The sequence below is a fragment of the Acinetobacter sp. CAU_H_60 genome (assembly GCF_058599385.1).
Map to the genome: position 1 here is coordinate 2,940,543 of NZ_CM178653.1, position 57,671 is coordinate 2,998,213.

General features: G+C 38.8%; 56 protein-coding genes (2 of these 56 cut by a window edge). 17 read left to right on the forward strand and 39 right to left on the reverse strand.

The window, feature by feature from the left end; translation table 11 throughout:
- From AC4MBN_RS14015 to tviB, 21 genes are all read right to left on the reverse strand, one after another.
- Positions 1-875 carry the 5' portion of a glycosyltransferase WbuB gene (locus tag AC4MBN_RS14015; RefSeq protein ID WP_491880401.1) on the reverse strand. 370 nt of this gene lie to the left of the window's left edge, so the window shows 875 of its 1,245 coding nt (coding positions 1-875); the start codon lies at positions 873-875; its stop codon lies beyond the left edge, outside the window.
- Positions 876-1,802: a glycosyltransferase family 2 protein gene (locus AC4MBN_RS14020; protein ID WP_491880402.1), complete on the reverse strand. Its 927-nt coding sequence runs from the start codon at positions 1,800-1,802 to the stop codon at positions 876-878.
- On the reverse strand, positions 1,795-2,370 hold the full coding sequence (locus tag AC4MBN_RS14025; RefSeq protein ID WP_491880403.1) for an LbetaH domain-containing protein: 576 nt from the start codon (positions 2,368-2,370) through the stop codon (positions 1,795-1,797). Before AC4MBN_RS14025 ends, AC4MBN_RS14020 begins: the two co-directional genes overlap by 8 nt.
- Entirely contained in the window at positions 2,367-3,530 is a 1,164-nt protein-coding gene (locus AC4MBN_RS14030) for a glycosyltransferase (RefSeq protein WP_491880404.1), read from the reverse strand. The genes AC4MBN_RS14025 and AC4MBN_RS14030 overlap by 4 nt, the downstream gene beginning before the upstream one ends.
- A gap of 4 nt (positions 3,531-3,534) precedes the next feature.
- Positions 3,535-4,698 carry a hypothetical protein gene (locus AC4MBN_RS14035; protein WP_491880405.1) on the reverse strand — a complete coding sequence of 388 codons (1,164 nt, stop codon included), beginning with the start codon at positions 4,696-4,698 and terminating at the stop codon, positions 3,535-3,537.
- Positions 4,699-4,706: 8 nt separating this feature from the next.
- Complete coding sequence (locus AC4MBN_RS14040) at positions 4,707-5,162, reverse strand: GDP-mannose mannosyl hydrolase (RefSeq protein ID WP_491880406.1); 456 nt, start codon at positions 5,160-5,162, stop codon at positions 4,707-4,709.
- Between the two features lie 2 nt (positions 5,163-5,164).
- Positions 5,165-6,139 (reverse strand): GDP-L-fucose synthase, encoded by a 975-nt coding sequence (gene fcl / locus AC4MBN_RS14045; protein WP_491880407.1) that lies wholly within the window; start codon positions 6,137-6,139, stop codon positions 5,165-5,167.
- 3 nt (positions 6,140-6,142) lie between these two features.
- Positions 6,143-7,261 (reverse strand): GDP-mannose 4,6-dehydratase, encoded by a 1,119-nt coding sequence (gmd, locus tag AC4MBN_RS14050; protein ID WP_491880408.1) that lies wholly within the window; start codon positions 7,259-7,261, stop codon positions 6,143-6,145.
- Positions 7,262-7,285: 24 nt separating this feature from the next.
- Positions 7,286-8,452 carry a nucleotide sugar dehydrogenase gene (locus AC4MBN_RS14055; protein ID WP_491880409.1) on the reverse strand — a complete coding sequence of 389 codons (1,167 nt, stop codon included), beginning with the start codon at positions 8,450-8,452 and terminating at the stop codon, positions 7,286-7,288.
- A 149-nt stretch (positions 8,453-8,601) separates the two neighbouring features.
- On the reverse strand, positions 8,602-10,479 hold the full coding sequence (locus AC4MBN_RS14060; protein ID WP_491880410.1) for a polysaccharide biosynthesis protein: 1,878 nt from the start codon (positions 10,477-10,479) through the stop codon (positions 8,602-8,604).
- A gap of 50 nt (positions 10,480-10,529) precedes the next feature.
- On the reverse strand, positions 10,530-11,705 hold the full coding sequence (locus AC4MBN_RS14065; RefSeq protein WP_491880411.1) for a DegT/DnrJ/EryC1/StrS family aminotransferase: 1,176 nt from the start codon (positions 11,703-11,705) through the stop codon (positions 10,530-10,532).
- Positions 11,706-11,727: 22 nt separating this feature from the next.
- Entirely contained in the window at positions 11,728-12,384 is a 657-nt protein-coding gene (locus tag AC4MBN_RS14070; protein WP_491880412.1) for a NeuD/PglB/VioB family sugar acetyltransferase, read from the reverse strand.
- Positions 12,384-12,986 (reverse strand): sugar transferase, encoded by a 603-nt coding sequence (locus AC4MBN_RS14075; protein ID WP_491880413.1) that lies wholly within the window; start codon positions 12,984-12,986, stop codon positions 12,384-12,386. The genes AC4MBN_RS14070 and AC4MBN_RS14075 overlap by 1 nt, the downstream gene beginning before the upstream one ends.
- A complete protein-coding gene (locus AC4MBN_RS14080; protein WP_491880414.1) occupies positions 12,983-14,125 on the reverse strand; it encodes a glycosyltransferase family 4 protein in 1,143 nt (380 codons plus the stop codon). The genes AC4MBN_RS14075 and AC4MBN_RS14080 overlap by 4 nt, the downstream gene beginning before the upstream one ends.
- Entirely contained in the window at positions 14,122-15,216 is a 1,095-nt protein-coding gene (locus AC4MBN_RS14085) for a glycosyltransferase (RefSeq protein ID WP_491880415.1), read from the reverse strand. The genes AC4MBN_RS14080 and AC4MBN_RS14085 overlap by 4 nt, the downstream gene beginning before the upstream one ends.
- The gene (locus AC4MBN_RS14090; RefSeq protein WP_491880416.1) at positions 15,213-16,331 is read right to left on the reverse strand and encodes a glycosyltransferase; all 1,119 of its coding nucleotides are present in this window, start codon (positions 16,329-16,331) and stop codon (positions 15,213-15,215) included. The genes AC4MBN_RS14085 and AC4MBN_RS14090 overlap by 4 nt, the downstream gene beginning before the upstream one ends.
- A 20-nt stretch (positions 16,332-16,351) precedes the next feature.
- Positions 16,352-16,900 carry an acyltransferase gene (locus AC4MBN_RS14095; protein ID WP_491880417.1) on the reverse strand — a complete coding sequence of 183 codons (549 nt, stop codon included), beginning with the start codon at positions 16,898-16,900 and terminating at the stop codon, positions 16,352-16,354.
- Between the two features lie 79 nt (positions 16,901-16,979).
- Positions 16,980-17,576, reverse strand: coding sequence for an acyltransferase (locus tag AC4MBN_RS14100; protein ID WP_491880418.1), 597 nt, complete (start codon positions 17,574-17,576; stop codon positions 16,980-16,982).
- Positions 17,573-18,673 (reverse strand): lipopolysaccharide biosynthesis protein, encoded by a 1,101-nt coding sequence (locus tag AC4MBN_RS14105; protein WP_491880419.1) that lies wholly within the window; start codon positions 18,671-18,673, stop codon positions 17,573-17,575. Before AC4MBN_RS14105 ends, AC4MBN_RS14100 begins: the two co-directional genes overlap by 4 nt.
- Before the next feature lie 68 nt (positions 18,674-18,741).
- The gene (locus AC4MBN_RS14110; protein ID WP_491880420.1) at positions 18,742-19,767 is read right to left on the reverse strand and encodes an NAD-dependent epimerase/dehydratase family protein; all 1,026 of its coding nucleotides are present in this window, start codon (positions 19,765-19,767) and stop codon (positions 18,742-18,744) included.
- 30 nt (positions 19,768-19,797) lie between these two features.
- Complete coding sequence (gene tviB / locus AC4MBN_RS14115) at positions 19,798-21,075, reverse strand: Vi polysaccharide biosynthesis UDP-N-acetylglucosamine C-6 dehydrogenase TviB (RefSeq protein ID WP_491880421.1); 1,278 nt, start codon at positions 21,073-21,075, stop codon at positions 19,798-19,800.
- Positions 21,076-21,438: 363 nt separating this feature from the next.
- Between tviB and AC4MBN_RS14120 the strand changes: the two genes are divergently transcribed.
- The 3 genes from AC4MBN_RS14120 to AC4MBN_RS14130 are packed head-to-tail and all read left to right on the forward strand — an operon-like array spanning position 21,439 to position 25,147.
- Positions 21,439-22,494, forward strand: coding sequence for a polysaccharide biosynthesis/export family protein (locus tag AC4MBN_RS14120; protein ID WP_491880970.1), 1,056 nt, complete (start codon positions 21,439-21,441; stop codon positions 22,492-22,494).
- On the forward strand, positions 22,494-22,922 hold the full coding sequence (locus AC4MBN_RS14125) for a low molecular weight protein-tyrosine-phosphatase (RefSeq protein ID WP_034706709.1): 429 nt from the start codon (positions 22,494-22,496) through the stop codon (positions 22,920-22,922). The genes AC4MBN_RS14120 and AC4MBN_RS14125 overlap by 1 nt, the downstream gene beginning before the upstream one ends.
- Positions 22,923-22,957: 35 nt before the next feature.
- Positions 22,958-25,147: a polysaccharide biosynthesis tyrosine autokinase gene (locus AC4MBN_RS14130; RefSeq protein WP_491880422.1), complete on the forward strand. Its 2,190-nt coding sequence runs from the start codon at positions 22,958-22,960 to the stop codon at positions 25,145-25,147.
- A gap of 571 nt (positions 25,148-25,718) precedes the next feature.
- Here AC4MBN_RS14130 and AC4MBN_RS14135 read toward each other — a convergent pair.
- The 12 genes from AC4MBN_RS14135 to rfbB form a co-directional block, all read right to left on the reverse strand.
- Positions 25,719-26,357: a sugar transferase gene (locus AC4MBN_RS14135; protein WP_491880971.1), complete on the reverse strand. Its 639-nt coding sequence runs from the start codon at positions 26,355-26,357 to the stop codon at positions 25,719-25,721.
- Positions 26,358-27,248: 891 nt separating this feature from the next.
- Positions 27,249-28,202: a GNAT family N-acetyltransferase gene (locus tag AC4MBN_RS14140; RefSeq protein WP_491880423.1), complete on the reverse strand. Its 954-nt coding sequence runs from the start codon at positions 28,200-28,202 to the stop codon at positions 27,249-27,251.
- Positions 28,203-28,285: 83 nt separating this feature from the next.
- Complete coding sequence (locus tag AC4MBN_RS14145) at positions 28,286-29,440, reverse strand: glycosyltransferase family 4 protein (RefSeq protein WP_419375085.1); 1,155 nt, start codon at positions 29,438-29,440, stop codon at positions 28,286-28,288.
- Entirely contained in the window at positions 29,437-30,306 is an 870-nt protein-coding gene (locus AC4MBN_RS14150) for a glycosyltransferase family 2 protein (RefSeq protein WP_491880424.1), read from the reverse strand. The genes AC4MBN_RS14145 and AC4MBN_RS14150 overlap by 4 nt, the downstream gene beginning before the upstream one ends.
- A gap of 2 nt (positions 30,307-30,308) precedes the next feature.
- Positions 30,309-31,451: an O-antigen ligase family protein gene (locus AC4MBN_RS14155; protein WP_491880425.1), complete on the reverse strand. Its 1,143-nt coding sequence runs from the start codon at positions 31,449-31,451 to the stop codon at positions 30,309-30,311.
- A 131-nt stretch (positions 31,452-31,582) separates the two neighbouring features.
- Complete coding sequence (locus AC4MBN_RS14160; RefSeq protein ID WP_491880972.1) at positions 31,583-32,470, reverse strand: glycosyltransferase family 2 protein; 888 nt, start codon at positions 32,468-32,470, stop codon at positions 31,583-31,585.
- Positions 32,471-32,485: 15 nt separating this feature from the next.
- Positions 32,486-33,730 (reverse strand): O-antigen translocase, encoded by a 1,245-nt coding sequence (locus AC4MBN_RS14165; protein ID WP_491880426.1) that lies wholly within the window; start codon positions 33,728-33,730, stop codon positions 32,486-32,488.
- Positions 33,731-34,846 (reverse strand): DegT/DnrJ/EryC1/StrS family aminotransferase, encoded by a 1,116-nt coding sequence (locus AC4MBN_RS14170; protein WP_491880427.1) that lies wholly within the window; start codon positions 34,844-34,846, stop codon positions 33,731-33,733. It abuts the gene before it with no gap.
- Positions 34,847-34,933: 87 nt separating this feature from the next.
- Entirely contained in the window at positions 34,934-36,022 is a 1,089-nt protein-coding gene (locus tag AC4MBN_RS14175; RefSeq protein ID WP_491880428.1) for an acyltransferase family protein, read from the reverse strand.
- A 100-nt stretch (positions 36,023-36,122) separates the two neighbouring features.
- Complete coding sequence (locus AC4MBN_RS14180; protein ID WP_491880429.1) at positions 36,123-36,548, reverse strand: sugar 3,4-ketoisomerase; 426 nt, start codon at positions 36,546-36,548, stop codon at positions 36,123-36,125.
- A gap of 5 nt (positions 36,549-36,553) precedes the next feature.
- A complete protein-coding gene (gene rfbA, locus AC4MBN_RS14185; RefSeq protein WP_104426847.1) occupies positions 36,554-37,429 on the reverse strand; it encodes a glucose-1-phosphate thymidylyltransferase RfbA in 876 nt (291 codons plus the stop codon).
- Entirely contained in the window at positions 37,429-38,487 is a 1,059-nt protein-coding gene (rfbB, locus tag AC4MBN_RS14190; protein ID WP_419375120.1) for a dTDP-glucose 4,6-dehydratase, read from the reverse strand. The genes rfbA and rfbB overlap by 1 nt, the downstream gene beginning before the upstream one ends.
- A gap of 745 nt (positions 38,488-39,232) precedes the next feature.
- Here rfbB and AC4MBN_RS14195 point away from each other — a divergent pair.
- The 11 genes from AC4MBN_RS14195 to ahr all read left to right on the forward strand — a co-directional run bounded on the left by AC4MBN_RS14195 (position 39,233) and on the right by ahr (position 49,546).
- Positions 39,233-40,309, forward strand: coding sequence for a polysaccharide biosynthesis/export family protein (locus AC4MBN_RS14195; RefSeq protein ID WP_034170758.1), 1,077 nt, complete (start codon positions 39,233-39,235; stop codon positions 40,307-40,309).
- A gap of 428 nt (positions 40,310-40,737) precedes the next feature.
- Entirely contained in the window at positions 40,738-42,921 is a 2,184-nt protein-coding gene (locus tag AC4MBN_RS14200; RefSeq protein WP_491880430.1) for a polysaccharide biosynthesis tyrosine autokinase, read from the forward strand.
- Positions 42,922-43,087: 166 nt separating this feature from the next.
- Positions 43,088-43,792: a BamJ family beta-barrel-assembly machinery protein gene (gene bamJ / locus AC4MBN_RS14205; RefSeq protein WP_125279709.1), complete on the forward strand. Its 705-nt coding sequence runs from the start codon at positions 43,088-43,090 to the stop codon at positions 43,790-43,792.
- Between the two features lie 48 nt (positions 43,793-43,840).
- On the forward strand, positions 43,841-44,530 hold the full coding sequence (bamJ, locus tag AC4MBN_RS14210) for a BamJ family beta-barrel-assembly machinery protein (RefSeq protein ID WP_005233205.1): 690 nt from the start codon (positions 43,841-43,843) through the stop codon (positions 44,528-44,530).
- Between the two features lie 163 nt (positions 44,531-44,693).
- Positions 44,694-45,428: a dienelactone hydrolase family protein gene (locus AC4MBN_RS14215; RefSeq protein ID WP_312309103.1), complete on the forward strand. Its 735-nt coding sequence runs from the start codon at positions 44,694-44,696 to the stop codon at positions 45,426-45,428.
- Between the two features lie 79 nt (positions 45,429-45,507).
- Complete coding sequence (locus AC4MBN_RS14220; RefSeq protein ID WP_005233203.1) at positions 45,508-45,867, forward strand: HIT family protein; 360 nt, start codon at positions 45,508-45,510, stop codon at positions 45,865-45,867.
- 165 nt (positions 45,868-46,032) lie between these two features.
- On the forward strand, positions 46,033-47,061 hold the full coding sequence (gene mutY / locus AC4MBN_RS14225) for an A/G-specific adenine glycosylase (RefSeq protein WP_491880431.1): 1,029 nt from the start codon (positions 46,033-46,035) through the stop codon (positions 47,059-47,061).
- Between the two features lie 90 nt (positions 47,062-47,151).
- Positions 47,152-47,655, forward strand: a complete 504-nt coding sequence (locus AC4MBN_RS14230) for a M23 family metallopeptidase (RefSeq protein ID WP_491880973.1) — start codon at positions 47,152-47,154, stop codon at positions 47,653-47,655.
- 15 nt (positions 47,656-47,670) lie between these two features.
- The gene (locus tag AC4MBN_RS14235; RefSeq protein ID WP_180014478.1) at positions 47,671-47,916 is read left to right on the forward strand and encodes a hypothetical protein; all 246 of its coding nucleotides are present in this window, start codon (positions 47,671-47,673) and stop codon (positions 47,914-47,916) included.
- Positions 47,917-47,937: 21 nt separating this feature from the next.
- Complete coding sequence (locus AC4MBN_RS14240; RefSeq protein ID WP_491880432.1) at positions 47,938-48,519, forward strand: DNA-3-methyladenine glycosylase I; 582 nt, start codon at positions 47,938-47,940, stop codon at positions 48,517-48,519.
- Between the two features lie 4 nt (positions 48,520-48,523).
- Positions 48,524-49,546, forward strand: coding sequence for an NADPH-dependent aldehyde reductase Ahr (ahr, locus tag AC4MBN_RS14245; RefSeq protein WP_491880433.1), 1,023 nt, complete (start codon positions 48,524-48,526; stop codon positions 49,544-49,546).
- Between the two features lie 87 nt (positions 49,547-49,633).
- Here the strand turns inward: ahr and AC4MBN_RS14250 are convergent, their stop codons facing one another.
- On the reverse strand, positions 49,634-50,524 hold the full coding sequence (locus AC4MBN_RS14250; RefSeq protein ID WP_491880434.1) for a LysR substrate-binding domain-containing protein: 891 nt from the start codon (positions 50,522-50,524) through the stop codon (positions 49,634-49,636).
- Positions 50,525-50,637: 113 nt separating this feature from the next.
- On the opposite strand from AC4MBN_RS14250, the gene dkgB reads away from it, so the two are divergent.
- Both dkgB and AC4MBN_RS14260 read left to right on the forward strand, forming a co-directional pair.
- Positions 50,638-51,444: a 2,5-didehydrogluconate reductase DkgB gene (gene dkgB, locus AC4MBN_RS14255; RefSeq protein WP_491880435.1), complete on the forward strand. Its 807-nt coding sequence runs from the start codon at positions 50,638-50,640 to the stop codon at positions 51,442-51,444.
- Positions 51,445-51,453: 9 nt separating this feature from the next.
- The gene (locus AC4MBN_RS14260; RefSeq protein WP_491880436.1) at positions 51,454-52,629 is read left to right on the forward strand and encodes an MFS transporter; all 1,176 of its coding nucleotides are present in this window, start codon (positions 51,454-51,456) and stop codon (positions 52,627-52,629) included.
- A gap of 50 nt (positions 52,630-52,679) precedes the next feature.
- Here AC4MBN_RS14260 and AC4MBN_RS14265 read toward each other — a convergent pair whose 3' ends face one another.
- The 3 genes from AC4MBN_RS14265 to AC4MBN_RS14275 all read right to left on the reverse strand — a co-directional run bounded on the left by AC4MBN_RS14265 (position 52,680) and on the right by AC4MBN_RS14275 (position 54,940).
- Positions 52,680-53,324, reverse strand: coding sequence for an START domain-containing protein (locus AC4MBN_RS14265; protein ID WP_491880437.1), 645 nt, complete (start codon positions 53,322-53,324; stop codon positions 52,680-52,682).
- Between the two features lie 57 nt (positions 53,325-53,381).
- Positions 53,382-54,203 (reverse strand): 4-hydroxy-tetrahydrodipicolinate reductase, encoded by an 822-nt coding sequence (gene dapB, locus AC4MBN_RS14270; protein WP_034704877.1) that lies wholly within the window; start codon positions 54,201-54,203, stop codon positions 53,382-53,384.
- A 539-nt stretch (positions 54,204-54,742) separates the two neighbouring features.
- A complete protein-coding gene (locus tag AC4MBN_RS14275; protein WP_104426834.1) occupies positions 54,743-54,940 on the reverse strand; it encodes a hypothetical protein in 198 nt (65 codons plus the stop codon).
- Between the two features lie 855 nt (positions 54,941-55,795).
- Between AC4MBN_RS14275 and AC4MBN_RS14280 the strand changes: the two genes are divergently transcribed.
- Positions 55,796-55,981 (forward strand): hypothetical protein, encoded by a 186-nt coding sequence (locus AC4MBN_RS14280; protein WP_004780424.1) that lies wholly within the window; start codon positions 55,796-55,798, stop codon positions 55,979-55,981.
- Between the two features lie 171 nt (positions 55,982-56,152).
- Here AC4MBN_RS14280 and dnaJ read toward each other — a convergent pair whose 3' ends face one another.
- Positions 56,153-57,268, reverse strand: a complete 1,116-nt coding sequence (gene dnaJ, locus AC4MBN_RS14285; RefSeq protein ID WP_034703346.1) for a molecular chaperone DnaJ — start codon at positions 57,266-57,268, stop codon at positions 56,153-56,155.
- Positions 57,269-57,371: 103 nt separating this feature from the next.
- Positions 57,372-57,671: the 3' portion of a hypothetical protein gene (locus AC4MBN_RS14290; RefSeq protein ID WP_341121036.1), read on the reverse strand. The gene runs 78 nt beyond the window's last position; the window shows 300 of its 378 coding nt (coding positions 79-378); the start codon falls outside the window, past its right edge; it ends in the stop codon at positions 57,372-57,374.

Consider the following 57,671-nt stretch of genomic DNA (forward strand, 5'->3'; position numbering starts at 1 on the left):
TCAAATGGTTGCAAATCTAAAAACATGACATTGCTTAAACCTGTACATGCTTGTTCTAGTTCTGCACGTCCTGCTCCATTACCACAGAATACAAATTGAATATTTTCATTTTTTTGCTCTGCAATAATACGTGCTGCTTCCGCTAAGATTTCTAGCCCTTGTTTGCCACCCATATTACCCGAATATAGTGCAACGATTTTATCGTCACTAATATTTAACTCTTTTCGATATGGACTCACATCTTTTAAAGGTTGAATGGCTGAAATATCCACCCAATTCGGGAAAGAAATGACTTTCTTTTCATCCATACCCTTTGCACGTGCGAGTTTAAGCATCTGTCCTGAAATACTGGATACGCGATCAAAACAACGCATCAACCAACGTTCACATGCTTCAACAAAACCTCGAAGCCATTTTGCTTTAATCAACCCCATATCAAAGGCAGCATTTACTTCATAATCTTGCACGTGTAACCAAGACTTTGCACCATTCAATTTTGCGAAAGCGACTGTCGCTGGTGCACACATCAACGCGGGTTCTACAGTCCAAACGACATCTGGTTTCCACGACCATTGTTTAAATAGTGTAGGCAGACTATTCAAGGCAAAGGAAGCAAGATGAATAAGTCGTTTTACACCGCTTGGCTGTGCAGGTACCCAAAGTGGAGTACGATATACAGCCACTCCATTCCATTGTTCAGTGACATAGGCATTTTGGTAGCCTTCTGATACTTTCCATGCTGGGTAATATGGTGGTGCGGTAATAACGCGTACTTCATGACCTTGTTCCGCAAACCACTGTGCCATTTCACCTGTATATTTACCAATACCTGTGAGCTCAGGAGCGAAGTTGATACCGTAAAATAATATTTTCATTTAGTCATCTGCCAGTTTATGTCCTGTCAGTCTTGAAATTTCTTTTAAAATTTCTTTTTTATCGGTCATTCCAGAAATTGCTTGTTCAAGCTCCATAATTTTGGCACCGACTAAAAAACGATACCAATAGCCTTGCAAAAAGTGGTAAACCAAACCAGAACGTCCATCTAAAAATCCGAGCTGAAAGACATAGCGATAAATAAAATAGGCAAATGCCGCTATTGTAAAAGGAATTTTATTATAAATTTTTTCTTTACCAATTCGTTTTATAGATGCTTGAAAGGATGCACTTTCAGTATTTAATGATTCATCACGTGGGAATAAATTTAATTTTTGATTGAGAACATCAATAGCTTCACGGGTAGCATACTTATTATGTTTATCTGTAAAGAATGTCAAATCATTAAGATTATAGTCAGCAAATCCACCATTAAAGGTAACGGTTTCACCGCCAGAAATAACCATATGCTCATCCATCCAGCGATCTTCAATACGACCATGTCCTGTACGCCAAATACGTAATAAGACAAGAGGATAACGTCCCCCATGTTTTACCCAGCGGTCCATAAAAATATGCTTACGCTTTAAATTCACCCCTACAATATTGGTAGGTAAACTATGCAATTTTTCTTGAATTTCTTGCTGTAAATCTTGTTCAATAATTTCATCAGCATCTAAACGCATTGTCCAATCTGCTGTAATTGGTGCATTGTCGATTGCCCATTGAAATTGTTTTGCATAATTTAAAAATGGATGATGTAAAACAACTGCTCCATGTTCTTCTGCGATTTTTACTGTTTGATCTTTAGATCCAGAGTCAATCACAAAAATTTCTGAGGCAATAGATTTCACAGATTCAATGGAACGTTGAATATGCATACTTTCATTATGCGTTAAAATTACAACTGCCAAATTTTTATTAGGCATTTTTAAACTCTCTCATTTTGACAAATTGGGCTGGGTTTCCAACATAAATCCCATTTGGCACCGTATTTTTAAATACCACTCCGCAAGCTCCTACTACAGAATTTTCAGCCATGCTGACACCTGGACCAACAAATGCATTAGCAGCAACCCATGCACCCTTTTCTATGATGATTGGTTTTGTGATCAACTGAAATTTTGGATCTCGAATATCATGAGTTCCCCCGCAAAGCGTTGCATACTGACTGACAATTGCCTTTTCTCCAATATGAACAATGTTCATGTTGTAACAATTGACATGAGGAGCTAAGCAAGCATGCTCATCCATAATTAAATTTGCTGGATACCAAATTTTTACTGAACTATAGACATGTGCTGTTGGATGTATTTTGGCACCAAAAAGCTTAAGTAAGAAAACACGCCAACGATGCAAAGGAGCTGGTGTCCAAGAAGCCAATAAAGCCCATGTGAATGACCATAATATGCGAGTCAATCTATGCTGCAACGAAAAGGATGCCGCACCTTTAAATGGATCATCTCTGTCTGTGGCTTTTAAAGGAGAATTACTCATTGAATGTACCTTGTTGCTTTTGCTCTCTGTAAGGCAACAGTTAAATCATCTGCGGCAGCCTGCACAGTAAAGTTTTCCAAATACGTTTTACGTGCGGCATTAGACATCTGTTGTTTTTCATCATTAGACATCTCTTCCCAACGCTGTAAAACAGACAAAGCCCCATCGACTGTATCAGGTGCAACGATTCCCGCACCGCCTTTTTCAATTTCACGCCAAATATTAATCTGATTCGAAATGAGAACTGCTTTTCCATATGCTAAAGCTTCTGCAACTGCAATCCCAAAATTTTCCTGATGTGACGTAAGCACAAAGGCTTCTGCTTTATTAAAAGCCGCAGCCTTGAGTTCACCTTTTAACATTCCAGGCCAATGCACACGATCAGTTATGCCTAAATCTACAGCTAATTTTTGAAGTGTAACAATATAGTCATCATGACAAGGGCCTGCCATAACTAATTGCAGATCTTTTCGTTTATCTAATTTAGCAAATGCTTTTAGTAAAAGATCACAGCCTTTCTTTTCATGAATACGACTTAAATATAAAAGATAGGGTTTGTCTGCCACATCTTTTAGAATCTGATCAATAGTTTTAATTGCTTCTTCTGAAGGTGTGACTGCCTCACCTGCAGCATAGGAAACAACTTTAGCATTATATTTGAATCCCCAAAAAACACCTTGGGCTAATTTTTTTTCTTCTTCACTAGTAAATAGTACTTCAGATGCATGTTTTAATGCAGGACCTTGAATAATCCAAAATATTTGCTTTAACCAATGTTTCAATGGATAAGTTTTCTTGAACCATGGATCCATCATTCCATGAGTAAATAGCACATAAGGTAAATTTGCCTTGACACACCCTTGCCATCCACCAACGGAAGCATGATTCCATAAACCATGAATCACTGCTACATCAAAACGATCTGCGTTCTTCACAATCCATTGTTTTAACTTAGGTGTATACCCATACTTTTTAGGAGTTGGGCCTACGCCTGTAACCTTACATGGAAATTCATGTAAAAAGTCAGCATCATGAGGATCTAAAGTTAATACTTCGATATACTGACCAAGTGATTGGCGATAAAGCACAGATTGAATCAGACCTTCTACAGGTCCTCCTGATTCTTTTGAAATGGAAGCAATTACATGTAAAACTTTCATATACTTACTCATATGAAGAAACTATAACTTCATTTTTTATAAAAAAAGAAGTCGCAATTGCTAATAACATAGCAACATAAATATTATTTAATGCGGAAACAGACATTCCAGTTAAAAAAATTGAAGCGATTATAAATAGCTTACTCTTAAAATTAATTCTATTGGATAAAATACACCATATATAAATAAAAACTCCAATAGAAATTAAAACCCCATGATCATATACAACCCTTAAATTAAAAGCATGAAATATAGCAGAATAACAAGTTCCATCTTTATTATAACTAAATAAACTTTCATAAAATGCCAAATAATTACATGCTTCCTGAGGTAGTGTAGAAATTCTTTCCGCACCAAATAGCCAATTTAATACACCCCAATCTTTTACTGAATATAAAAACATTTCAAGCATTTTAAATCTATCTATATCCTCTATACCACCATCTAGACGACTCATAAATATAGAATAAAAACCTAAAGACGCTAAAACCAAACCTAATAATAAAATCATGTTTTTTAAAGAAAAAATGCTATTTAAAAACAACATCAAAGCACCTAATAAGTAAATAGAGGCACCAGACCTAGACCCACTTAAAAAGACTACCAAACCTAATAAAAAGAAATAAAAATAGTCTATTTTTTTCAAATTCAAATTAACTAAAAAAAATATTCCAGACAAAAAAACCAATTCATAGTTATTTTCACCAACTACCTCTGGTCTAGCTACACCAAATAATATCTTTTGAATAGAGTAAAAAATAAAAAATAAAAATATTAATTTTTTATATAAAAAAATTATATTTAAATTCGTAAAAATATTTCTATTATAAAAAAAACCCAAAATTAAAAAATAAAATAAAAACTTATATATGAGTAAAAAATCAAATAAATTTTTACCATTCAAAAAAATTGCATAAAAAAAAGATAAAATTATGTAAAATAATATAAAAAAATTAGTTTTCAATATATTTAAATTTATTTTACCTGAAATAAAAACAAATAAAAAAAATATTAAAAAAAATACTTCAAAATATATTACAGCTTTTAAATCAAAACCCAGTGTATTTAATAACCCAAAAATTAAAAAAATTAAAAATAATGGAATCAATAAAATATTATTAATTTCAACTTCACTAAATATTTTTTTTCGAGTGTTTAAGTATTCCATAGTTCTACTCAAAAATAAATTTTAACATTTTCATGAATTTGATCCAAACATGATAATTTTAAATAATGAGTCCATCGATATGAATTATGTTGACTTAATGAAAATTGAGATAAATTTCTCTTTTTCAAAATTATGCAGTAGGCCAACACTATATAATGTGTAGTAACATCTTCCCCAAACACACAATCATCATAAAAATGTTCAAACACACCTAAAAACTTGGCATCTGCACGCGTAATTCCCGCTTCAATACCAAGCTCCTCTCGTACCAAACGAACAAAAGCATCATCCAAAGTTTCATTTTTACGTACACGCCCACCAGGTACAAACCAATAGCCTTTTGCAGGCGCATTGACACGTTTACCTAATAAAACCTCGCCTTGTTCATTCCGAACAATTAAGTCAATCGAAATCAGCGGTGTATGCTGAATGACACTTTTAAATGTTTCGTCTGGTAACCACATATTTAAGACCGAGCAGAATCAATATTGTTTAAATACCACTGATAGGCGTCACGCAAACCATCTTCCAATGAAATGCTAGCTTTCCAACCCAAATTCGCTAAACGGCTCACATCCATCAATTTACGCGGTGTGCCATCCGGTTTAGTTGCATCAAATTCAAGGTGACCTTGGAAACCTGTGACTTTGACAATAGTTTCAGCTAGCTCACGAATAGTACAGTCAACACCTGTACCCACGTTGATATGACTCAGCATCGGTTGCGTATTCGCTTTAAACGTTTCAGTGTCCAATTCCATCACATGAATGCTGGCTGCAGCCATATCATCGACATGTAAGAATTCACGCATTGGCTTGCCACTCCCCCAAATGGTGACCACTTCAGCATTTTCTTTTACCGCTTCATGGAAACGACGTAGCAATGCCGGAATGACATGACTATTTTCTGGATGGAAGTTATCGTTCGGGCCATATAAATTTGTTGGCATCACACTACGGTAATCTCGACCAAACTGGCGGTTGTAACTTTCACACAGCTTAATCCCAGCAATCTTCGCAATCGCATAAGGCTCATTCGTGCATTCCAAAGTTCCTGTAAGTAAGGCATTTTCTTGCATCGGTTGTGGTGCAAATTTTGGATAAATACAAGATGAACCTAAGAACATCAGCTTCTGAACACCATGTAGATGCGCAGCATGAATGACATTCGCTTCGATCATCAAGTTTTCATAAATGAAATCTGCAGGGTAAGTATTATTGGCATGAATACCACCCACTTTTGCCGCTGCTAAATACACTTGATCAATATTTTGATCTGCAAAGAACTGCTGTACTGCAGCTTGATTACACAAATCTAGTTCAGCATGGGTTGCTGTAATAATGTGCTGGTAACCTTTGGCCTGAAGCTGACGCACAATTGCAGAACCAACCATCCCACGATGGCCAGCCACAAAAATGCGTTGATTTACATCAACTGACATTGCTTAGTGCTCCAAAGATACTGAAACATGATGACCATGTGCTTTTAACAGAGCTACACGTTGTGCTTCTTTAAGGTCTTCTGCCACCATTTCCGCACACATTTCTTGTACGGTAATTTCTGGTGTCCAACCTAACACTTCTTTAGCTTTTGTTGGATCGCCAAGTAAAGTTTCAACTTCTGCAGGGCGGAAGTAACGTGGATCCACTGCAACTAATACATCACCTACTTGAACAGATGGAGCTTTATCGCCTTCAACTTTGGTTACAATACCTTTTTCATCTACACCTGAACCTGTGAATTCTAAGGTAATCCCGAGTTCGAGAGCAGACCACTCAATAAATTGACGCACGCTATACTGGACACCAGTTGCAATCACGAAATCTTCAGGCTTCTCTTGTTGCAACATCATCCACTGCATACGGACATAGTCTTTCGCATGCCCCCAGTCACGTAAAGAGTCCAAGTTACCCATATATAGGCACTGGTCTAAACCTTGCGCAATATTAGCTAAACCACGGGTAATTTTACGAGTAACGAAAGTTTCACCACGACGCGGAGATTCATGGTTAAACAAAATACCATTACAAGCAAACATGCCATATGCTTCACGATAGTTCACCGCAATCCAATACGCATACAGTTTTGCAACTGCATAAGGAGAACGTGGATGGAATGGCGTGGTTTCTTTTTGCGGAATTTCTTGCACTAAACCATAAAGTTCAGAGGTTGAAGCTTGGTAGAACTTGGTTTTCTTTTCTAAACCTAAGAAACGGATGGCCTCAAGCAAACGTAAAGTACCAATCGCATCAACATCAGCTGTATATTCAGGAGATTCAAATGATACCGCTACATGTGACTGTGCACCTAAGTTATACACTTCATCTGGCTGTACTTCCGCTAAAATACGGGTCAAGTTTGATGAGTCGGTTAAATCACCGTAATGTAAATGCAGGCGAGCATGTGACTCATGCGGGTCTTGATAAATATGGTCAATACGTTGTGTATTAAACAAAGATGAACGGCGTTTAATACCATGAACTTCATAACCTTTTTCTAGTAAGAATTCTGCAAGGTATGAACCATCTTGACCCGTAATACCTGTAATTAGTGCTTTTTTCATTTGTATAAAATCCCAAGATAAAAATTAGTTATCGCCAAATAAATCACGTGTAAACACTTTGTCTAGCACATCATCCAAATCAGAAACCATACGATTTGCCACAATGACATCTGCTCGTCTTTTAAATTCTGCAAAGTCTTTTAAAACCTTTGAGTTATAAAAATTATCTTGTGCCAAATTAGGTTCAAAAATAATGACCTCTATGCCTTTTGCCTTCAAACGCTTCATAATGCCTTGAATTGCAGACTGCCTAAAGTTATCACTACCTGCTTTCATCACAAGACGATAAATGCCCACCACTTTTGGCTCACGTTTTAAAATTTCATCCGCAATAAAGTCTTTACGTGTCGTATTTGATTGAATAATGGCTGAAATTAAACTTTGTGGTACGTCTTTATAGTTCGCTAAAAGCTGCTTGGTATCTTTCGGTAGGCAATAACCACCATAACCAAAAGAAGGATTATTATAATGCGTTCCAATGCGTGGATCTAAGCCTACTGCTTGAATAATATCTTTGCTATTTAACCCTCGCAAAGCACAATAACTATCCAATTCATTGAAATAAGCAACACGCATCGCTAAATAAGTATTTGAAAATAATTTCACTGCTTCTGCTTCAGTGGAATCCATTAATGCAATATCAACTTCTGGCTTTAAACTTGCATTTTTAAAAAGTTCAGCAATCTTTTGACCGACTTCACTTTTATCCCCAACAACAATGCGTGATGGATACAAATTATCAAATAAGGCTTTACCCTCACGTAAAAATTCAGGTGAAAAGACAATTTTAAGATTTGGGAAAAGCGTTTGAGCTTTTGTGGTAAAACCAACAGGAATTGTTGATTTAATAATGATAACTGCCGAAGTTTTTAATACATTTAGATCATTTAAAACTTGTTCAATTGAACTTGTATCAAAATAATTTGTTTTTTCATCGTAATTCGTTGGAGTCGCAATAATAATGTAATCAGCACCTTTATATGCTTCTGATTTATCTAAAGTTACTTTAAAGTTAATCTCTTTTGATAAGTATTCTTCAATTAGCTGATCTTGAATCGGAGATTTTTTTTCTTGTAATAGTCTTACGCGATTTTCATCAATATCCAATGCAACAACTTGATGTTGTTGACTAAAGAGCATCGCATTTGACAGACCTACGTACCCAGTACCAACAACGGTCAATTTTAACATTAAAACTCTACCTGTTTAATCAATTTGTATAAGTTAATTAGATGGTGTAGACATAATTTTATGAGGTCAAACTATATCAAAAATAGGATCAAATGAGTAGGTATTTATCTCAGAACATACTATCAGCCTAAAATACCTAACCAAATAAATTATACCTCATCCTGCTTAATATGCTTTTCTTTCAACTCATAACCAATTACATATTTTTCTAATATTTTAAGTATAGATACCAAATCTTTCTGAGTACTACATAATAAGTCAAATTCTCTAAAAATTTCTGATACTCTTCCATAGTCTATGGAGAGTTCAAATGCACTATAAATTCTTTCATGCTGTGTAGCTTCCACATGATCCGTATCAATTAATAACTCTTCATACAGCTTTTCACCTGGACGTAACCCTGTAAACTGAATTTCAATATCCCCTATACCATTTTCATCAACAGGTCGAAAACCACTTAAGCGAATCATTTGTTTTGCAAGGTCTACAATTTTAACTGATTCCCCCATATCAAGTAGAAAAACATCGCCACCTGTACCCATTGCACCCGCCTGAATCACAAGCTGCGCAGCTTCAGGAATGGTCATAAAGTAACGTGTCACATCAGGATGAGTCACTGTGACAGGACCACCTTGTGCAATTTGCTTTTTAAACAGTGGTACAACAGAACCTGATGAACCCAAAACATTACCAAAACGTACAATACTGATTTGTGTCTTAGGATTTGTGGATGCTAGACCTTGGCAATACAACTCCGCCATACGTTTAGATGCACCCATGACATTTGTTGGGCGTACTGCTTTATCCGTTGAAATCAGCATAAAAGTTTCAACCCCTTGTGCCACAGCAGCATCAACACTACGCTGTGTACCAATAGAGGTGTTATAAATACCTTCAAAAGGATTGGCTTCAACCAAAGGCACATGCTTATATGCTGCAGCATGGTAAACCGTTTGCACGCTGTAATGCTTCAAAACACGTTCCAATTTTGTTTGATTCGTCACCGAACCTAAAACTGGTATGACCTGCACACCTGAAGTGTGCAATTCTCGATCTATCGAATACAAAGCAAATTCAGACATCTCAAATAACACGAGCATTTTAGGCTGATGTTTGACGATCTGACGACACAGTTCTGAGCCAATCGACCCCCCTGCCCCTGTGACCATCACGACTTTATTTTTAATATTTTTTTCTAATAGTTCAGGCTTCGGTGGTACAGGATCACGACCGAGTAAATCAATAATATCCACTTCACGGATATCAGAGACTTTGACTTTGCCATCAACCAATTGAGTCACACCCGGCAACTCCATGATTTTGACATCAGTGGCTTCAAAGGATTCAATAATTTCCTTTTTACGCGCACGCCCCACCGATGGCATCGCGAGTAAAACTTCTTCGATACCAAATTTTCCGAGTTTCTTTTGCGCTTTTTTCGGGGAGTAAATCTTTAAGCCACTTAAAGACTGCCCTTTCAATGATTTTTTATCATCAATAAAACACACGGGCAGATAATCATCGGAACGGTTTAATGCGGCCGCAATTTGCTGTCCTGCAAGCCCTGCCCCATAAATCGCCACGCGTTTACGGGTTTGTTTTTTAGCAAAGGTTTTAAGTGTCGCATAACGAATCACTGCGCGACTCCACCACATGTAAGAAAACAGCATAAAGCCGTACATGAGTGGAATACTCATCGGAATAAAAGCAACATCTAATTTTTTAATAGCATATAACGCCACAATTTGAATAAATGTCCCAATCGAAATACGCAGTAAATAATCTTCGTTAAATGACCGTACAATCGCACGGTAAATCCCGAGCAAGGCAAAAATCAGTACGCCTGCGATCGCCACATAGATATACCAAGCCTCAAGCCCTTGCATCACGGTCACATTTGGACGTGCCAAACGAATGGCATAGGCCAGCCACATCATCAGTGGCAACATGCACATGTCCATGGTCACCAAAACCACTTGTTTTTGGCGACGCGGTAAGGATGCAATCGAACGAATAAAATCTTTCATTGAGGCTCAGTTATCTTGGCTGAAAAAGCACAGGGTGATTATACGCTGTTTTAGGCTTGAATCTTGGCGATCACGCTTTGAATCGCATCTACGGTTTTTTGTAGGCTCTGTTCAGACAGTGTTGGATGCACCAAGAACATCAGACTGCTTTCACCTAAAGCTTTCGCATTGGCTAAACGTGTTTTTGGTCGCCAAGGTGTCTCATCAAAAGCTTTTTCTAAATACACTTCTGAACATGAACCACTAAAACATGGCACCGCTTGCGCACTGATTTCCGCCATAATGCGATCACGTGACCAGCCTTCAGGCAAAGCATCGATATTGACTTGCACATAACATTTATAACTTGCGTGTACATAGTCAGATGATGGTTTAGCGACTGTAAAATAAGGACTATGTTCAAATACGGCTTGGATGCGTGCCATATTGGCATGACGTTTTGCTGTCCATTCCGGCATTTCTTTCAGTTGCAAACGACCAATCACCGCTTGCATTTCCATCATGCGCCAGTTGGTGCCAAATGAGTCGTGTAACCAACGGAAACCTGGTGGATGCTGTTTGTTATAAACGCTATCAAAGTTTTTACCATGGTCTTTGTAAGACCACATTGTTTTCCAAAGATGTTCATCATTGGTGGTGACCATACCGCCTTCACCACCGGTGGTCATGATCTTGTCCTGACAGAAGGACCAGACACCGATATGTCCGATAGAACCGGCAGATTTACCTTTATACATGGCACCATGCGCTTGGGCACAATCCTCAATCACATACAGGCCTTTTTCTTCAGCCAGCTGCATGATTGGATCCATATCACACATCCAGCCTGCCAGATGCACACAGATAATCGCTTTAGTATTTGGCGTCAGGACTGCTTCAATAGTACGACGGGAAATATTCTGAGAATCCAACTCCACATCGGCAAAGACAGGATTAGCACCAGCAGTAACAATCGAGCTTGCTGAAGCAAGGAAAGTCCGTGAAGTGACAATCACATCATCCCCTGCCCCGATTCCCAAGGCTTTCAGCGCTACGTCCAACGCAACCGTGCCATTAGCCACCGCAACGGCGTGTTTTGTTCCCACAAACTGCGCAAATTCCTTTTCAAATTCACGGCATTCCTGACCGGTCCAGTAATTGACTTTATTTGACAAAAGAACCTTTGATACCGCGTCTGCTTCCTCTTGAGTAAAGCTTGGCCACGGCTCAAATGCAGTGTTTAACATGGGTATTTCCTGGTTGAGAGATTTATTTAGACTCGACAATGCGAGCCGGATTGCCGACCACAGTCACGCCGGCTGGAACACTTTTGGTGACTACAGCACCCATACCGACGATTGCGCCACGACCAATCACCAAAGGCTGATCTGGTGTGCCCTGCTTGATCATGGCTCCGGCGCCGATATAGGCATGGTCTTCAATATGAATATTGCCATTACATTTTACCCCTGGTGCAAAGGTAACAAAATCCCCAAGCACACAATCATGCTCTACATAACTGTATAAATTAGCATGAAAGCATTTACCAATTTTAATATTCGAGGTAATCGTGACAAATGGGCTAAGAGCTGCACCTGCGGCAATAGTCACTTGATCCATTAAGATCACGTTATCCGCCTGAATCGACCAGAGCTGAATTCCATCCTGTAGCAAACGCTGGGCAATTTTTTCCCGAACTTGGCTATTGGCAATCGCGATCTGCACCGCTTTAACCTCTGCAGATTCATTGATAAATGCTGCATAATTCATGGCACGATGACCATTAATCTGGCTGACCTCAGTTAAAGCATCATCAATAAACACGATTTCAGATGGATTATTGTCACGTGTCAGTTGCTGCCGTGCCACCGGCATCAGGCTACGGCCACAGCCGGAAGCCCCATAAATTGCATACAATTTTGTCATTATTTTTGATCCGGAGTGCCGGTAAATTTGCTCATGGTTGCCTCGCCTTCGGCACTGATATCATTCTTGGCGATAACTTTTTTAATGGTTTTCAGCATGATTTTTAAATCCAGCCAAAGCGATTGATGTTCCACATACCAGGTATCCAGACGGAATTTTTCTTCCCAAGAAATGGCATTGCGACCATTCACCTGTGCATGGCCGGTCATGCCTGGACGGACATGATGCCGTTTCGCCTGCTCAGCATTATACAGCGGCAGATATTCCATCAATAACGGACGTGGCCCGACGATACTCATATCGCCTTTAATCACATTCCACAGTTCTGGCAACTCATCCAGACTGGTGGAACGCAGCATCTGGCCAAACGGCGTTAAACGTTCACTGTCGGGTAATGGATTGCCCTCCGCATCAAACGCGTCTTTCATGGTGCGGAACTTAATCATTTCAAAAGGTTTGCCGTGTAAGCCTGGACGCACCTGACGAAATAACACAGGCGAACCTAAATTCTTTTTCACCTTACGTGCCACAATAAAATACACCGGCGACAGCAGAATTAAAGCGGTCGATGCAATCGTGATATCTAAAATGCGTTTGATCATGCTGAAATTCCCATTTCATCAAGCATGTGTTTGTTCACCTGATGCACGTCATATTTATTAAGGGCAATTTCACGTGAACGTTGCCCCATCAGTTCAATGAGTTTTGGATCTTCAATAAAATACTGCATGCTGTGTACCAAATCATCGACTGATTTTACCCCGACCAAATAACCATTTACACCATGCGATACCGTTTCACGACAACCTGGTGCATCGGTGGTAATGATCGCACGTCCCATCGCCATGGCTTCCAGTACAGTCCGTGGCGTACCTTCACGGTAAGATGGCAAGACATACACCGAACTGGCTGCAATCGCCGGCCGTACATCACTGAGTCTGCCCCAGTAATTAATGGTCTTTTCTGCAATCCAGCTGTCCAGTTCAGCCTGAGAAATCGCAGTCGGGTTATCATCAATCCAGCCAACCAGATGGAATTCTGTTTCAGGATATTGAGCTTTAATGATTCGTGCTGCCTCGGCATATTCACGTACGCCTTTATCCCCCAATAAACGGGCAATGAGCAGAAAGGAGGCTTTAACCTGACCTTTTCCATTCACTGGCAATGGCATGACATCAAAGTCCTGTACATTGACCCCGGAACCATTTACTACTACGGTTGGCTTATTGTTTTGCAGTAAATGCATGTCCTGAAACAGCTTTAAGTCATCCGGATTCTGAAAAAAGACTTTATCGGCATGTTTTAAAGCTTGAGCGTACAGACCATGGACCATTTTCTGAAACAGGCTGCGTTGACCCGATTCAACATTCTGAAAGGCATAGCCCAGACCAGTAATTAAAGCAAAACGATGTGACACTTTAGCCAGCCAAGCTGCCAAGGTGCCGTAGATCACCGGCTTAATGGTATAAGACAGCACATAATCCGGCTGAATTCGACAGATCTGCTGATACATATGCTTTAACAGTTTCAGATCTGCCAGCGGATTGGTACCTGTGCGCTGCATTGGAATTTCATGCACCTGATAACCCAGCTGTAGCAGCTGCTGATGTTCTTCGGCGAAGCTGGACAGTTCCGGTGCCATGATATGGATTTCAAAACCGCGCGCGGCAATAGCTTCCAATAACTTGCCACGAAAATTCAGCACTGAAGGTAAAAAGCTGCTGATCATTAAAAATTTCATGCCTGTTGGCTCCATACCTGCATATATTGCTGACTGACAGTTTCGATACTGAAATATTGTTCTACCCGCTGCCGTGTCGCCTGTTTCAAATTCTGTTTTTCAGCAATATTCAACTGGAGATACTTTAAAATCGCTTGGGCTAAGGCATCACTATCACGTGGCGGCACGATACTCCCCATCTCCTGCACGATATAACTAGCATCGCCCACATCAGTACTGATACATGGCAAACCAGAGGCCATCGCTTCAACCAGTACATTGGGAAAACCTTCAGTAATTGAAGTCATCAGGAAAGCATCAATAGATTGATAAAAGGCTGGCATATCGGAAACCTGATCCAGCAACTCCACTTTGTTCTGATCTAACTGATATTGTTCAAACAGGGCTTTGACTTCAGGATTATTGAAACTGGCTCCCCCACCAGCAATTCGAAATACAACTGGCTGATCTTTCAGTTTAGCCATCGTTTCAAACAGATAGGGATAGCCTTTGGCTGGGTGATAACGTCCAGCAAAACCAATCACGATGGGATCATGCATTTCCGGGTTAGGCTGAAACTTGTCCAGATACACCCCGTTGGCAATTACATGACTGTTTAAATTATTAAATCCAAAAGCCTGATGCTGCTGCATTGAAGAATGAGCACAGTAAATAATTGCTTGGGGCTGAGCCGATAATAATTTGCTTAAGCCTAAAGCCAGTTTGGTACTGATGGATTCATCTTTCGGCGAAGCTAGTGAGTGATGAATACCCCAGATCACTTTCGGTTTCTGCTTTAAACCCATCACACTCAGGCTGGTCAAGACATTGGCATGGTACATCCAGCACTGCAGCGTTTGCGGTTTCAGCTGTTTGAGTAAAACTCTCAGTTTCTGGATGGTGCCAAACGTATTCATTCCATTCCAGCCCAAGGCATAATGTGCCTGACAGCGGTCCAACGTACTTTGATAGACTTCAGAAGTTTTCATCAAGGCAATGATGACATGCTGATATTGCTGCTCAGTCGCCTGAATCAGACGCGACAGCATCATCTCTGCACCACCAACACCAGCAAAGTTGGTAATCACATGTACCATGGTCGGCTTGCTCATGCGACCTGCTCCATCATCTGCAGGTACTGCTGCAACACAGTCGATTTATGGAACTGCTGGATATGTGCCGCAAAATCCTGCTCTGCATAGCTGACATAATCGCCAAAGATTGCTTTCTGCATGGCTTGGGTGAGTCCTGCCTGATCATTGCATTCCACCAGCAGCCCAAATCTGGAATTGTCCAGGATTTCCATCGGGCCACTTGGGCAGTTAGTGCCGACGACTTTGACTTTGGATGCCAGCGCCTGAATCAACACCCCTGGCAAACCTTCCCAGTTGGAACTAAGCACAAACAGCGAAGCATATTTAAAATAGGCATAGGGATTGGAATCAAATCCTGGCAAATCGACAATGTCTATCAGACCTAACTCAGCAATAAGCGCTTCGAATTCAGTACGGAGTTCACCTTCACCTAGAATCAGCAAGCGAGTTTCTGGATGCTGTTCATGTAAGTCTTTAAAGGAGCGGATCAAAAAGCCAAAATTTTTGGCTTCGGTCAGACGACCAACAGCTAGAATCACTTTATTGTTGCCATCAAAGAATGTGTGCTGGACGGGTACTTTTAGTTTTTCAAAATAGGCATCGTCTAGTACCGGATTATAAATGGCACTTAAATTGGGCTTTTTATAGCTGTAATATTCCCGAAAATCCTGCTCGACGCCTTTGGAAACACAAACCACCTGCTGTGCCATCGGATAGGTAAAATTCACCAAGGTCTTTAACATAAATTTTGCCAAGCCTTGGGTTTTCATATTTTTAGACGGCGTAGAGACTTCCCGGAAAATCAGCCGGGTCTTCACCCCAGCCAGTTTCTTGGCCAAAGCGGCAATAATATTGGTATGGGTTTGTGTGACCACCAGACAATCATACTGCTCAGCCTGCAGTTTCTGTTTTAATGGCATGATCGCATTCGCAACACGGCCGCAGTCAAAATTCACCAACTGGATTTTCGGGCTAACTTCCGGCAGTAATTTTGCCTTGACTCCATTCAGGTCACACACACCCAGATGAATATTCAGGCCCTGTTCGGCAAAACTGTTGGCCAGCTGAATCACCGTGCGCTCCGCACCACCGCCACCCAGCGTCGGCAAAAAGAACATCACTTTATTCAACATAATCAGACCTGACTTAAAAATTAATGGGAGGTTTTAGAGGCTTGAATTTCGATAGCGCGCTGTACCCGTTCGGCATAGTCCTGAATACCGACCAGATCGCTATCACTGGCACAGGTCGCCTGGATCTTGGTCTGATAATCCGCAAAGCTGGACACCACTTTGGCTGGCACACCAATCGCGACACTATTATCCGGAATATCTTTGGTCACCACAGAGCCGGCACCGATCACTACATTCGAGCCGATGCTCACGCCCGGCATAATGATACTATTCACGCCAATAAACACATGAGAACCCACCTGAATCGGCGCAAAACGTTGATAGCGTTTACCTTGGCTGTCTTTCACCAGACAGGTACTGCCATCATGGGTAATAAATTTTACGCCTGAGGTCACCGTGACATGATCGCCGAGTGAAATTAAAAATGGTTCTGAACCCCAGTTTTTGATATAGATCCGGCATTGCTCACCTACGGTCACACCCTTTTTACGCGCATAGGCCACACTGCCCTTAGCCATAAAATAGAACAGATCAAACAGCAGATGAAACGCAGAAAGAATAAAGGCCATAGGGCTGCAAAAACTCAATGGAAAAAGATCAAGCCAAATATTTTACGCTGAAATTAGATTCAGGGATACGGATGCTCAATCAGAGTGATTTTATTTTTTTCGCCGGGATCCCAACGTAGACGCCTGCTTCTGTCAGCGGTTTGGAGACCAAGCTACAGGCACCAATCACGCTGTTGTCTAGAATCGTTACACCGTCCAGCACTGTGACCCGTGCTCCCAGCCAGATATTTTTACCCAGACTGACTCCCTGCTTGGTGATCTGGTCCTTAACCAGTACATCTGGCTCACCAAATTTATGGTTGCTGGCGATAATGATGCTTTGTGTGCCAATCCGAGTATTGTCGCCAATTTTTACCCCGCCACAGCCATTGATATAGGACTTGGAATTAATGCTGACATCTCGACCAATTTCGATCTTGCCGCCAAAACATTTGATGTAGCAGTTTTCACCAATAAAGCTATGATCCGCAATGGTGAGACTCGCACCCGGCTCGACAATGATGCTAACATAATCGCCAATATAAACATTCTTGCCGATTTTAACCTGACCGCTAATTTCCAAAGTCGAATGTTTGCCAAAATATCGGAATCGGGTCTTGAAGGCCAAGTTATAGATTGCCTTACGGCACTGTGCAGTGAACCAATGCATGATTTTCAAGGCTTTAAAAAACATCATACTTTGCTTCTCCACACTACATATAAAATGGCAAAGTTATAGAAAATCAACGCGACCGGCACCGCCAGCAACATATACAGCTTGTCACTTAACAGCAGATACAGAGCGGCAAATAAAATAAATTTAATGCACAACTCGACAATCTGCAATTTAAACAATGCCTTGCTATTGCGCCGCGCGACCAGATAAGCAGAACTTGGCGGATTACAGAAAATCGCCCAATATCCCAAAGCTAAAATCTGGAAATACTGTGAAATTCCAACCCATTCCTTGCCAAAAATCCAGAGGTACAAAGATTCCGGTATGACAAAGAAAATGGCAAATAGGGGCAAAGACACTACGCTAAGTAGCACGCTACTTTTTAAAGCCGGTTTATTGGTTGGCGTGGTTTTAAACAGCCGGATAAAAAATTGACGTAAAGTCTGCGAAATCAGATTAATCGGCACCCTTAAGGTTCGTTCGACAATGGCATAAAAACCCATTGCCTGCACACCGATAAAATGCGACACCACATAATACGGCAAGTTATGCGAAAAACTATTTAATAAGGCATGGGGGGTATTAGCATAGACAAAATCTTTATAATTTTTAAATACCTGCCAGCTGACCTGATACAGTTGATTTTTCGAAATATATAGCACCACGATGATGATCATGATGACTGAACTAATCATATAACTATCGATCAGCGCAATACTTATCAGCAGTGGCAAACTCAGCTGCGCTGCAATCACAATCAGGCTACGAAAAATATTCAGCCCGGCACAAAAATATTCGGCATGCGCAGCAAATTTATAGTTATACAGGCTCTGGATCAGGGTATTGGCCAGAACGCCACTACAGATAGCTACCACCATATTCAGGTGAAAGATAAAACATAATACTAAGCCACTGATCAGGGTCAGAACCAGAGAAAAAATGCTTCCCTCAAAAATCAGGCTTTTTTTCTCCTGCTCTTCTGCAATGAGTAAAGCCTGATCCAGACGTAAATTAGCCACCGTGGATAAAACACTGACCACGGCCAGAGCGACACCATACTCGCCAAAGTCCTGCACCGAATACAGACGCGTTAAAACAGGAAGTGCGATAAATGTCATTATCGCACCTACAAGTAAACTTAGCGTAATTAAACCAACAGATTGGTATTTGGCGAACAGACGCGCAATCATGTCAGATTGTGAACATACCACTGCATGGCCAGTTGAATGCCTTCTGCAATTTTATATTGCGGCGCATAGCCCAAATGTTGCTGAATCTTGGCAATACTGGCTTGGGAATGACGCACATCACCGGCGCGGAAATCACGGTAGATTGGATCCTTATCGTACTGCACACCATTTTCAGCTAAAGCATTCTGAATGGCGCGATACAGTTCATTCAAGGTAGTACGATCACCCACTGCGACGTTGTAAACCTGATTTTTGGCATTTTCATCGGTGGTAGTGGCTGCCAAGATGTTGGCCTGTACCGTATTTTCAATAAAGCAGAAATCACGACTGGTTTCACCATCACCATTAATGAACACATCATCACCGGCAATCATCGATGCAGTCCATTTTGGAATCACCGCTGCATAAGCGCCATTCGGATCCTGACGCTTGCCAAAAACATTAAAGTAACGCAGACCAATCGATTTAAAACCGTAAGCACGAGCAAACACATCAGCATATAACTCATTGACATATTTGGTCACGGCATAAGGGGATAATGGATGACCAATATGTTCTTCCACTTTAGGCAACGCTGGATGATCGCCATAAGTCGAACTGCTCGCCGCATAGGTAAAGCTGGAAACGCCAGCATCGCGTGCCGCAGTCAGCATATTCAAAAAACCGCTGATATTGGTTTCATTGGTGGTAATCGGGTCAGCAATCGAACGTGGCACGGAACCCAGTGCCGCTTCATGCAAGACATAATCTACGCCTGCACAGGCTTGCTGACAATCCGCCAAATTACGGATATCGCCTTTGATAAATTGAAAATTTTCCCATTGCTCGGCACTGAACTGTGACTGAACTTCATCCAGATTATACTGATGACCGGTGGAAAAGTTATCCAGGCCCACCACTTTCTGATTCAGTTTTAACAAAGTTTCCAGCAGGTTAGAGCCGATAAAGCCTGCAACACCAGTGACTAACCAGGTTTTCGGTGTTTGCTGCAACTGCTCACACACCGTTTGATATTGGTTCATTCTTTTTAAATCCTAAATGATGCAAATGGGTTACAGGCGCAGATCTGACTCAGCCTGACTGAATACATATTTCAGGTCATACAGAACATGATTGGTCTTACCTAGAGCACGAATCTGTGCCGCTCCCATCGCTTGAAACTGTTCATGAGCCACAGCCAGAATCACCGCATCATATTCACCATTCTTCAGCTCAGTAATCGGCTGAATACCGTATTCATGCTCTGATTCAGTCGCATCAATCCATGGATCATAGATGTCGGCCTGAATATGGTATTCCTGCAGTTCATGTACGATATCAATGACCTTGGTATTACGGATATCCGGACAGTTTTCCTTAAAGCTCAAGCCGAGTACCAGCACTTTGGCACCTTCAACCTGAATCTTTTTCTTGATCATGCCTTTGACCAGCTGGGTTACCACATAAGCGCCCATACCATCGTTCAGACGACGTCCCGCCAGAATGATTTCTGGATGATAACCAATCGATTGTGCTTTATGAGTTAAATAGTACGGGTCTACGCCAATACAATGACCACCAACCAAACCTGGACGAAATGGTAAGAAGTTCCATTTGGTTCCTGCTGCTTGCAGTACGGCTTCAGTATCAATATCCATTTTATTGAAGATCACTGCCAGCTCATTGATTAACGCGATATTCACGTCACGCTGGGTATTTTCAATAACTTTGGCTGCTTCTGCGATTTTGATACTTGGTGCTTTATGCGTACCGGCCTGAATAATCAGGTTATAGACCTGATCCACATAATCCGCCACTTCTGGAGTAGAACCTGAAGTAATTTTCAGAATATTAGTCACGCGGTGCTGCTTGTCACCGGGGTTAATCCGTTCCGGGCTATAACCAGCAAAGAAATCTTTATTAAAAGTTAAACCAGAAACCTGTTCTAGTACTGGAATACAGGCTTCTTCAGTCGCACCTGGATAAACAGTGGATTCATAAACCACTACATTACCCTGAGACAGAACCTGACCAATGCTTTGCGATGCTTTAATCAGCGGAGTGAGATCAGGCTGTTTAAACTCATCAATTGGGGTCGGAACTGTCACGATATAGAAGTTGCAAGCTTTCAGGTCTTCGAGATTAGCGCTGTAGTGTAATTGTGTTGCCTGTGTTAATTCTTCCGAGGATACTTCCAAGGTATGGTCTGTACCAGACTTGAGTTCATCAATACGCTTTTGATGAATATCAAATCCCACGACTGGGACTTGTTTACCAAACTCAACCGCCAGAGGTAAACCGACGTAACCTAATCCGACAATGGCAATTTTGAGTTCTGAGAGCTCTAGCATTAATCCAGACCTTGTAACATAAATTTAATAAAATAAACCGAGTGACAAATAGAGTCACTATATACCAGCAATTTTAGCATATAAGGCAGTAAGTAAAATTTTTTATGTAGTTTTAAGATAATTCCTTATTTTTTTCTTTTTTAAATATTATGTATATAAACATATGAATTAATCTAATGAAAAAAAAGATAGAGCATCAAACCTAGGTTTACTATGAAACTTAGTATAGAATCTTATATAAGATTTTATATAGCTTATTTAGCCTATTATTTCTGCCTCATGGCACCTAAACATTATTTTTATAAAACAGGATTTAGAGTGAGTTACTACCGTAATAGTTTTCTGTTAGCCTTAAGTTTAAGTATGGGGGGGTGTGCAGTCACCTCTGGCTTACAAACCGATAACTTGCCCAATGAAGGTATGTATCAGACAGACTTAGGTACTACAGTGAATGTCATTAAATTGACTCAAGATTCTATTATGGCTGTTCAGCCTGCTGTACATAATATTCAACAAGAATATGCCCATCTTTTTAGTACACCACACCGCAGCTATCAGTTGAGTGCAGGTGATATTTTATCTATTTATTTATGGGCTTATCCAGAACTTACCTCTGCAAGTAATATTACGAGTGACCAGTCTGCACAAGCGAATGGCTTCCAGATCGATTCAGATGGCTATATTCATTTTCCAATTATTGGACGCTATCAAGCTTCAGGAAAATCAGTAGCTCAGGTCAATCGTGAATTACGTAGCCAGTTATCACGTTACTTAAAGACTCCGGATGTCATCGTTCGTGTATTATCATATCAAGGTAAAAGATATTCGGTTCAGGGCAATGTTGTAAAAGGTGGCCAGTTTTATCTCAATGATCAACCTGTTAGTGTTTATACAGCATTAGGAATGGCAGGTGGTATTAATCCTCAACAAGGTGATAATACATCTATTACATTAGTCCGTCAGGGACGTTCCTATAGTTTAAATACAATAGAATTAGAAAAGGCCGGATTCTCTCTACATAATTTATTAATACAGCCTAATGACACCTTATATGTCAATAATCGTGAAAATCAAAAAATTTATGTTATGGGTGAGTCAGGTAAAAACCAGTCACTACCTATACGCGACCAAGGCATGAGTCTTAGCGATGTAATTGGGGAAAGCTTAGGATTAAATCCACTTTCTGCGAGTCGCAGTAAAATCTATGTAGTACGAAGTAATGTAAACTCTCCAATGACAGAAATATATCATATGGATCTCAGTAATATTGGGGACTTTGGCCTAGCAAACCAGTTTAAAATGCGTAGCAATGATATTGTTTATGTAGATGCTTCAGGTCTTGCACGCTGGCAACGTGTAGTTAATCAGGTTATTCCTTTCTCAAATGCACTGTATAATTTAGATCGTTTGGGGAACTAATGAAAATTAACAATATTTTAGTGGTTTGTATTGGTAATATTTGTCGTAGCCCAATGGCAGAATATTTTTTAAAACAGGAATATCCTCATTTGAATATTGAATCTGCAGGTATTTCTGGTTTAATTGGTCATGCAGCTGATGAAAAAGCGAGTCTATGTATGCAGCGCTTTGGAATTGATATGAGTCCTCATGTTGCAAAAAAGCTGAATGCAGAGCTCATTAAAAAAGCCGACCTAATATTAGTTATGAGCCAGAATCAGCAAAAACATATAGAACAAACCTGGCCTTTTGCTAAAGGTAAAACCTTTAGACTGGGGCATTGGCAAAGTAAAAATATTGCCGATCCTTATCAGCATGATCAAACAGTCTTTGATGAAACTTGTAGATTGATTCAAGACTGTATTACTGACTGGAAAAAATATATTTAAGTTTTTTAATATTTTCACTTTTTGATATTTAAATTATGAGCCAAACTGCCAATACCGAAGATACTATTGATCTGAAGGAATTATTTTTTTCCTTAATTGCTCAATGGAAACTGATCACGATCTGTATATTATTGAGTTTAATTGCAGCTTTATTATATCTAAGGATCACTCCAGATACCTATAACGTAGATGCCCTGGTACAAGTAGAAGATAATAAAGGTGCATCAGCAGCTTTATTAGGTGACCTTTCTAATATGATTGAGCAAAAATCTCCGGCTCAAGCTGAAATTGAGATTTTAAAATCGCGTCTTGTGCTTGGCTCAGTGATTAACCAGTTAAACTTGGACCTTGTAATTTCTGGTACTGAAGATTCGATCTGGAATCGATTATTAAAAAATCATAATTATGATATCCAATATACGACAAAATCAGTACTCTTCAAAGATAATGAGCAAAGTTTTGATGTAAGACAGTTTGATATTCCGAACTATTTTAAAAATAAAAATCTATTATTAAGTTTTGATGATAATAAATATAATCTAACTGATGCCGAAACAAATGACATTATATTTACTGCTCCTTTAAACCAAACCAGTCAAATTCAATCAAGATATGGTCTTTGGAAAGTTGCCATTTATAGTAAAGACTCCTTAGATTCTACTTATAATATTCAAAAGCTGACTTTGCCTGCGGCAGTGCAACGCATACTTAATAATTATTCAGTTGCTGAAAAAGGTAAAATGACGGGTGTACTTGGATTAAATTATCAGGGCCAAGATAAACAGCATATTACTCAAGTATTGAATGCCATCTTAACAGCCTATAGCCAGCAAAATATTGAACGTCGTTCAGCTGAATCTGCCCAAACATTGAAGTTTCTAGATGAACAACTCCCTGAGTTGAGCCAACAGCTAGATCAGGTAGAACGTGAATTTAACCAGTTCCGTCAACAATATAATACTGTGGACTTAACTAAAGAATCAGAACTGTATTTGACTCAGAGTATCGCTCTAGAAACACAAAAAGCCGAACTTGAACTTAAAGTTGCTGAAGCTTCTGCACGTTATACTGAAGAACATCCAGTAATGGAACAAATGAATGCTCAACTCGGTGCAATTAATAGTAAAATTGCAGCATTGAGTAATACTTTAAAGCAGCTTCCTGATTTACAGCGTCGTTACTTACAACTCTATCGTGAGGTTGAAGTTAAACAACAGCTATATACCGGATTACTTAATACTTATCAACAACTTCGCATCGCTAAAGCTGGTGAAATTGGTAATGTACGTATTGTTGATACTGCCGTAGAACCAATTGAACCGATTAAACCAAAAAAACTGATTGTACTTATACTTTCACTATTTCTCGGTGGTTTTTTAGGAACATTACTTGCTTTATTGCGCAATATGATGCGTTCAGGAATCAAGGATTCAGCACAAATTGAAAGAGAGTTAGATCTGCCTGTATATGCAACAGTTCCTCGATCTCCACTCCAAGAAAGTCGTGTCAATTTGCTGAAAAAGAAAAAGAGCATTCCTATTCTTGCGGTTAAAGATAGTAGTGATATTGCAATTGAAAGCTTACGAAGTATGCGTACTGCAATCCATTTTGCTCTAAGTAATGCCAAAAATAATATTATCGCACTTTCAGGTCCAGCCCCTGAAATTGGTAAATCATTTATTACTACCAACCTAGCAACTATTTTGGCTCAAAGCGGAAGCCGGGTATTAGTGATTGATGGTGATTTACGTCGTGGGTATTTAAATAAATATTTTAATAAAGAAGTACAACCAGGTTTATCCGAACTATTAAATCATCAAAATAGTTATGAAGATGTAGTTCAAAACTCACAGGTTGATAATTTATTCTTTGTTACTCGAGGTAAAAGCCCAGTAAATCCATCTGAATTACTCAGTACAGATAAGTTCAAAGTTTTTCTTGAGCAAGCTTCTGCTAGTTTTGATTACGTATTGATTGATACTCCGCCAATATTAGCCGTAACCGATGGTATCATCATTGCACAATATGCTGGTGTGAATCTATTAATTGCACGTCATGGTAAAACACAAATTAAAGAGCTTGAAATTACTGTCACTCGTTTTGAACAGGCCAATGTGAAAGTCAATGGTGTTATTCTGAATGACGTACAAAAAGGGCCTGGGAATGGTTATGGGTACGGATATAACTATGCTTATGCTTATAAGGCTTCAAAAGATGGTGATTAAGATAAATTTAATTCATAGCAATTAAATTTGTCTTAAATATAAAGATAACCTCATTGTTATCATAAAGCTTCAAACTAAGGTAGAGTAATCAAATTAGTTTGAAGCTTTTTATATTTATCCTACTATGAAGTTAGTTATAGTCTTATAATGACTGATAAAATTAAAAATAATATTTAATATAAATTTTTTTACTTCAATAAATTTAAATACCAACCTTGATTCTAAAATATCAAAAATTTAACTATCTATTTTTTATTATTAATATCATTAGCATCTTTTTTAGATATTAAATTATTAATAAACTCTATTTTAAATGAATAATTTTTTATTAGATAAGTTTTTTATCAGCTTACTTGCTTATTTCTAATATGAAAAAATTAAATATACAACTATTATAAAAAGTTTCTTAGACATCCACTACAACTAATAAAAGTATTTAATAATAAAATTAATCTATTTTAACCAGAAATAATTAAAAAAATAATAAATCTTTATTAAAATAAAAGGAATCTTCTAAAAAATAATTAGAAGAAGTTAAAAATATTTTTTAGTAATAATGAACTTTATTAAATTATTTCACTTCTTTTGCACGTAAATGGTTTTTAGTGACCTCCTTTCTACAAAATCGTGCAGCACCAACTTCTTGATCTGGCGCATTAATTCCTTCTTGATTAAACATCACCTTAGCTGTTTTAAACATAATTTTAAAATCTAGCCAAATATTATTTTGCTCAACGTATTGAACATCTAAGTCAAATTTTTCTTCCCAAGATAAATTATTACGTCCACTGACTTGAGCAAGCCCTGTCATGCCGGGTTTTACCTCATGTCTTCGCATTTGTTCAGCGGTATAATGTTCTAGAAATTCTTTCATTTGAGGTCTAGGCCCAACAATACTCATATCACCTTTTAAGACATTTATAAGCTGAGGCATTTCATCCAAGCTTGTAGAACGTAGTTTTTGACCAAAGGGTGTAATTCGAAATTTATCTGGTAAAGGATTACCTTCTTTATCAAATGCATTTCTCATAGAACGAAACTTAATCATTTTAAAGAGCTTTCCATTTTTACCAGGTCGTTCTTGATAGAAGAAAATTGGTGAGCCTAGATTTCTACGTACTTTATAAGCAATGACGATAAAAACTGGCAATAATATAAATATAGCAGCAAGCGAAATAATAATATCGATTAATCGCTTAGCAACTTTTATATCACTCCTAAAAAGGTCAGCACTAGAATATAGATGAGGGTAAGATGTTAAGGCATTTTTTAAAATTAGATCTTTCTTCCCCCGATAATACCAGGATTTTTTTTTCTCTAGCTTAGCCGCTTTATTTATCCGTGGAGAAAATTGAATGATTTGGTTCTTATACCCTTCTTTTTCTACAAGATTTTTTTTTAAGAAAATATTATCTTTTTCAATAAATAACGATTTACGTGTTGTAATAGAGCTTTTTACACAGTTTTCGATCTTATTTTTTTCTTGTTGTAGATCCATTAATAAACACCTCACTATGTCTATCTACGCATCATATCAATTGTATTTTTATTAAAGTAGAGAGACTATTGTTAGCCAATTTTATATTTTAGTTTTTTAGAAATATTATTATTATTTTTATTAAAATATTTATTTAAATAAAAATAATTAAATTTCACTTAATAAAGACCTTAAATTTATATTTTTTTCAATAAATATTAACTACTTATATAAAATTAAAGTAAATAATTTACAATTACAATAGATCAGTTAATAATGAAATATATTTCATTATTAAAAGAAATAATGTTTATAACAAATAGCAAATCTCACACTAAATAAAATGTGACAAAATGTAATTTATTTATAAGTAATGAGTCTTATATCACAATAAAATACTATTTTGAGCTTATAATTAAATATATTTCTAATTAATTATACAATCAAGATAACGTTATTTTTATTCTATTGAGACCGTCTTAAATATATAAAATAATATAAGATATAAAATCTTTAAGAATATAAAGTCTAATTAATTTCATTTCTAATTATTAAAATTTAAGAAAACTAGAAATCCACCTCTAATAATAATGAGGTGGAATAATTCAAGTTAAAATTAGGTGATCATAAATCTATACTATAATAATCATGCACAATACCACGTGCACCAAATCTTTCTTTTTGATCAATCAATCCAATGTTTAAGTATTTCCCTTCATTTTCATTAGAAGTACCGAAATCAAATATTTTGGCATTTTTCTTACTTTTGTCTATTAAATGATCAATGAGATAATCTAATACCTTGTTCTCCCTACCTTTATCATTACTAGCCAAATATTGAGTATGAACTACTCTTTCTGTTTCAAAAGTCACTGCTCCTGCCACAATATTTCCATCAAGACAACATTTATATGCTCTTATATTATTAGGGAAGCGACTTTTTAATAAATCTATTTCATCTTCATTATGTACAGGTTGTTGGTTATGATGCTGATGGAGTACTTCTCGGATTACTCCCCAAACCATACTAGGCTGTTCTACCTCCTCACAGCTGACCCCATTTTTTTTAAGCTTATTGACTGATCTTCTTTTACTTTCTGAGTATGAATATTCTTCATTTAAATCAATAGAAACACTAATATCTCGTCGGTAAAGCTTGGCATCATTTCGAAATAAAGCATACAAGTCTTCTTGAGCAGGATAATTATGATAAATAACAGGAATGCATTTATATATAATCTTATCAATATTTTTTTGTTTTAAATAAATTTTTAATAAATTAAATAATTCTAGCATGTCAGCGGCATGAATATCTCTATTAATTAAAAAACCACCAAAAGTTAAGCCTTGATGACTATAAAAAATATTATCTTTAATATTTCCAGGCAATAAGGCTACAATTTTCCCTTTTTCATTTTTAAATATTAGTGAGAGATCCTCAAATCGATCAGTATGATATTCCATAAAATCACGATTAAACATAAAATGATAATTTTTACATTTTAATAAAAACTCATTCCATATTATTTTATCTGAAGCCTCATATTTATGTATTTGAAAACCTAAGTCTTCTTTCATTATAGTACTCATATCTATATCCCAGTTATTGTTTTTAAATCAAATATAATTTTCTATTTATTAAGGAAAATAATATTACTTTTTTAAAGCCTATTAATGCCCATCATTTGTAATAGTCTATGGTTTATATGATCCGCATTAAAATTCTTTCTAGCATAGAGAAATCCTTGATAGCCCATTTTATTTATTTGTTCAGGATGTTCTATAAAATAAGTCATTTTCTCTACCAATGCAGCCACATCCCATTTAGGAATAAGGAAACCTGTCAATCCATCAACTACAGTCTCATTGCAGCCTGGAACATCGGTGGTGATTACCGGACGTCCTATAGCCATTGCTTCTTGTGTACTACGGGGCACCCCCTCTCGATAATAAGACGGCAATACAAAAACTGCGCTATTACGTATTCTTCGGTCTACGTCAGTCACAAAACCACTATAATCGATAATACCTGTTTGTATTAGCTGATCTAATTCAGCTTGCTTTAAGCCAGTTGGATTTTCAGGATCTAATCCACCAATAATTTTAAATACAACTTCAGGATATTTTCTTTTTACTATTCTTGCTGCTTCTATATATTCAAATATTCCCTTTTCAGCGATCAATCGAGCTATAAATATAAATGATATATTTTCCTGATTATTCCATTTTGTATAAGCATAATCTTGTAAATTAAGGCCAATCGGCCCCAAGACTTCAATCGCATTTTTTTTATGTGGCAAATTATAATGATGGACTAAATCCTTAGGATCATCATGATTTAAAAAAATAATTTTATCTAGATATGGAAATGCAAGCCGATATAGTGACACTTGCACAAAACGTATGAATTTAGCCTTTAAGCTTTGGCCATATTTATGAATAGTAAAAGGTGATCCTAGTCCTTCGATCATGCCATAAATATAAGGCACTTTAGTCTTATAGGCAGCTAGCGTTGCATAGATAACAGGCTTAGTTGAATAGGAGAATACAATATCAGGTTGAATTTCTTTTATTTTTTTAGCCAGCTGATAAGTTGAACGTAAATCAGCCAAGGGATTCAATCCTCCTCGACTAAGCTGATATGTCACTAAGGTGACTCCTAAATCTTGAATTTTGGCCAACCATTCATTTGTATATTCAGATACAAAGGCATAAACATGATAATTCTGTGCCAGACAAGACAAAATAAAATCTTTGCGAAAACCGTAAAGATTAGAGGCAGTTGTTCCAATGATGATAATTTTTTTAGAGATCATGGCTTTATACGCTCTATGAGTTCTAATTGTGCAGCATAAAAATTTTTATCGGAGTCAGAGACTGATGTAACTCTACGCTTATGTAGTATCTGCATTAAGTTCAAAAAATTTAGTACTTTTACAATAATTTTTTTAATTTCAAACTTTAAAACAATCTTATTTTTTTCAAGATCAGAAATAGCACTATTATAATATTTTTTGATTACTCCAATCTGGGTATTGTAACCACGGATCATTTTTTCTTTTTTTACATTTTCAACTTCTCTATAAAAATATAAGGGTTCCTGTAAAACGATGTAATTAAAATCATTTTTTATCGCAGCTGAAAGCCATAGTTCATAATCTTCAGCTAAGCAATTATCGACTTGATACGGATTCCTTTTGCACCACGCCTTTCGGGCAAGTAATGAAGGATGCAGTATATTAGTAACACCTTGCAAAATTTCTTTGGGCTGCATTTGATGATTAGAATAGATTCTCTTTCCTAAAATTTCATTCTTGTCTCCAATTGAATATAAGCTGGTGACTACAACATCAATATCTGGATTTTCATTTAGTACTTTAATCTGTTTTTCAAGACGATCCACTGCCATTAAATCATCAGCATCCATACGTGCAATAAAATCATACTTTGCTTCATTGATAATCTGATTTAAACGGTAAGGTAATCTTCTATTATGCCCATCAGCTATGATACGGATTCTCGGATCATTAAATGAGCGGGCAATCTCTAAAGATCGATCTATTGATCCATCATCTACCAGAATTAATTCCCAATTTTGAAAAGTTTGCGCTAATACCGATTTAATCGCATCTTCTAAATATTTTTCAGCATTAAAAAATGGAATTCCTATAGAAATATACATTGTTATTCTTCCTTATTATTATTTGAAAATAGTAAAAAAGCGGCCAATAAAAACCAAAAAATGAGTGTTCGCGCACTATAAGTTGTAAACCCATATAGCATCGGCCCCAAGAATATCAGCTTGTTTGAAAATGATAATTTTTTAAATATTTGATATAAAAAGATTAAAAATAAAGAGATACCGACGATCCCATAATAAAAAAGGATACCTAACCAGGTTGAATGAATTTCGTTTCCTTTCGGATTATATAACCAGTGTGCACCTTGGCCAGCACCAAAAATTAAATATTGAGGATATTCAAGGAAGTTAAAAAGACCTCGTCCTTCCGCCTGGCTGTCTTTTTGATCCAGGCCTTCGACAAAACGCAGAACAACACTATCAAAAGCCCCTAAATGATATAAAAAGTAACTGAGGGTACTAAAAATGACTAGTATGCCAAAAAATACAAATATTCTTTTATTCAGATCCCCTTTTTGACTAAATATAAATCCTAAAGTCAGCATTAAGAAGCCAATTGAAGCAGACCTTGACATGGTCAATAGAATTAAGAATAAAGCTAAAAAATAAACGATTATCTTTTTTAAATTACTTTCAGAAATATATAAAAAAATAGCGCAGGTAGTTAAAACCCAAAATGCCATCTGATTGGGATCATTGAAAAGACCATTGTATCGCGGTTCAAAATTGTAACGACCCAACCCACTTGCCCAGATCGCGATTTCTATTGCATAGGAAAATGGAATAAGAAACAGTATTTTTTCATAAAAAAAGTTAATTTGAGATGAACTCAAATTCATTAATAATAAAAAAAACAATAAGTTAAATATCCAATAAATGGTAGAAACCATATAACTGGGATCCAGAATGATCAAATACCAAGCAAAATTTACACAAACTGTATATGCGACAAAGATTAAGACTACACTTGAGTATTCGATGGTTATTTTTGAGCTACGGCTGAATAATAAAAATATAGCCGCCATAATAAAAAGGTGACTAAATTGTGGAACCCCACTAGACCAAAAATAAAACTGAGATAAGAAAAATGATAGCAAGATAAAGTATATAACCACTTTATCTTTTAAATTAATATCATCTAAAAAAATAATGTTATTTTTTGAATTACTTTCATTTAAAATAATCATTATCCATTCCTTTTATTATTATCTAATGCCTAGAATCAGCAAAAGAAATGATTAATATTTTTATATTACTAACTAAATTATTTTATTAAACATAGTTAAAATATAATTATTGATATAAATTTTTTTAATTATTAAAAATCTTTTTTTATTAAGAGCCAATAAAAAAATCTAAAAAAATCATATGTTAAAATTTCTGTAGGATATTCTTTTAAAATTTTTATCATCTTTTCTAATGATTTCTTTTTAGATAATAGCCCTAGCTCAAATGCATTAATCCATAAAGCTCTTTTTTTTGCTTTATTAAATAAAATATGATTCTGATATTCACTTAGAATCATCATTCTTGAATCGTGCATAAGAGTCGTTTGCTTATGCATATTACTATCATGCAACCTATATTTTGCAAAAAGCACAGGAAGATAGCATAACTCCCCTGCTTGCGCTAAAAGTAGCCACATATACCAGTCTTCTATTTGTACTTCTGCATTGTAGCCACCTATTTTTTTTAAAGCTTGAGTACGAATAAGTTGTGTAGTAGCCGGCAAATCATGTTCTAACAATAAAATCTGGTCGAAGGTATAACTTTTTCTTTTTTTAACTCTATTTTTCACAAGATTAGAATCATTATCAATAATTGATACTCCTCCAAATACAGCTATACAGTTCTTATTCTGGCTTAGAAATTTGGTTTGTATTTTTATTTTATCTTTTAAGATTATATCATCAGAAGCAAGGGAGGAAAAATATTCCCCCTGTGCCCATTCTAATGCTTCATTTAGAGTTGCGCTTAAGCCCTTATTCGGACGATGTCTAAACTCAAATCGGGTAAACCGTTTTTCACATAATGGAATTAATTCTTGTATTTTTTCTACTGAAGCATCTGTAGATCCATCATCAATAATAATTAACTCAATATTCTGATAAGACTGGTCAATGACACTCTTGATGCTATCACGTATAAACCTTTCGTGATTATAACTTGGTATAACTATAGAGACTAAGGGTTGTTCACTTATCATCATATTATTCCCTTTTTATTTTAATTGTTTAAATATAAATAAACTGATTACGATCCAATACAGCCCATAATTTATGAGATGAGCAATAGAAACACCTTCGAAACCAAATACTTGAGTACATATATAAGTTAAAGCAATGAGAGACACTGTAAATATAATCTCTGTACAAATATAGAGTTTGGTCATTGCTTTGCTGAGCATTAAATAAGCCAGTATCCAGCTTCCTATCTTCAAGGCATCTCCCATCATTTGCCAAAGAAATAAATCCTGCATAGGGGCAAAAGATGGACTAAATAATAAGTTGATAATCCAATCACGTAATATGAAAACGCAAATTCCGCCTAGAACAGCAAGTGGAAAAATAAACTTATAGCCTAAATAGACCTCTTTCTTAATTTCATCAATCGCATTGAGTTCTGATAAGCGCGGTAAGTAATACACGCCTAATGTAGTGGTTACGAGCAAAAGATATACTGTGCTTAGACGGATCATCGCCTCCCAATAGCCCGCATAAGCCAGGCTAAATTCTTGGGTTAAGTAAGCCCGAATTAACATTTGCGATAGCGGCACACAGATCGCACTGACTAATGCCATGAGAATAAATGAGGCAAATTTTTTGGTAATTCCTAGGTCTATTTTTCCTAATAGTGAAGAAAACTCAAACCAGTCTGCTCTATGACAGAGTATTAATGTCACTATAAATGCAATCGACTGATAAATGGATAATGCAATTAAAGCCCCATATAACTGCAGCTTGATTGCCAAAACCCCAGTGATCACAAGTGCAAATAAACTACCGGCAATATTTGCAAGCACCAGCTTTAAAATTTCTTTTTTCCCATTCAATATGGCTAAAAATAGCGTATTAAAATTGAAAAATATTAAAAAAATAGCAAACCATATAAAAATCGTTTGGTACTTAAGTGATTGAAATATATATAATGCCAGCTGCTTTTGAAAAATAAGTATGAGAATCGCAAAAACGAGACTAAATAGAAAAATAATACTTCCTGCTGTTTTCCAGACTGCACGTTGTTTAGCCTCATCTTCATGATATTCAGCCGTATATTTAACTACGGCGGTATTAATGGCACTGCCAGCGAAAGTCGTCACCATTTGAATAAAATTCTGGAATTGGCCGATCGCTGCATATCCGGTAGGTCCTAGATATACAGCCAGAATTTTATTCAGTACAAACATGGTGATGGTTTTAATCAAAACGGCTACACCATTCAGTACACTGGTCCTAAATAGATTCATCTATGCCTGAAAACCATTACATAACTGAACAACCTGCTTTGCTTCATCCATAGATAAAGTGGGTCCAATTGGTAAGCTTAGGACCTCCGCATGAATTTGTTCTGAAATTGGAAAACTTAAGCCATTCCATTCCTGATAAGCCTGCTGCTTATGAGGAGGAATTGGATAATGAATAAGTGTCTGTACTCCGTGTTCTGCTAAATATTGTTGTAATTTTTCCCGATATTTTGTTCTGATCACAAATAAATGCCAGACATGTTGAGCATAAGTCTCGGTATCTATATTTTTGCACGGTAGCTCAATTGCGGGATTGTGAATTTCTTTTAAATATAGATCTGCAATATGTCGACGATGCTGATTCTCCTGATCTAAAAATTTAAGTTTCACATTCAGGATGGCAGCCTGAATTTCATCAAGACGACTATTTACACCTGGTACCAGGTTTTTATATTTTTCATGTGAACCATAATTACGTATAGCTTTAAGCATCTGCGCTAACTCAGCATCGTTGGTGGTAATTGCTCCCCCATCACCGAGTGCTCCTAAGTTTTTACCTGGATAAAAACTAAAACCTGCAGCATCTCCCCAATTTCCTGCTTTTTGACCATTTACTTCAGCACCATGACCTTGGGCTGAATCTTCTAAAATTAACAAGTTATACTTTTCAGCAATGCTCATAATTTCTGGCATTGCAGCGAGCTGTCCATATAAATGCACAGGCAAAATTGCCTTTGTTTTTGGAGTAATGGCTGCCTCAATTTTCTTGGTATCAATATTAAAAGTCGTTATATCCGGTTCAACCAGTACCGGTTTCAGATTATTTTGTGAAATTGCTAAGATACTTGCAATATAGGTATTTGAAGGGACAATAACCTCATCTCCTTCATGGAGTTTTCCTAATTCTTTCCATGCGCGTAGCGTTAAAATAAGCGCATCCAAGCCATTAGCAACACCTATGGCATATCGTGTTCCACAATAATTTGCAAAATTTTGCTCAAATTCTTCTAATTCTTTGCCACAGATATACCAACCAGAGTCGATTACCCGAGTGCAAGCTGCAATCAGTTGATCACGGTGTTGAGTATTTATCGCTTTCAGATCAAGAAAAGGAATCATTCTTATCAATCTCATATAAAAATTTATATTTATTTTTTAATTTCATATTAATTAAAATTAATATATCTATAGTATTTAAATACAATCCTATTTATTCAGTTCATAACCTTTAGATTTAAAGCTTGGCTCCAATAAAAATTGTTTTACTTTCTTATTTAGCGGTTTTTCAATAAATCTATACATTAAAAAGCTAGCGATTAAGGTGACAATAAATATAAAAAAGGAAAACAGCATTAAGTCCATATTCAATGAAAATATTTTTCTTATATAATTTAAAACCTGTATTTCCAAAACATGCAGCAAGTAAAAAGAAAAACTGATTTCCCCTGCTAACACCATGTATTTATTTGACAAAAACTGGGTAATTATACTTTTTTCCTGAATAACATGAGACAGTGCAAAAATTAAAATAATTACTGCCATAGGCACCCAATAATAAATTGAATACCTGTAACTTATATCTATTTTATTATGAAATACAAAGAATAAAATAAAGAGTAAAATAGCCCCTAATTCAAATATAACTATAGGTTGATTAATTTTTGAATAGCCTACTTTTACTTTTTCAAAAATATCAAACAGGATAATACCGAGTAAGAAGTCAGAAAAACGTATATATGGCGAAATATATAACCAATAGTGATCCTGATTTTTATCAAGCTGAATATTTAGAATCAAAATACCTATAAGATATAATATAAAAATATAACTTCTGATTTTTTCAGAAATCAAAAATGCAAATGGAAACAGCAGGTAGAAGAACATTTCATCCGAGATGCTCCAGGACGGAGAATTCAATGAAAAATGGATCTCTTCTGATGTAAAAAAGCTTTGTATCAGAAAAACATGCTGGATTAAATATTCCCAACCCTTCCCAGACTGAGCAAAGGTTAATAAAAATACCAGTACTGTTGTGGCAATATGTACAGGATATATTCTGGCTAAACGAGAAATATAAAATTCTCTTTTTGAAATATTTCCGATTAAAAACTTTTCTTTATAATTGTAGGCTAAGATAAATCCACTCAAAATGAAGAAAAAGCTGACCCCTAAAAAGCCTTCGTCAAAGATACTATTAAAAATATTGGCATAATCTGTTTCTTTTAGAAAAGCCAAATGACTCAGAAAAACAAAAAGTGCAAAAAACATACGCAATGATGTAAGCGGCTTAATCACGTCATATATCTCCTTAATATTTATTATTATTTTATAATTCTATCTTCTGAGGCTTCTTCTTTTGCAAGGGCTTCATTCTAATGAATTAACTTTAATTTTATTATTTAGTGATCTGCTCAACCAAAGTCTGATCTACTTCTTTTAGAAACTGGTCATAATTACGAATGTAATCACTTTCATCATAATGATCGCTTGCCAGCACCAATAGGATGCAATCTTGTGAAAAATCATGCATCTCATGCCAAACCATAGGTGGGATTAATAATCCCTTATTAGACTGAGCAATCAAAACTTCCTGTTTTTCTTTGCCATTATCCATCAGCATTTTGCAACTTCCTTGGACTCCAAAAGCAATCTGTTGAAGTTGCTTATGTGCATGGAAACCGCGTGGAACATCGGGTTGAGCACCAGAAATATAATAAAGTCGCTGTATACTGAAAGGTATATTCCGATTGGCTTCTGCGACGACCAGACTGCCGCGGTGATCTCCTAGGTTAGGCAATTCAATCCACTCAATTAAATTCATGGTTATTACCCCACCAAAGAAATCAAATATTGACCGTAACCATTTTTATGCATGGTGTGACCAATCGCTAAAACTTGTTCTTTGCTCAACCATCCATTATTTAAGGCAATTTCTTCTAGACAAGCAACTTTATAACCTTGACGTCTTTCAAGCGTTTCAACAAATTGAGCCGCTTCAAGCAAACTTCCCTGGGTACCTGTATCTAACCAGGCAAATCCACGTCCCAGTAATTCAACATTTAGGTCACCACGTTCAAGATAAGCCTGGTTAATTGAGGTAATTTCCAGCTCACCCCGTTCTGAGGGTTTGACCTGTTTGGCAATCTGGATGACATCATTGTCATAAAAATATAAACCTGTCACCGCAAAGTTAGATTTTGGATTTTGGGGCTTTTCTTCGATTGAGATTACCCGTTGCTGTTCATCAAATTCTACGACGCCAAAGCGTTCAGGATCTTTCACCTGATAGCCAAATACTGTTGCACCTTTTTGCCGTGCTGCCGCCTGACGTAACATCGGTGTAAAACCTTGACCATAGAAAATATTATCGCCTAATACCAGACATACATTACTTTGACCGATAAATTTTTCACCCAAGATAAAGGCCTGTGCTAGACCATCAGGACGAGGCTGAATCGCATAGCTCAGCTCCATGCCAAATTGTGAACCATCCCCTAATAAGCGCTTAAACCCTTCAATATCTTCTGGTGTACTAATCACTAGGACTTCACGAATACCGGCCAACATTAATACCGATAAGGGGTAATAAACCATTGGTTTGTCATAAATTGGAAGTAACTGTTTTGAGATTCCTTTGGTAATAGGATGCAAACGTGTACCTGAGCCGCCCGCCAAGATAATCCCTTTTGTTGTTCTTAACATTATACTGCCTCCCCTAAACGTTCACGCTGATAAGAACCATCCTGAACACGCTGACACCATTCCAGATTATTCAGATACCATTGCACCGTTTTCCGGATACCTGTTTCAAAGGACTCTTGTGGCTTCCAGCCCAGTTCGCGCTCGATTTTTGAAGCATCAATCGCATAACGCAAATCATGCCCTGGCCGATCGTTAACAAAAGTAATGAGGCTTGCATAAGTTTTTCCCTCCGGACGGGGCTTGAGCTCATCCAGAATTTTACAAATGGTTTTAACCACCTCAATATTCTGTTTTTCATTATGTCCCCCGATATTGTAGGTTTCCCCTGCGATGCCTTCGGTGGCAACCTGATATAAAGCACGCGCATGATCTTCTACAAAAAGCCAGTCCCGGATCTGTTGACCATTGCCATAAACTGGCAATGACTTCCCATCCAGGGCATTTAAGATCATTAAAGGAATCAATTTCTCAGGAAAGTGATAAGGACCATAATTATTCGAACAGTTCGTGACTAAGACTGGCAAACCATAGGTTCTATGCCAGGCCCGAACCAAATGATCCGAACTGGCTTTACTCGCTGAATAAGGGGAGCTTGGTGAATAAGGCGTAGTTTCAGTAAATAAGTCTGTTGTACCTTCTAAGTCTCCATATACTTCATCCGTTGAAATATGATGGAACTTGAATCTAGACTTTTTAATCGTAGAAAGGTTTTGCCAATACTTTCGAGCTACTTCTAGTAAGGTGTAAGTTCCCACAATGTTTGTATTTATAAATTCTGCCGGACCATCAATCGAACGGTCCACATGAGACTCTGCAGCCAGATGCATAACGATATCTGGCTGAAACTCTGAGAATAATCGGGTTAAAGGTACATGGTCGCAAATATCAGTTTGCGCAAATTGATAACGGGGATGATCCAATACAGAAATAAGTGACTCCAGATTACCTGCATAAGTTAACTTATCAACATTTAATACATGATGTTCCGTCTCGTTGATGAGATGTCGAATGACGGCAGATCCAATAAAACCGGCCCCACCGGTTACCAATATATTCATCACCATTTTGATTATCCTTTAATATTTTTTATTTTACTTTTCACAAATTATTTTTAATGTGTTGTTGCCGTCTAGGCATATCTGTTTTTATTGATTTGTCTATAAGATATATTAATTTTATTACACAAACCACCCATAGAACAGCTAATCATCAAATGTAGTTACATTTTAAAAATCTGGATAATTTTTTTTAAACTTAATCCATCTGATATAGGTTTCAAGTTTTTAGATAATTTTCCACTAATATTAATTTAACAATCATCAAAACGAATTAAATATTATTTTAATTAACAACAGATTATTTTGATTACTATAAAAATAAATTATTTTAAAATCCATTAAAATATAATTGAATATTAAGAAAAATCAATGATCTAAAAAACCTCTAGATTAGATAAAAATTATATGAAAATACTTTTCTATTTTAATTTTAGGGCTTAATTCCTTCTATCAGTAAAGAACAGTACTTATTTAAAAATAACAATTGGAAACAATTAATATTCTTATGTCATCTTAAGCAATTCACTATATCTCTACAGCTTATTTAATCACGGTTTCACTCTATTTTCGTCAATCTTACAGTTAAATTTCAGCTCAGACTTATTAAATTGACTTAAGAATAGCTATAGACAAGGTATGTGATCTATTATATTTTTTAGACGTTAATCACATAAACCGAATTCAAAAAAATTAATAATTATTAATAAATACCAATTCTGAACATATAAAAATAAAGGGGTTTCGAGTGAACTATAGACACCTTTTAGGTACTTTTACCTTAAGCCTATCTCTGGTTGGATGTGCAGCAACATCCGGCTTTCAAACGTATGATTTACCGACAGAAGGAATCTATCAAACTGAACTGGGAACTCCAGTCAATCTGGTGAAACTGACTCAGGATACATTACCTGTAGTACAGTCTGCGCAAACGCATAATCTCAGTCATTATGCTCCTCTCTTTCAGACTGAGGTGCAGGATTACCGCTTGAATCCAGGAGATATTTTATCTTTCCAGTTATGGGCTTATCCTGAAATTAGTGCAGTTCCTACAGCTAGTGACAATAACAATGGTTATCAGATTGACCGGAATGGTTATATCCAGTTTCCATTTATCAATCGTTATAAAGCAGCCGGAAAAACCCTTCCACAAGTGAATCAGGAAGTACGACGTCTGTTAATTCCTTATTTGAATAATCCAGATGTGGTCGTGAGAGTGATTTCCTATCAGGGACAGCGTTATTCAGTAGTAGGGAATGTGAAATCAGCTGGACAATTTTATCTGACTGATCAGCCGGTAAGTGTGTATACGGCGCTGGGCCTGGCTGGCGGGATTAATGAGCAAGGTGATTCCACTTCAATCCAGCTCGTACGCCAAGGAGTGACCTATGATCTGAATACGATTGCTTTGGAAAAAGCGGGTTATTCCTTGCATAAGCTACTGATTCAACCCAATGACACGCTGTATATCAGTCCTCGGGAAAACCAGAAAATCTATGTCATGGGTGAAGCCGGCACCAATAAACCATTACCTATCCGTGATCAGGGCATGACACTCGCTGATGTACTGGGTGAAAGCGAAGGGATTAATCCATATTCTGCCAATCCGAGTCGAATTTATGTCTTGCGTGGCAATTCTGACAACAAGATGACTGAAATCTATCACTTAAGTCTAAAAAATCTGGGAGATTTTGGTCTGGCTAAACAGTTCAAGATGAATAGTAACGATATTGTCTATGTTGATGCTACCGGTCTGACCCGTTGGGAACGTGTAGTGAGCCAGATTCTTCCATTTTCATATGTCGCTGGTTCAGCTATACGATAGGTGAAAGTATGAAAATTAAAAATCTTTTAGCAACCTGTTTTGGACATGTTGATCATCAATCAATAGCTAAACATTTATTTATAATATCTACCCGTATTTTCAGATTAAATCTATAAGGTTGGGTCATTGAAATAATGACCGGGACTAGCAATAAAAACACTATTTTTAATTCCTCCATGGACTTCACCTGCAACTCCATGGTGCTCAAAAACCGAATATGAAACAGATTAAATTAAAGACAACATTATTCTGATCATAATCAGAATGTCTGGTCTTTAGCGGACTCGACATACTCAGAGAGGATAAAAAAACAGAATATTGAGGATCCTTTCTCGCAGGGGCAGCAAGTCATTGATGCCGTTTTGAGTTAATTCAAAACGGCATCAATGACTGGAAAAATCACTTTTAAACTTTTAGATAGTAAAATTATGAACAAAAATAACAATACCGATAATATGATTGACCTAAAAGGGGTGTTCTTTTCCCTGCTCGCGCAATGGAAGCTCATCCTGCTATGTGGTTTGCTCAGCCTGATTGTAGTGCTGCTTTACATACGTACCGCAGCGATTAACTATAAGGTTGATGCAATCGTCCAGGTCGAAGAAAGTAGAGGCTCTTCAGCTGCTTTACTTGGTAGCCTATCCAGCATTGTGAGTCAGATGTCTTCATCCAATGCCGAGATTGAGGTTTTAAAATCACGTACGATTCTCGAATCCGTAATTGACCGTTTAAATCTGGATCTGCATATTGCCAGCACCGAAGACTCTTTTATTAACCGTTTGATTCAAGGCAGAACTTCTCAAACTGAATATCAGACCGAAACTGTACGCTTTAAAGATGGTCAAAAAAGTTTTGATATCCGTCAGTTTGAAGTCCCTGTAGCTTATCTGGATAAAAATCTGCTGCTGAAATTTCAACAACAGAGCTTTAGCCTGATCAATCCACTGACCGAAGAAATCGTCTTTCAAGGCGCATTAAACCAGCCGGTTGAGGCTAAAGCTGCACAGGGTGACTGGAAAATTGCCATCTTTACTCAAGATAATCTTGATAACAGCTATCAGGTGAAAAAGCTCTCATTGCCTGCAGCGATCGATTCTATTCTTGCCAATTATACGATTACAGAAAAAGGTGATCTGAGCGGCGTTTTGCAACTTCGCTATCAGGGTCAAGATAAACAGCACATTACTAAAGTCCTGAATACGATTTTAGCAGTTTACAGCCAGCATAATATTACACGCCGTTCAACAGACACTGCACGAACACTGGCTTTCCTGGATGAACAATTGCCTGATCTACGGAAACAGCTTGATGATGCAGAGTTTGCCTTCAATCGCTTCCGCCAAAAATATAATACTGTTGATATCACCAGAGAGTCAGAATTATATTTAAATCAAAGTGTTAATTTAGAATCACAAAGAGCTCTACTTGAACAGAGACAGGCGGAAATAGGTGCCAAGTATGCAGCTGCCCATCCAGCCATGCGTGAAATTACCGCCCAACTTCGCGTAGTAAATGGCAAGATTCGTGAATTGAATTCAACACTTAAAAATATTCCAGAGATTCAACGCCAGTATTTACAACTATCTCGTGATGTTGAGGTGAAACAGCAACTGTATACCAATCTAGTAAATTCTTATCAGCAACTGAGTGTTGCTAAAGCAGGTGAAAGCGGTAATGTTCATATTATTGATACCGCACTTGAGCCAGTTGACCAGATTCAACAGAAACAGCCACTGATTTTATTTTTAACCTTCTGCTTTGGTATTTTCCTGGGCATCCTGGTGGTATTATTCCGTAACATGTTACGGTCTGGTGTGAAAGATAGCAGTCAGATCGAATACCAGCTGGATCTTCCAGTCTATGCCAATATCGCTCACTCTACTGTTCAGAAGCCTGGCCTGAAATTACTGAAAAAGAAAAAAATGCCTTTCTTATTGGCACTGAAACACAGTGATGATATGGCAGTTGAAAGCTTAAGAAGCATTCGTACAGCGAGCCACTTTGCCCTGACTCAGGCCAAAAACAATATCATGATGATTTCAGGGCCAGCACCAAAAGTTGGAAAATCTTTTGTTGCCAGCAATCTGGCAGTCATCATGGCAGAGAAAAATAAGCGTGTACTGATCATTGATGCAGACCTGCGCCGTGGTCATATACACAAATATTTTAATCTGGATAACCAGTATGGATTAACTGAATATCTGAATGAACACGTGTCTTTGGATAAAGTGGTACAAACCACCAATGTGCCGAACTTAAATGTCATCAGCTGTGGTGAAAATGCAACTAATCCAGCCGAGCTTCTGAATTCAGAACGCTTCCAGGAATTGTTGCAAAAACTGATTCCACACTATGATCATATTATCATTGATACTCCACCGGTACTGGCTGTTACGGATGCGATCATTGTATCCCGATACGTCGGACTCAATCTGGTTGTAGCGCGCTATGCAAAAACCCAGATGAAGGAACTGGCGCTTACAGTAAACCGTTTTAAACAGGCTGGCAGTACTGTCAATGGTCTGATCCTGAACGATATCCAGCGTTCAGCCGGTGGCAGCTATAGCTATGATTATACGTATAGTTATAAGCCGAAAGCCAAAACCAGCTAATCTGATAGCTCCCAAAAAACCAGCAATCATTGCTGGTTTTTTCTTTTTTGAGTCGTACCAAATGCAGGTATTCACTTGCTAAAAAACCACCCGTTCTACAAGATTTCTTAAAATTTTCTGCTAAGATGGACTGAACCTCAACGATAACATTAGATTGGACAAATACATGAGTAAGGCCTTACCGATTGCCGTCGCTGTTCTTTTAGGCGGTGCCGCGCTAGTACCTGTTTACTATGCAACTCAAAACCCTGCTACTCAAACTACAAAAGCATCTAAAGATGCCTCTGCTGTCTCTAAAATCAGCTATGCACTCGGTTATGAAGTGGCGCATCAGACTCCTCCTGAGCTGGACATTAACAGTTTTGTGACCGGTGTACGTGAAGGACATGCGCGTTCTGCACCTGCCTATACGGAAGAAGAATTACAAGCAGCTTATGAGCAGTTCCAGAAAGAAATGCAACAAAAGCAGCTTGATAGTGCAAAACAAGCTCAAGCTTCAAGTGATACTTTCCTGACTGAAAATGCGAAAAAAGCAGGCATTAAAACAACTGCTTCCGGCTTACAGTACCAAGTCACTAAAGAAGGTACAGGTAAACAGCCAAAAGCCTCTTCAATTGTGAAAGTACATTACACTGGTAAACTGGTAGATGGCACTGTATTTGACAGTTCAGTAGAACGCGGTGAACCGATCGAGTTTCCATTAAATCAAGTCATTCCAGGCTGGACTGAAGGTCTGCAGCTGATGAAAGAAGGCGGTAAGGCAACTCTATATATTCCGTCAAATCTGGGTTATGGTGAACAGGGCGTTCCTGGTACGATTCCTCCGCATAGCACTTTGATTTTTGATGTGGAATTAATCGAAGTAAAATAATACAAATAGGGAGAGCGATCAGCTCTCCTTTATTTTTGAGAATTGATAATGAAAATACAAATCAGTTTAATGGTTTTGCTGCTCAGTTCAGGCAGCCTTTTTGCTAAAGAGATCAATAATACAAGTAGTGAAGCTGAGAAGATTGGCTACAGCTTTGGTTATCTGATGGGTCGCAGTAATGCAGACACTTTAAAGGATCTTGATTTAGATGCATTTAGCCAGGGCTTAAAGACAGCCGCTGCTGGACAAAAATCCAGTTTAAGCGATGAAGAAATGACACAAGTGCTGACTCAGTATAAACGTCAAAGTGATGCCAAAGAACTGATTGTGCTGAAACAGAAAGCTGAAGAAAATGCCAAAGCTGGCAAAGCCTTCTTGCAGGAAAATGCCAAAAAGCCCGGCGTTAAAACCACCAAATCTGGTCTGCAATACCTGGTGCTGAAAGAAGGTAAAGGGAAATCACCAAGTGCTAACAGTAATGTCCGCGTGCATTATGAAGGTCGCCTGATTGATGGTACCGTTTTTGACAGTTCGATTGCCCGCCAGCAGCCAGTCGATTTCCGTACCACCCAGGTGATTACTGGCTGGACAGAAGGCTTACAGCTCATGAAAGTCGGTGCTAAATACCGTTTCTTTATTCCTGCTGATCTGGCCTATGGACAGATTGGTTCGGGAGATATTATTGAACCAAATAGTACCCTGATCTTTGATATCGAACTACTGGAAATTATTAAATAAAAATTCCTTTAATTTTAAAAATTAAAAAGAGAGGCAAATTATTTGCCTCTCTTTTTTTGTACTGATGAGAAACGAATTAGTTGGCGGTTTTCATGTATATTCATAGCAGTTTTGCTATTTTATAGTTTAATCAAAATATTCAACAACAATAGAGGACTTCAGCATGGCAGCAATCAAGACCCGCGAAATTCAATATACTGCTCAGGATGGCAGCACTTTGATTGGTTATTTTGCCGCACCAGAAACTGATGCACCTGTGGCAGGTGTTATTGTGGCACCTGAATGGTGGGGCCGCAATGACTATACTGAACAGCGTGCCCGTGAACTGGCGGAACATGGATATGCAGCGCTGGCAATTGATATGTATGGTGACAAGAAAGTGACCGCCAACTCTGATCAAGCCTATCAATGGATGATGCAGACGTTTGAAGATCCGGACACTATTGTGAACCGTGCGAAAGCTGCTTTAGATACTTTGGCGGCACAGGATGAAGTCAATCCGGAAAAACTGGCTGCGATTGGTTTCTGCTACGGCGGTAAAGTGGCTCTGGATCTGGCTCGCTCAAATGCACCGTTAAAAGCTGTGGCTACTTTCCATGCAAACCTGTCTCCTAAAGCACCTGCACAAGAAGGCCAAGTACAGGCAGAAATTCTGGTTCTACATGGTGAAAAGGACAGTATGGTCAGTCTGGATGATGTCGCCAGCTTTAAAGAAGAAATGCAGGCGGCTAAGGTCGAGCATAATGTGATTGTATTTGAAAATGCCAAGCATGGATTTAGCAACCCGCTTGCGGATGAGCGCGCCAAGGCCAATGGTGTAGATCTGGGCTACAATGCTGAAGCAGAGAAACAAAGTTTGGCTGCCATGTATGAATTACTGGCACGACAACTCGCTTGATAACAGATAAATTGATCTGGCTCATGATCGAGCTGGGTCATACATGAAAAAAATAAATTCAATGAAAGGAGCCAATATCATGACTGAAAATAACTGCCCGTACTGTAATTTTGACGAATACGATATTCTGGCTAAAAATGATTTTGCTGTCGTGTTACCTGAACCCAACTCGCTGTCCAAAGGACATTATGTAGTTACTCCATTACGTCATGTGGCGTCATTTTTTGAAATCACAGATAAAGAACGTAAAAGTATGATGTCCTTACTCGAACAGGCTCGTAATGAACTGCAATTACGCTATCAGCCTTCGGGTTTTCATGTCGGGTTTAATGATGGTGAAGTATTTCAGGAAAAATCAGAACATTTGCACATTCATATTATCCCGCGTTATGAAGGCAAGGTATTAAAGCTGGATGCACGCTGGGGCATTGAAGAATAAGAATTTAATTTTTTTGCCGAGTGAATGTTTTTCGAAGTGTTCACTTGTCCCTTCCATTTATTCATTTTTACTCTTTTTCAGTCTTGCTGTTTTAGCAGACTTTTCATCTTTTAGCTGGGTCTCTTCAGTTATACTAGGCCTCGTTTTTCAGTTCGTTCTATCTTCATGTTTGTATTTTCAGATGCCCTTTTAGAATGGTTTGATGTGCATGGCCGCCATGATTTGCCGTGGCAAGTGGCTGATGATTCCTATAAGGTCTGGGTCTCTGAAATCATGCTACAGCAGACTCAGGTCAAAACCGTGTTGCAATATTTTGAGCGGTTTATTCAGCGTTTTCCGACGGTACAGGACCTCGGTACAGCTTCCTGGGATGAAGTCGCACCCTATTGGGCGGGGCTGGGCTATTATGCTCGTGCCCGCAATTTGCATAAGGCAGCCGGTATTGTGGCAAGTCAGGGCCATTTCCCGACGAGCCTGGAAGAATGGATCGCCCTGCCCGGCATTGGCCGCTCAACCGCGGGAGCCTTAATGTCTTTAGGTTTACGTCAGTACGGCGTAATCATGGATGGCAACGTCAAACGGGTGCTGGCACGGTTTTTTGCGATCGAAGATGATCTGTCTAAACCGGTTCATGAACGTGCCTTGTGGGAGCTTGCTGAACAATTATGTCCGGTTGAGCGGAATCATGACTATACCCAGGCGATTATGGATCTCGGTGCGACCGTCTGTACTCCGAAAAAGCCTTTATGCCTGTATTGTCCAATGCAGCAACATTGCAAGGCACATCAGCAGGGTCTGGAAAATGAATTGCCCTTTAAAAAAGTCAAAAAGCCGGTACCGGTGAAAGCAGCTCAAGTGCTGTTGATCCAGTCAGGTGATGAATGGCTATGGCAGCAACGTTCTAATAGTAGTCTTTGGGGCGGGCTCTGGTGTCTGCCCATTATTGAAGATACTCATGCATTTGAACAACTGTGCCAGCAACTCGGTCTGAAAAATCTCGTACAAAAAGCCCAGATCAGCCACAGTTTCACCCATTTTACCTGGCAGCTTGAAGCCATGGTTTTTGCAGTCGATGAAGATCAGCAGGAACATCTGGCGATTGAGTTACAAGGCATCTGGATGAACCCGGAAACTGCAGTCAATGCAGGTATTCCAACCGCCATGAAAAAATTGATTTCTACCGTAAATTTATGACATAGTCTGGAACAAGAAGAATCATACTGGCCTCATTTAAGGATAAATATTTTGCGCCATTCTCTTGCGTTTGTCGGACTTTCTTTGGTGATGTTATTTCTGGTGGCGTGTAATAGCGCACCGAAACATCCTTCTGCGGTTCAGCTTAATCCGGCACTGGTCAAAAAACTGAATCATATGCGTATGCCCTCTTCTCTGCCGATTCCGGTAGATCGGGTCCAGGCTCGTGAATTGAAAGATACTTGGGGAGCTTCGCGTAGTAGTGGCCGTTTGCATGAGGGCATTGATATTCTGGCTCCACGTGGAACCAAGGTTCGCAGTGCGACGCCTGGTCTGATCGCGGATTTACGGAATAACAATTTGGGTGGTAAAGTAGTCTGGATTCTGGGTCCAGGTGGTGCCTGGCATTATTATGCACATCTGGATGGTCATAAGCGTGGCCTGAAAGTTGGTGACTATGTCAAAAAGGGCGATGTCATTGGTTATGTCGGTAATACTGGCAATGCCCGGCATACTGCGCCACATCTGCATTATGGTCTCTATTTAAATGGTAAGGGCCGTGGTGTTGTTAACCCTTATCCATATTTACGTTAATTTTAGGAAGTTTACATGTCAGAAGCGTTGATCAACCGTCTGGTCGAATTTGCTGAATCAGGCAATCAACAGAAAATCGTGCTCAATGGCCAGACCTATCAGGGCTGGATCATGGAAATTACCGAAGAGGCGCTTCTGATCAGTACTGGTTATGCCGATAAAAGTGGTAAGGATATATGGATCCAGTTCAGTGATCTGCAGCAGGCAGAACTCTCCTACTGGGATAATCAGCAAGATCAGTGGACGACATTTAAATTATAAACTAGGAAAAAGGAGCATCCCTTGACGATCCAACGCTGTGGCTGGTGCTCTAATGATCCTCTCTATACTGCCTACCATGATCAGGAATGGGGACAGGCACTGCATGATGAAAAACGCCTGTTTGAAATGCTGTGTCTGGAAGGGCAGCAAGCCGGTTTAGCCTGGATTACCGTACTCAGAAAACGTGAATCTTATCGCAAACATTTCTTTCAATATTCTATTGAAACCATCGCCGCATTTACAGATGAGCAACTCACCGCAAAACTGCAAGATGCTAGTCTAATCCGGCATATAGGTAAACTGACTGCGATTCGCGATAATGCCCGGGCCTGGCAACAGCTTAAATCTCAAGAAATTGATATGGTCACATGGTTGTGGTCCTTTGCCCAGCAGCCCCGATTGAATAATGATGTGGCAGATTATCGTCAGGCTCCAACACAAACTATTGAAAGCCAGAACATGTCCAAGGCCTTAAAAAAAGCAGGCTTTAAGTTTGTCGGTCCTACGATCTGTTATGCCTTTATGCAAGCAGTCGGCATGGTCGATGACCATGAAAATCACTGTCACTTTAAAACAATATCCTCCCATTCAAATAAGAGCTGAATCTATGTCCAATAATACCATTCACGCTTATGCCGCAATGTCTGCCGGCGCCGCTCTGGAACCTTATCAATTTGATGCGGGTGAACTTCAGCCGCATCAGGTTGAAGTGAAAGTTGAATACTGCGGTCTATGCCATTCTGATATTTCAGTACTCAATAATGACTGGGGATCTTCAGTCTATCCTGTGGTGGCCGGACATGAAGTCATTGGCACCATTACGCAACTGGGTTCTGAAGCCAAAGGTCTAAAAGTAGGTCAACGTGTCGGTATTGGCTGGACTGCGGAAAGCTGCCAACATTGCGATCCTTGTATTTCAGGTCAGCAAGTGCTGTGTACCGGAGGTCAGGTTGCAACCATTGTGGGTCATGCAGGCGGTTTTGCAGATAAAGTCCGTGCTGGCTGGCAATGGGCAATTCCCTTACCCGAAGATCTGGACCCGGAAAGTGCCGGCCCCCTGCTCTGTGGCGGGATTACCGTATTTGATCCGATTCTGAAACATCAGATTCAGGCTATTCACCACGTCGGTGTGATTGGTATTGGCGGTTTGGGACATATGGCGATCAAGCTGCTGAAAGCTTGGGGTTGTGAAATTACCGCCTTTACTTCGAATCTGGATAAAACCGATGAGCTGAAAGCCATGGGTGCAGACCATGTAGTGAATAGTCGTGACCCAGCAGCGCTTAAAACGCTCCGTGGTAAATTTGACCTATTAATGAGTACTGTAAATGTCACACTAGACTGGCAGGCTTATTTGTCAACACTGGCACCAAATGGCACAGTACATATGCTGGGCTTACCACTGGAACCCATGCAAATTTCTGCAGGTTCACTGATTGGTGGTGCTAAATCTGTGACTGGCTCGCCAACAGGTTCGCCAGCAGCTTTACGTCAGTTATTGAAATTTGCGGCACGTAAAAATATTGCGCCACAAATTGAGTTATTCCCAATGTCGGAAATTAATGCGGCGATTGAACGTCTGCACTCAGGTAAAGCCCGTTACCGGATCGTACTAAAAGCCGATTTCTAATTTGTACCAATCATTAGTAAATCTAGATCTGCCCTAGCCTCATGTTAGGGCAGATTTTTTTAGGGCTGTATTTGTAATACAATTGGTTTATAAATATTTAGCCAGCTTCTGAGCCAAAAATTCAATGAATAGATGTACCCGTTTAGGCAGATGCTCCTGACGGTAATAGACTGCATGAATTTTTTGATAATGCAGCTCAATCTGGTCTTCAAATAGTGCCTCTAAACGACCCACCTGTAAATCATCCTCAACCAGAAAGCGTGACAGACAAGTAATACCCACCCCATATAAAGCCAATTGGCGGACAGTTTCCCCATTGGGTGCTCTAATCTTTGGCTTTACAATGATAGGTTCGCCATTCAGCTGAATCGGCCAGGTGTTCAAATGCGTAGGCTGACTAAATCCCAGCAAAGTATGCTCCGATAAATCTGCCACTGATTGCGGTCTGCCCTTTTGCTGTAAATATTCAGGGCTAGCCACAATATACAAACGGCTGCGGCATAATAATCTGGCATGCAGGCTGGAATCATGCAGTTCTCCAAAGCGGATCGCGACATCGGTTTTATGTTCCAGCAGATCAATCACCTGATCATGATTATTCAGTTCAATTTCGATGTGGGGATAGCGCTGCATAAATTCCTGAATTAGCGGCACGATTACATGCAGCACAAAAGGTGTCGCTGAATCAACCCGAATCAATCCTGACGTATCACTATCTGATTTCAGCAAAGCATCCTCAGCTTCTGCCAAATCATTGAGAATTTTGCGCGCCTTTTCTAGAAATAGCTGGCCCTCTTGAGTCAGTTTGAGTTTACGTGTGGTTCTTTCTAAAAGAGTGACATTTAATTTATTTTCCAGACGTTGCAGCGCCCGACTGACACCAGAAGTCGTTTGGCCTAAACGTTCTGCCGCCATGACGATAGAACCACTATCCACAATAGTGACAAAAGCCTGTAGCTCTTCAATCGTTGATTTCATTTGTCACTCTTTTATTGATTTTCAGTCAATAATATTTTGCAAATTCAGCTATTTTTTCGCAACAATAAAAAGCACAAAATACTCAGCATCGAAAATACTTAAAGATTAAAGCTATGAATATTGTTCCTCAATTTGGTATTGGTACCTTTCGCCTGTCTGGACAGACCGTCATTGATTCAGTCAAAACAGCATTGGAAGTCGGTTATCGCGCCGTGGATACGGCACAGATTTATGCCAATGAAGCGGAAGTGGGTCAGGCCATTGCAGAAAGTCAGGTCAATCGTAACGAGCTGTTCATTACCACCAAAATCTGGACAGATCATTACGCACCTGACAAACTGATTCCAAGCCTCAAAGAAAGCCTGCATAAACTGCGTACCGATGCAGTCAATCTGACGCTCATTCACTGGCCTGCTCCTCGCTTAGGCGTTCAAATTCCTGAGCTGATGCAGACTTTATTAGAAGCCAAACAGCAAGGTTTGACAGAGCATATCGGTGTGTCCAATTTCAATATTGAGCTGACCCAACAAGCCATTGATACGATTGGTCTGGAGCATATCGCCACTAACCAGATTGAACTCAGTCCTTATTTACAAAATCAGCGTCTGGTCAATTTCCTACAATCTCAGAAGATTGATGTCACCTCTTATATGACACTGGCCTATGGCAAAGTGCTAAATGATCCTGTCCTGCAAGGAATTGCTGCCCAGCATCAGGCTTCGACTGCACAAATTGCACTGGCTTGGGCCTTACAAAAAGGCTTTGCGGTGATTCCATCTTCAACCAAACGTGAACATCTGCTTGCCAATCTGGCAGCGCAGGAGATACAGCTGACCCAGGAAGAAATGGCTTTGATCAGCACCTTGGAGCGCAATGGCCGTGAGGTTGATCCGGACCAGCTTGCGCCTATCTGGGATTAAACAGAAACCATGAAAATTAATTTTCCTTTGCTTGCACTGGCAGTTGGTGCCTTTGCAATTGGTACCACTGAATTTTCTCCAATGGGTTTTTTGCCGGAAATCGCCCGTGATCTGGAGATTTCGATTCCTCGTGCCGGGATGCTGATCAGTGCCTATGCCTTAGGGGTAATGCTAGGTGCACCGCTAATGACCCTGTGGTTAAGCCGTTATTCCAAACGTAAGTCTCTCATTTTACTGATGGCGATTTTTACGATTGGTAATATTCTGGCGACATTAGCGCCTAATTATCTGGGGCTGATGGGGGCACGCATCATTACCAGCCTGAACCACGGTGCTTTCTTCGGAATTGGTTCGGTTGTCGCGGCCAGTGTCGTTCCGAAAGATAAACAGGCCAGCGCTGTAGCCATGATGTTTATGGGCCTGACCATTGCCAATATTGGCGGGGTGCCACTGGCAACCTGGATAGGACAACATATCGGCTGGCGTATGGCTTTTCTGGGTATTTCCCTGCTTGGTTTGCTGACCATGTTCTCCCTATGGAAAGCCTTGCCTGAAGGCCAAAGCAGTCAGAAACCGGATGTAAGGCAGGAGCTGCAAGTCCTGACCCGCCTGCCTGTTGTTTTAGCTTTATTGACTACCGTGATGAGTGCGGGGGCCATGTTTGCCCTATACACTTATATTGCGCCAAGTCTGCAAAGCTTTACTCAAGCCTCACCGGCATTAATTACCCTAATGCTTGTACTGATTGGAGTAGGTTTCTCGATTGGTAATCATCTGGGTGGCAAGTTTGCAGATCTATCCTTAGATAAAACCCTGATTGGTTTTTTAATCTTGCTCATGCTGATGATGCTGCTCTTCCCGATTCTGGCAAGCACGGCTCTTGGCGCAGGTCTGGCATTAATCATCTGGGGTGCTGCTGCCTTTGCCGTGGTCCCACCTTTACAGATGCGAGTCATGTCCGTGGCTTATGATGCGCCTGGACTGGCCTCTTCAGTAAATATTGGTGCTTTTAACCTCGGTAATGCTTTGGGGGCAATTGCGGGTGCCAGTGTGCTAAATCTGGGACTTAGCTATAGTGCTGTCTCATTTGCCGGTGCTGGGCTCAGTGCTGTTGCTTTGCTTCTGGTCGTGATTCAAATGAAACTGGTTCCACAGCAAGACATAACTGCGCAGCAATGCTCTTAAAATTTCCCTCATAAAAAAGTCCGCCTGATGCGGACTTTTTTATTGGCTATTTAACGTAAAGCTTCAGGTAACACAGGCGTTGTCACAGGTTTAGCCAGTTCGGTTTTCATCTTTTGCAGCATCTGATAAGGCTGCTGCTGCACAAACATATTCACAAAGGTCAAAGGAATCGAACCTTCAGGATTGGCATAACCATAAGTAGATACCTTGACCTTGTTATTCGCCAGTTTCTGGAAAGTCCAGTCTCCCTGATAATCAGTCAAACGTACATAATTCGGATTTAGAGCATAACCGGTCTGAATCGCTTTATTTTTGATCGTAATCTGTCCTTTGGCATCCTTGATCATTTTGCCTTGCACAATCAGATCACGGTCTTTTAAAGGGAATGGAAAATCCAGCACCATATACAGGGTAAAATCGCCTTTTTTATCATCACGGGATAGCACCTTGATACTGCCCATATAAGGCACCCATTTCACTGCATGATCAACATCCAGGATTAAAGAGACGGCATTCTCAATCGGAACATTGTAGGTGGTTTCGGCTTTATAGAGAAAAACAGGATTACGCTCATCCTGATAGGTCCAGACTTTAATATTATTTTTATTAATGCTGAGCTTGGCATTCTGCACAGAGGTCGACTGTGCTGTAGCGGCAAAGGCTACAGCACACGCCATTAATATTAATTTCTTCATTCCATTGTCATCTTATTTTAGTTTTAAGTTATTTTTATATAGGATTTTGACGAAAATTTATACTTGAATATCGTTAAAACCAAGTACGTCCTTCATGTCATATTTACGCGCATCACGACCAACGACCCAAGCTGCGGCACGTACGGCACCCGCTGCAAAGTTCATACGATTGGTGGCTTTATGCGTAATTTCAACACGCTCGCCTTCGCCAATAAACATTGCAGTATGTTCACCGACGATATCACCGCCACGAATGGTCTGAAAACCAATGCTTTTACGTTCACGAGGACCCGTATGCCCTTCACGATGATATACCGCATCTTTTTTCAGATCACGACCCAGTGCTCCAGCAATCGCCTCACCCATCATAAGAGCTGTACCTGATGGCGCATCTACCTTATGACGGTGATGCGCTTCGATCACTTCAATATCGACCGTATCACCAAAGACTTTAGAAGCAAGTTCTAACAGTTTGATCGAAACGTTCACACCAACTGAATAGTTCGCTGCATAGACCACTGGTGTTTCTTTTGCAGATTCATCCAGATAAGCCTTTTGTTCGTCATTCATACCAGTAGTACCAATCACGATCGCAACGCCATTTTCACGGCAGATTTTAAGATGATTCACCGTCGCAGCAGGTGCTGTAAAGTCGATCACCACGTCACAGTCTTTGACCACTTCTTCAAGATGGCCGACAACCTTTACACCCAAGCTCCCTACGCCAGCCAGTTCACCGGCATCTGCACCAATGAGTGAGCTTTCAGGGCGCTCAACAGCTGCTGCCAATTGGTAACCGGCTTCTTTCACCGCCTGAATAAGGATGCGTCCCATACGGCCGCCTGCACCTAAAATCCCAATGCGTGGTGTCGCTGACATAACATAGTCCTGATGTTGATTCGAAATTGCTCTTACTATAGCAAAACTCGCTCATAACACTAAGATTGATCGCATAAAAATCAATGAAAAGAATTAAAGAAGGTCATGAGGGATTTTGATATGCAGTCCATATAAACAATATTTTATGGACGAGTAAAAAGAAAAATAATTCTGTTAGAGAAATAATGATTAAATGCTTAGTCAGAGATAAACTCATTTAAAGAAAATTCTAGTTAATAAGAATTAATTTTTAATTATAAATAATTGAATTTAATAAGATAAAAAATATTTATCCATAATAAGTATGATCTTGATTTTTCATATTTAGATCATTTGCATTTAAGGGAAATATATTGCAACTCCAATTTGACCGCCTCAGCCATATAAGTACCACTGATATTATTGAACTAAATACCCATCATCGCGTACTGAAGCATATGCCCTTAGCGCATGGCATTATTTTCAATGAAGAGCGATGGATTGCTTGGGTAAATGGAAAGGTAAATCCATACTTTCTTAAATTTAGGAATGTTTAAGGATTAAGCATCAAGTAGTTGACCAACTTCCAAGCTGGTATATCCACGTTCTTTAAAGATCAAAATAATCGCTTTTTTATAATCTTCACAAATAGATGTTTTATATTTAGTGATAAGTTGAATCTCGGAATTCAGCTCCAGATCATTTTTTAAGGTCAAGACTTCAGTAGAGATCTTATTAAAAATCTTTAAATTAAACATATAGGCACCTGTTATCAGTTGTAGCGGCCCGACTACAACAAATACCTGCCTTAGCTCAGCTAGACACCCTTGGTCGCAAGGATTACAAATTAGAAAAAGTTCTGCAAGTTTTGAGGAATTGACAGATTAAATAACCTTCTAAATCCTGCCTATTTAGTAAGATTGTCAGCCTAAAAATTAATTTTATATATCAATTTCTTAATAATCTCATGATTGCTAAAAATTTAATAGGAACCAGTTTTTGTAACAATTCTTTTAATATTCCAGATTATTCATAATATTTTATTAGTTAAATAAATGATGAGATCATTAATTCAGGATTTTCATGTCCTGATAATGAGGTTTTAAAAGACAAAGTATTTTTCTCTATCTGGCAAAGGTAAAACCAGACTCTTTGTACGCTTTGGCTCACATTAATCTCGGCCTTTTGCTGCTACCCAGAATACTGGAAGTTTCCTATGATGAATTCATCAGGAACAGGAAGTTCCAAACAAGAATAACAATAGATCAGCACAAGGACAGTAAGGTACGACAGGAGTTATACCGAGCGAACCCATACGAAAAACCCCGGCAGGACGCTGGGGTTTTTCTTTTAGTATTTAAATTAAATTTCATCTTTTATATATACAAATATGTGACATACATCACATTAACAAATCCATTTTCTTATATATTTTGCCACTAGCTCAATTTTATGAGATTAATGATTAATCTTATATTTCAATTATTTAAATAACATCAAATTACATTAGTAAACATAAGTACACACAAAAAAACATCAATATCTACATTTTATGTCAACATTTTTGCCAAGTGTACTGAGTAGTACACTATTTTTAATACAAGGAAATTCATATGAAATTAGTTCAATTAACTTTTGCCGGGGTAGCGTTAATTGCTGCATCACAAACTTTTGCTGCTGAAGAAGTAGCACAAACAGCTCCTGCTGCAACTGAAACAGCTGCATCTGAAGTTCAAGCTGCTGAAGCACCTGCAAGCGAAGCTCCAGCATCAGAAGCTCAAGCAACTGAAGCGCAATAATATGACAGGATTTATATTTCTCTGCGTGAGGGATATAAATCCTTCTTAAAAAGCCAATACTATTAAAAGAATAATTTTCTCATTATTTCTATCTAATAATGAACTTATACGTCTTTTCCGAATTTAAGCCATAAAAAAAGACGCCTGAGCGTCCTTTTTTATCTATCCAGATCAGTCAAACAAACGATCAAAGAAAGATTTTTTCTTTGGAGAAGACTGGCTGCCCTCATCTTCCATGGTCGCTTGCAACTCTTTCAACAGTTCACGTTGACGTGCAGTCAGGTTCACCGGTGTTTCTACAACAACACGGCAAAGTAGGTCACCCTGCATGGTTGAACGGACTGGTTTCACGCCCTTACCACGTAGGCGGAACAGTTTACCGGTTTGCGTACCTTCAGGAATTTTCAGACTGACACGACCATCTAGTGTCGGAATCTGAACTTCTTTACCCAAAGCTGCATCCGCAATTGAAATCGGCACATCCATATACAGATCTGCGCCGTCACGCTGGAAGATTTCGTGTTCACGTACCACGACTTCAACGTATAGATCACCTGATTGGCCATCACGGATCGCTTCACCTTTACCAGTCAAACGTACGCGGTCACCATTGTCCACACCGGCTGGAATAGTAACTTCCAGGGTTTGTTGACGGTCAGATACACCTGAACCATGACATTTATTACATGGGTTCTTAATGATCTTGCCCTGGCCACGACAGGTACTACAGGTTTGCTGTACCGAGAAGAAACCTTGCTGCATACGTACCTGGCCGGCACCATGACAGGTTGGACAGGTTTCAACATCATTCGGATTTTTAGAACCTTTACCATCACAGGCATCACATGGCGCTGGTGCAGTAAAAGTAATGGTTTTCTTAACACCTTTGACTGCTTCTTCAAGCGTCAATTCCATCACATAGCGTAAGTCTGAACCACGGCGTTGACGTTGCTGGCCACGGCCACCCCCACCAAAGGCTCCACCGAAAATATCCCCAAATTGGCTGAAAATATCTTCCGCACTGAAACCACCGAAGCCGCCAGCACCACCGCCCATACCACCTTCAAAGGCTTGATGGCCCATACGGTCGTACATGCTACGTTTCTCGCTGTCTGACAGAACTTCATACGCTTCTGAAGCTTCTTTAAACTTCTCTTCAGCTTCAGGATTGTCCGGGTTACGGTCTGGATGATATTTCATCGCCAACTTACGGTAGGCTTTTTTAATTTCATCATCACTAGCGGTTTTAGAAACGCCCAAAACCTCATAATAATCACGTTTAGCCATGTCTGGCGATGCTCCTCACGGAATTCTATTTAATATTGACTGTGGTCTAAAATTGGGGTTAAACCCAGCTTTACAAGGGGAATTCTGAAAAAAAATTGAAAGCTTAGAATACGGCTTTGTTTTGAGAAAATTTGAAGATGCCTTTGAACCAGGCATTAATGAGGAAAATAATGGCAATAAAGCTGAATACCACACCTGCGACTGTGCAGGCTTTCACCCAAAGTTGGCTATCCCAGGCAAAGAAAAATAATGGAATAAACCAGAGCGCAGCAAAAATCGCGAGTACTGAATAAATCACAATATTGCGCATGATCCAGAGTGCCTGTGCCTGTAACCAGACTTCGGCATAATCAATCTGGGTCACCTTACGTGCATACCAGTAAGCAAATACACCACTCACCAC

Bases quoted from the DNA above. Each gene is read 5' to 3' on its own strand.
- AC4MBN_RS14020 (WP_491880402.1), bottom strand. From the start codon at position 1,802: ATGCCTAATAAAAATTTGGCAGTTGTAATTTTAACGCATAATGAAAGT.
- AC4MBN_RS14025 (WP_491880403.1), bottom strand. From the start codon at position 2,370: ATGAGTAATTCTCCTTTAAAAGCCACAGACAGAGATGATCCATTTAAA.
- AC4MBN_RS14030 (WP_491880404.1), bottom strand. From the start codon at position 3,530: ATGAAAGTTTTACATGTAATTGCTTCCATTTCAAAAGAATCAGGAGGA.
- AC4MBN_RS14035 (WP_491880405.1), bottom strand. From the start codon at position 4,698: ATGGAATACTTAAACACTCGAAAAAAAATATTTAGTGAAGTTGAAATT.
- AC4MBN_RS14040 (WP_491880406.1), bottom strand. From the start codon at position 5,162: ATGTGGTTACCAGACGAAACATTTAAAAGTGTCATTCAGCATACACCG.
- fcl (WP_491880407.1), bottom strand. From the start codon at position 6,139: ATGTCAGTTGATGTAAATCAACGCATTTTTGTGGCTGGCCATCGTGGG.
- gmd (WP_491880408.1), bottom strand. From the start codon at position 7,261: ATGAAAAAAGCACTAATTACAGGTATTACGGGTCAAGATGGTTCATAC.
- AC4MBN_RS14055 (WP_491880409.1), bottom strand. From the start codon at position 8,452: ATGTTAAAATTGACCGTTGTTGGTACTGGGTACGTAGGTCTGTCAAAT.
- AC4MBN_RS14060 (WP_491880410.1), bottom strand. From the start codon at position 10,479: ATGAAAGATTTTATTCGTTCGATTGCATCCTTACCGCGTCGCCAAAAA.
- AC4MBN_RS14065 (WP_491880411.1), bottom strand. From the start codon at position 11,705: ATGTTAAACACTGCATTTGAGCCGTGGCCAAGCTTTACTCAAGAGGAA.
- AC4MBN_RS14070 (WP_491880412.1), bottom strand. From the start codon at position 12,384: ATGACAAAATTGTATGCAATTTATGGGGCTTCCGGCTGTGGCCGTAGC.
- AC4MBN_RS14075 (WP_491880413.1), bottom strand. From the start codon at position 12,986: ATGATCAAACGCATTTTAGATATCACGATTGCATCGACCGCTTTAATT.
- AC4MBN_RS14080 (WP_491880414.1), bottom strand. From the start codon at position 14,125: ATGAAATTTTTAATGATCAGCAGCTTTTTACCTTCAGTGCTGAATTTT.
- AC4MBN_RS14085 (WP_491880415.1), bottom strand. From the start codon at position 15,216: ATGAGCAAGCCGACCATGGTACATGTGATTACCAACTTTGCTGGTGTT.
- AC4MBN_RS14090 (WP_491880416.1), bottom strand. From the start codon at position 16,331: ATGTTGAATAAAGTGATGTTCTTTTTGCCGACGCTGGGTGGCGGTGGT.
- AC4MBN_RS14095 (WP_491880417.1), bottom strand. From the start codon at position 16,900: ATGGCCTTTATTCTTTCTGCGTTTCATCTGCTGTTTGATCTGTTCTAT.
- AC4MBN_RS14100 (WP_491880418.1), bottom strand. From the start codon at position 17,576: ATGATGTTTTTTAAAGCCTTGAAAATCATGCATTGGTTCACTGCACAG.
- AC4MBN_RS14105 (WP_491880419.1), bottom strand. From the start codon at position 18,673: ATGACATTTATCGCACTTCCTGTTTTAACGCGTCTGTATTCGGTGCAG.
- AC4MBN_RS14110 (WP_491880420.1), bottom strand. From the start codon at position 19,767: ATGAACCAATATCAAACGGTGTGTGAGCAGTTGCAGCAAACACCGAAA.
- tviB (WP_491880421.1), bottom strand. From the start codon at position 21,075: ATGCTAGAGCTCTCAGAACTCAAAATTGCCATTGTCGGATTAGGTTAC.
- AC4MBN_RS14120 (WP_491880970.1), top strand. From the start codon at position 21,439: ATGGGGGGGTGTGCAGTCACCTCTGGCTTACAAACCGATAACTTGCCC.
- AC4MBN_RS14125 (WP_034706709.1), top strand. From the start codon at position 22,494: ATGAAAATTAACAATATTTTAGTGGTTTGTATTGGTAATATTTGTCGT.
- AC4MBN_RS14130 (WP_491880422.1), top strand. From the start codon at position 22,958: ATGAGCCAAACTGCCAATACCGAAGATACTATTGATCTGAAGGAATTA.
- AC4MBN_RS14140 (WP_491880423.1), bottom strand. From the start codon at position 28,202: ATGAAAGAAGACTTAGGTTTTCAAATACATAAATATGAGGCTTCAGAT.
- AC4MBN_RS14145 (WP_419375085.1), bottom strand. From the start codon at position 29,440: ATGATCTCTAAAAAAATTATCATCATTGGAACAACTGCCTCTAATCTT.
- AC4MBN_RS14150 (WP_491880424.1), bottom strand. From the start codon at position 30,306: ATGTATATTTCTATAGGAATTCCATTTTTTAATGCTGAAAAATATTTA.
- AC4MBN_RS14155 (WP_491880425.1), bottom strand. From the start codon at position 31,451: ATGATTATTTTAAATGAAAGTAATTCAAAAAATAACATTATTTTTTTA.
- AC4MBN_RS14160 (WP_491880972.1), bottom strand. From the start codon at position 32,470: ATGATAAGTGAACAACCCTTAGTCTCTATAGTTATACCAAGTTATAAT.
- AC4MBN_RS14165 (WP_491880426.1), bottom strand. From the start codon at position 33,730: ATGAATCTATTTAGGACCAGTGTACTGAATGGTGTAGCCGTTTTGATT.
- AC4MBN_RS14170 (WP_491880427.1), bottom strand. From the start codon at position 34,846: ATGATTCCTTTTCTTGATCTGAAAGCGATAAATACTCAACACCGTGAT.
- AC4MBN_RS14180 (WP_491880429.1), bottom strand. From the start codon at position 36,548: ATGAATTTAATTGAGTGGATTGAATTGCCTAACCTAGGAGATCACCGC.
- rfbA (WP_104426847.1), bottom strand. From the start codon at position 37,429: ATGTTAAGAACAACAAAAGGGATTATCTTGGCGGGCGGCTCAGGTACA.
- rfbB (WP_419375120.1), bottom strand. From the start codon at position 38,487: ATGAATATATTGGTAACCGGTGGGGCCGGTTTTATTGGATCTGCCGTC.
- AC4MBN_RS14200 (WP_491880430.1), top strand. From the start codon at position 40,738: ATGAACAAAAATAACAATACCGATAATATGATTGACCTAAAAGGGGTG.
- bamJ (WP_125279709.1), top strand. From the start codon at position 43,088: ATGAGTAAGGCCTTACCGATTGCCGTCGCTGTTCTTTTAGGCGGTGCC.
- bamJ (WP_005233205.1), top strand. From the start codon at position 43,841: ATGAAAATACAAATCAGTTTAATGGTTTTGCTGCTCAGTTCAGGCAGC.
- AC4MBN_RS14215 (WP_312309103.1), top strand. From the start codon at position 44,694: ATGGCAGCAATCAAGACCCGCGAAATTCAATATACTGCTCAGGATGGC.
- AC4MBN_RS14220 (WP_005233203.1), top strand. From the start codon at position 45,508: ATGACTGAAAATAACTGCCCGTACTGTAATTTTGACGAATACGATATT.
- mutY (WP_491880431.1), top strand. From the start codon at position 46,033: ATGTTTGTATTTTCAGATGCCCTTTTAGAATGGTTTGATGTGCATGGC.
- AC4MBN_RS14230 (WP_491880973.1), top strand. From the start codon at position 47,152: ATGTTATTTCTGGTGGCGTGTAATAGCGCACCGAAACATCCTTCTGCG.
- AC4MBN_RS14235 (WP_180014478.1), top strand. From the start codon at position 47,671: ATGTCAGAAGCGTTGATCAACCGTCTGGTCGAATTTGCTGAATCAGGC.
- ahr (WP_491880433.1), top strand. From the start codon at position 48,524: ATGTCCAATAATACCATTCACGCTTATGCCGCAATGTCTGCCGGCGCC.
- AC4MBN_RS14250 (WP_491880434.1), bottom strand. From the start codon at position 50,524: ATGAAATCAACGATTGAAGAGCTACAGGCTTTTGTCACTATTGTGGAT.
- dkgB (WP_491880435.1), top strand. From the start codon at position 50,638: ATGAATATTGTTCCTCAATTTGGTATTGGTACCTTTCGCCTGTCTGGA.
- AC4MBN_RS14260 (WP_491880436.1), top strand. From the start codon at position 51,454: ATGAAAATTAATTTTCCTTTGCTTGCACTGGCAGTTGGTGCCTTTGCA.
- AC4MBN_RS14265 (WP_491880437.1), bottom strand. From the start codon at position 53,324: ATGAAGAAATTAATATTAATGGCGTGTGCTGTAGCCTTTGCCGCTACA.
- dapB (WP_034704877.1), bottom strand. From the start codon at position 54,203: ATGTCAGCGACACCACGCATTGGGATTTTAGGTGCAGGCGGCCGTATG.
- AC4MBN_RS14275 (WP_104426834.1), bottom strand. From the start codon at position 54,940: ATGTTTAATTTAAAGATTTTTAATAAGATCTCTACTGAAGTCTTGACC.
- AC4MBN_RS14280 (WP_004780424.1), top strand. From the start codon at position 55,796: ATGAAATTAGTTCAATTAACTTTTGCCGGGGTAGCGTTAATTGCTGCA.
- dnaJ (WP_034703346.1), bottom strand. From the start codon at position 57,268: ATGGCTAAACGTGATTATTATGAGGTTTTGGGCGTTTCTAAAACCGCT.